This window comes from Rhizobacter sp. P2_D12 (assembly GCF_056404395.1).
The window spans coordinates 1-54421 of record NZ_JBFUEB010000030.1 but is presented as its reverse complement, the minus strand read 5'-3'; the positions used below and the strand labels follow the sequence as shown (position 1 = coordinate 54421).

General features: G+C 70.5%; 57 protein-coding genes and 1 riboswitch (1 of these 58 cut by a window edge). Of the genes, 27 read left to right on the top strand and 30 right to left on the bottom strand.

All coding sequences use genetic code 11. The annotated features are described in order from the left end of the window. Nucleotides 1-516, top strand: the end of a protein-coding gene (gene selD, locus AC1DYN_RS12670; protein WP_477959937.1) for a selenide, water dikinase SelD. The gene continues 531 nt to the left of window position 1, outside the view; the window shows 516 of its 1047 coding nt (coding positions 532-1047); the start codon falls outside the window, past its left edge; its stop codon occupies nt 514-516. An 18-nt stretch (nt 517-534) separates the two neighbouring features. Here the strand turns inward: selD and AC1DYN_RS12665 are convergent, their stop codons facing one another. Continuing rightward, nucleotides 535-1434 carry a LysR family transcriptional regulator gene (locus AC1DYN_RS12665; protein ID WP_477959935.1) on the bottom strand — a complete coding sequence of 300 codons (900 nt, stop codon included), beginning with the start codon at nt 1432-1434 and terminating at the stop codon, nt 535-537. An 83-nt stretch (nt 1435-1517) separates the two neighbouring features. Here AC1DYN_RS12665 and AC1DYN_RS12660 point away from each other — a divergent pair, with 83 nt between their 5' ends. After that, nucleotides 1518-1955 carry a GlcG/HbpS family heme-binding protein gene (locus tag AC1DYN_RS12660; protein WP_477959933.1) on the top strand — a complete coding sequence of 146 codons (438 nt, stop codon included), beginning with the start codon at nt 1518-1520 and terminating at the stop codon, nt 1953-1955. A 1-nt stretch (nt 1956) separates the two neighbouring features. Here the strand turns inward: AC1DYN_RS12660 and AC1DYN_RS12655 are convergent, their stop codons facing one another. From AC1DYN_RS12655 to AC1DYN_RS12635, 5 genes are all read right to left on the bottom strand, one after another. Continuing rightward, on the bottom strand, nt 1957-2622 hold the full coding sequence (locus tag AC1DYN_RS12655) for a penicillin-insensitive murein endopeptidase (RefSeq protein WP_477959931.1): 666 nt from the start codon (nt 2620-2622) through the stop codon (nt 1957-1959). A gap of 89 nt (nt 2623-2711) precedes the next feature. After that, nucleotides 2712-4868 (bottom strand): prolyl oligopeptidase family serine peptidase, encoded by a 2157-nt coding sequence (locus AC1DYN_RS12650; RefSeq protein ID WP_477959929.1) that lies wholly within the window; start codon nt 4866-4868, stop codon nt 2712-2714. A gap of 27 nt (nt 4869-4895) precedes the next feature. Then, nucleotides 4896-5834, bottom strand: a complete 939-nt coding sequence (locus tag AC1DYN_RS12645) for an FAD:protein FMN transferase (protein WP_477959927.1) — start codon at nt 5832-5834, stop codon at nt 4896-4898. Between the two features lie 19 nt (nt 5835-5853). Further along, on the bottom strand, nt 5854-6996 hold the full coding sequence (locus AC1DYN_RS12640; protein ID WP_477959924.1) for a DUF3570 domain-containing protein: 1143 nt from the start codon (nt 6994-6996) through the stop codon (nt 5854-5856). Between the two features lie 14 nt (nt 6997-7010). After that, entirely contained in the window at nt 7011-7235 is a 225-nt protein-coding gene (locus AC1DYN_RS12635) for a DUF4266 domain-containing protein (protein WP_477959922.1), read from the bottom strand. 103 nt (nt 7236-7338) lie between these two features. Between AC1DYN_RS12635 and AC1DYN_RS12630 the strand changes: the two genes are divergently transcribed. Then, on the top strand, nt 7339-7770 hold the full coding sequence (locus tag AC1DYN_RS12630; protein ID WP_477959920.1) for a cupin domain-containing protein: 432 nt from the start codon (nt 7339-7341) through the stop codon (nt 7768-7770). 1 nt (nt 7771) lies between these two features. Here the strand turns inward: AC1DYN_RS12630 and AC1DYN_RS12625 are convergent, their stop codons facing one another. Continuing rightward, entirely contained in the window at nt 7772-8491 is a 720-nt protein-coding gene (locus tag AC1DYN_RS12625) for a glutathione S-transferase family protein (RefSeq protein WP_477959918.1), read from the bottom strand. A 127-nt stretch (nt 8492-8618) separates the two neighbouring features. On the opposite strand from AC1DYN_RS12625, the gene AC1DYN_RS12620 reads away from it, so the two are divergent. Further along, complete coding sequence (locus tag AC1DYN_RS12620) at nt 8619-9851, top strand: polyhydroxyalkanoate depolymerase (RefSeq protein WP_477959915.1); 1233 nt, start codon at nt 8619-8621, stop codon at nt 9849-9851. A 44-nt stretch (nt 9852-9895) separates the two neighbouring features. Then, nucleotides 9896-10028, top strand: a riboswitch (yybP-ykoY riboswitch). 61 nt (nt 10029-10089) lie between these two features. Continuing rightward, nucleotides 10090-10644, top strand: coding sequence for a TMEM165/GDT1 family protein (locus AC1DYN_RS12615; protein ID WP_477959913.1), 555 nt, complete (start codon nt 10090-10092; stop codon nt 10642-10644). Between the two features lie 19 nt (nt 10645-10663). On the opposite strand, the gene AC1DYN_RS12610 is transcribed toward AC1DYN_RS12615, so the two are convergent. Next, complete coding sequence (locus AC1DYN_RS12610) at nt 10664-11749, bottom strand: substrate-binding domain-containing protein (protein ID WP_477959911.1); 1086 nt, start codon at nt 11747-11749, stop codon at nt 10664-10666. A gap of 192 nt (nt 11750-11941) precedes the next feature. Here AC1DYN_RS12610 and AC1DYN_RS12605 point away from each other — a divergent pair, with 192 nt between their 5' ends. The 5 genes from AC1DYN_RS12605 to AC1DYN_RS12585 all read left to right on the top strand — a co-directional run bounded on the left by AC1DYN_RS12605 (nt 11942) and on the right by AC1DYN_RS12585 (nt 18564). After that, complete coding sequence (locus AC1DYN_RS12605) at nt 11942-13615, top strand: OFA family MFS transporter (protein ID WP_477959909.1); 1674 nt, start codon at nt 11942-11944, stop codon at nt 13613-13615. A gap of 19 nt (nt 13616-13634) precedes the next feature. Beyond that, nucleotides 13635-15995 carry an FdhF/YdeP family oxidoreductase gene (locus AC1DYN_RS12600; RefSeq protein WP_477959907.1) on the top strand — a complete coding sequence of 787 codons (2361 nt, stop codon included), beginning with the start codon at nt 13635-13637 and terminating at the stop codon, nt 15993-15995. After that, a complete protein-coding gene (locus tag AC1DYN_RS12595) occupies nt 15982-16254 on the top strand; it encodes a hypothetical protein (RefSeq protein WP_477959905.1) in 273 nt (90 codons plus the stop codon). The genes AC1DYN_RS12600 and AC1DYN_RS12595 overlap by 14 nt, the downstream gene beginning before the upstream one ends. Next, nucleotides 16251-17063, top strand: coding sequence for a formate dehydrogenase accessory sulfurtransferase FdhD (gene fdhD, locus AC1DYN_RS12590; RefSeq protein WP_477959903.1), 813 nt, complete (start codon nt 16251-16253; stop codon nt 17061-17063). Before AC1DYN_RS12595 ends, fdhD begins: the two co-directional genes overlap by 4 nt. An 82-nt stretch (nt 17064-17145) precedes the next feature. Beyond that, nucleotides 17146-18564, top strand: coding sequence for a Dyp-type peroxidase (locus AC1DYN_RS12585; protein ID WP_477959901.1), 1419 nt, complete (start codon nt 17146-17148; stop codon nt 18562-18564). Between the two features lie 53 nt (nt 18565-18617). Here the strand turns inward: AC1DYN_RS12585 and senA are convergent, their stop codons facing one another. Then, on the bottom strand, nt 18618-19838 hold the full coding sequence (gene senA, locus AC1DYN_RS12580; RefSeq protein WP_477959899.1) for a selenoneine synthase SenA: 1221 nt from the start codon (nt 19836-19838) through the stop codon (nt 18618-18620). Nucleotides 19839-19903: 65 nt separating this feature from the next. On the opposite strand from senA, the gene dinB reads away from it, so the two are divergent. The 6 genes from dinB to AC1DYN_RS12550 all read left to right on the top strand — a co-directional run bounded on the left by dinB (nt 19904) and on the right by AC1DYN_RS12550 (nt 25573). Next, nucleotides 19904-21127, top strand: a complete 1224-nt coding sequence (gene dinB / locus AC1DYN_RS12575) for a DNA polymerase IV (protein ID WP_477959897.1) — start codon at nt 19904-19906, stop codon at nt 21125-21127. Between the two features lie 133 nt (nt 21128-21260). Beyond that, nucleotides 21261-22196, top strand: coding sequence for a DUF3034 family protein (locus AC1DYN_RS12570; RefSeq protein WP_477959895.1), 936 nt, complete (start codon nt 21261-21263; stop codon nt 22194-22196). Between the two features lie 20 nt (nt 22197-22216). Beyond that, the gene (locus tag AC1DYN_RS12565; protein ID WP_477959893.1) at nt 22217-22660 is read left to right on the top strand and encodes a group I truncated hemoglobin; all 444 of its coding nucleotides are present in this window, start codon (nt 22217-22219) and stop codon (nt 22658-22660) included. A gap of 20 nt (nt 22661-22680) precedes the next feature. Continuing rightward, nucleotides 22681-23409 (top strand): cupredoxin domain-containing protein, encoded by a 729-nt coding sequence (locus tag AC1DYN_RS12560; protein ID WP_477959891.1) that lies wholly within the window; start codon nt 22681-22683, stop codon nt 23407-23409. A gap of 31 nt (nt 23410-23440) precedes the next feature. Next, nucleotides 23441-24367 carry a LysR substrate-binding domain-containing protein gene (locus AC1DYN_RS12555; RefSeq protein ID WP_477959889.1) on the top strand — a complete coding sequence of 309 codons (927 nt, stop codon included), beginning with the start codon at nt 23441-23443 and terminating at the stop codon, nt 24365-24367. 72 nt (nt 24368-24439) lie between these two features. Continuing rightward, a complete protein-coding gene (locus tag AC1DYN_RS12550) occupies nt 24440-25573 on the top strand; it encodes an alpha-hydroxy acid oxidase (protein ID WP_477959887.1) in 1134 nt (377 codons plus the stop codon). A 66-nt stretch (nt 25574-25639) separates the two neighbouring features. Here the strand turns inward: AC1DYN_RS12550 and AC1DYN_RS12545 are convergent, their stop codons facing one another. Further along, nucleotides 25640-26542, bottom strand: a complete 903-nt coding sequence (locus AC1DYN_RS12545) for a LysR family transcriptional regulator (RefSeq protein WP_477959885.1) — start codon at nt 26540-26542, stop codon at nt 25640-25642. A gap of 99 nt (nt 26543-26641) precedes the next feature. Between AC1DYN_RS12545 and AC1DYN_RS12540 the strand changes: the two genes are divergently transcribed. The 3 genes from AC1DYN_RS12540 (at nt 26642) to AC1DYN_RS12530 (ending at nt 28309) form a co-directional block, all read left to right on the top strand. After that, entirely contained in the window at nt 26642-27283 is a 642-nt protein-coding gene (locus tag AC1DYN_RS12540; RefSeq protein ID WP_477959883.1) for an NAD(P)-dependent oxidoreductase, read from the top strand. A gap of 77 nt (nt 27284-27360) precedes the next feature. After that, complete coding sequence (locus AC1DYN_RS12535; RefSeq protein ID WP_477959881.1) at nt 27361-28005, top strand: PEP-CTERM sorting domain-containing protein; 645 nt, start codon at nt 27361-27363, stop codon at nt 28003-28005. A 37-nt stretch (nt 28006-28042) separates the two neighbouring features. Continuing rightward, on the top strand, nt 28043-28309 hold the full coding sequence (locus AC1DYN_RS12530) for a hypothetical protein (protein WP_477959880.1): 267 nt from the start codon (nt 28043-28045) through the stop codon (nt 28307-28309). 27 nt (nt 28310-28336) lie between these two features. On the opposite strand, the gene AC1DYN_RS12525 is transcribed toward AC1DYN_RS12530, so the two are convergent. The 7 genes from AC1DYN_RS12525 to AC1DYN_RS12495 all read right to left on the bottom strand — a co-directional run bounded on the left by AC1DYN_RS12525 (nt 28337) and on the right by AC1DYN_RS12495 (nt 35297). After that, the gene (locus AC1DYN_RS12525) at nt 28337-29407 is read right to left on the bottom strand and encodes an MBL fold metallo-hydrolase (RefSeq protein ID WP_477959949.1); all 1071 of its coding nucleotides are present in this window, start codon (nt 29405-29407) and stop codon (nt 28337-28339) included. Between the two features lie 12 nt (nt 29408-29419). Then, nucleotides 29420-29830 (bottom strand): DUF6691 family protein, encoded by a 411-nt coding sequence (locus AC1DYN_RS12520; RefSeq protein WP_477959878.1) that lies wholly within the window; start codon nt 29828-29830, stop codon nt 29420-29422. Nucleotides 29831-29833: 3 nt separating this feature from the next. Then, nucleotides 29834-30493 carry a YeeE/YedE family protein gene (locus AC1DYN_RS12515; RefSeq protein ID WP_477959946.1) on the bottom strand — a complete coding sequence of 220 codons (660 nt, stop codon included), beginning with the start codon at nt 30491-30493 and terminating at the stop codon, nt 29834-29836. Between the two features lie 385 nt (nt 30494-30878). Then, on the bottom strand, nt 30879-32195 hold the full coding sequence (locus tag AC1DYN_RS12510; protein WP_477959876.1) for an ABC transporter permease: 1317 nt from the start codon (nt 32193-32195) through the stop codon (nt 30879-30881). Between the two features lie 13 nt (nt 32196-32208). Next, nucleotides 32209-33375 (bottom strand): ABC transporter permease, encoded by a 1167-nt coding sequence (locus AC1DYN_RS12505; RefSeq protein WP_477959874.1) that lies wholly within the window; start codon nt 33373-33375, stop codon nt 32209-32211. Continuing rightward, a complete protein-coding gene (locus tag AC1DYN_RS12500) occupies nt 33372-34064 on the bottom strand; it encodes an ABC transporter ATP-binding protein (RefSeq protein WP_477959872.1) in 693 nt (230 codons plus the stop codon). The genes AC1DYN_RS12505 and AC1DYN_RS12500 overlap by 4 nt, the downstream gene beginning before the upstream one ends. A 45-nt stretch (nt 34065-34109) precedes the next feature. Further along, the gene (locus AC1DYN_RS12495; protein WP_477959870.1) at nt 34110-35297 is read right to left on the bottom strand and encodes an efflux RND transporter periplasmic adaptor subunit; all 1188 of its coding nucleotides are present in this window, start codon (nt 35295-35297) and stop codon (nt 34110-34112) included. A 174-nt stretch (nt 35298-35471) separates the two neighbouring features. Here AC1DYN_RS12495 and AC1DYN_RS12490 point away from each other — a divergent pair, with 174 nt between their 5' ends. Then, nucleotides 35472-36179 (top strand): DUF899 family protein, encoded by a 708-nt coding sequence (locus AC1DYN_RS12490; protein ID WP_477959868.1) that lies wholly within the window; start codon nt 35472-35474, stop codon nt 36177-36179. Between the two features lie 69 nt (nt 36180-36248). Here the strand turns inward: AC1DYN_RS12490 and AC1DYN_RS12485 are convergent, their stop codons facing one another. Continuing rightward, on the bottom strand, nt 36249-37889 hold the full coding sequence (locus AC1DYN_RS12485) for an FAD-binding oxidoreductase (RefSeq protein WP_477959867.1): 1641 nt from the start codon (nt 37887-37889) through the stop codon (nt 36249-36251). 165 nt (nt 37890-38054) lie between these two features. Between AC1DYN_RS12485 and AC1DYN_RS12480 the strand changes: the two genes are divergently transcribed. Further along, entirely contained in the window at nt 38055-39704 is a 1650-nt protein-coding gene (locus tag AC1DYN_RS12480) for a diguanylate cyclase domain-containing protein (protein ID WP_477959865.1), read from the top strand. A 9-nt stretch (nt 39705-39713) separates the two neighbouring features. On the opposite strand, the gene AC1DYN_RS12475 is transcribed toward AC1DYN_RS12480, so the two are convergent. The 5 genes from AC1DYN_RS12475 to AC1DYN_RS12455 form a co-directional block, all read right to left on the bottom strand. Next, nucleotides 39714-40889 carry a hypothetical protein gene (locus tag AC1DYN_RS12475; RefSeq protein WP_477959863.1) on the bottom strand — a complete coding sequence of 392 codons (1176 nt, stop codon included), beginning with the start codon at nt 40887-40889 and terminating at the stop codon, nt 39714-39716. A gap of 599 nt (nt 40890-41488) precedes the next feature. Next, complete coding sequence (locus AC1DYN_RS12470) at nt 41489-42145, bottom strand: hypothetical protein (RefSeq protein WP_477959861.1); 657 nt, start codon at nt 42143-42145, stop codon at nt 41489-41491. 119 nt (nt 42146-42264) lie between these two features. Further along, on the bottom strand, nt 42265-42933 hold the full coding sequence (locus tag AC1DYN_RS12465; RefSeq protein ID WP_477959859.1) for a DUF6064 family protein: 669 nt from the start codon (nt 42931-42933) through the stop codon (nt 42265-42267). A gap of 9 nt (nt 42934-42942) precedes the next feature. Continuing rightward, the gene (locus tag AC1DYN_RS12460) at nt 42943-43854 is read right to left on the bottom strand and encodes an aldo/keto reductase (RefSeq protein ID WP_477959857.1); all 912 of its coding nucleotides are present in this window, start codon (nt 43852-43854) and stop codon (nt 42943-42945) included. A 29-nt stretch (nt 43855-43883) separates the two neighbouring features. Next, nucleotides 43884-44741, bottom strand: coding sequence for an NmrA family NAD(P)-binding protein (locus AC1DYN_RS12455; RefSeq protein WP_477959855.1), 858 nt, complete (start codon nt 44739-44741; stop codon nt 43884-43886). A gap of 108 nt (nt 44742-44849) precedes the next feature. On the opposite strand from AC1DYN_RS12455, the gene AC1DYN_RS12450 reads away from it, so the two are divergent. Then, nucleotides 44850-45800, top strand: coding sequence for a LysR family transcriptional regulator (locus tag AC1DYN_RS12450; protein WP_477959853.1), 951 nt, complete (start codon nt 44850-44852; stop codon nt 45798-45800). Here AC1DYN_RS12450 and AC1DYN_RS12445 read toward each other — a convergent pair. Next, nucleotides 45757-46176, bottom strand: a complete 420-nt coding sequence (locus AC1DYN_RS12445; RefSeq protein WP_477959851.1) for a GFA family protein — start codon at nt 46174-46176, stop codon at nt 45757-45759. The two genes, AC1DYN_RS12450 and AC1DYN_RS12445, sit on opposite strands and share 44 nt — an antisense overlap. Before the next feature lie 101 nt (nt 46177-46277). On the opposite strand from AC1DYN_RS12445, the gene AC1DYN_RS12440 reads away from it, so the two are divergent. The 5 genes from AC1DYN_RS12440 to AC1DYN_RS12420 are packed head-to-tail and all read left to right on the top strand — an operon-like array spanning nt 46278 to nt 49072. Next, nucleotides 46278-46604 (top strand): ArsR/SmtB family transcription factor, encoded by a 327-nt coding sequence (locus tag AC1DYN_RS12440; RefSeq protein ID WP_477959849.1) that lies wholly within the window; start codon nt 46278-46280, stop codon nt 46602-46604. 27 nt (nt 46605-46631) lie between these two features. After that, nucleotides 46632-47066 carry an ArsI/CadI family heavy metal resistance metalloenzyme gene (locus AC1DYN_RS12435; RefSeq protein WP_477959848.1) on the top strand — a complete coding sequence of 145 codons (435 nt, stop codon included), beginning with the start codon at nt 46632-46634 and terminating at the stop codon, nt 47064-47066. After that, nucleotides 47057-47713, top strand: a complete 657-nt coding sequence (locus AC1DYN_RS12430; protein ID WP_477959846.1) for an aquaporin — start codon at nt 47057-47059, stop codon at nt 47711-47713. Before AC1DYN_RS12435 ends, AC1DYN_RS12430 begins: the two co-directional genes overlap by 10 nt. Next, a complete protein-coding gene (gene arsN2, locus AC1DYN_RS12425; protein WP_477959844.1) occupies nt 47706-48539 on the top strand; it encodes an arsenic resistance N-acetyltransferase ArsN2 in 834 nt (277 codons plus the stop codon). Before AC1DYN_RS12430 ends, arsN2 begins: the two co-directional genes overlap by 8 nt. After that, nucleotides 48536-49072, top strand: a complete 537-nt coding sequence (locus AC1DYN_RS12420; RefSeq protein ID WP_477959843.1) for an arsinothricin resistance N-acetyltransferase ArsN1 family B — start codon at nt 48536-48538, stop codon at nt 49070-49072. The genes arsN2 and AC1DYN_RS12420 overlap by 4 nt, the downstream gene beginning before the upstream one ends. Nucleotides 49073-49123: 51 nt before the next feature. Here the strand turns inward: AC1DYN_RS12420 and ypfJ are convergent, their stop codons facing one another. The 6 genes from ypfJ to eat form a co-directional block, all read right to left on the bottom strand. Next, nucleotides 49124-50002, bottom strand: a complete 879-nt coding sequence (gene ypfJ, locus AC1DYN_RS12415; protein WP_477959842.1) for a KPN_02809 family neutral zinc metallopeptidase — start codon at nt 50000-50002, stop codon at nt 49124-49126. Nucleotides 50003-50047: 45 nt separating this feature from the next. Then, a complete protein-coding gene (locus AC1DYN_RS12410; RefSeq protein ID WP_477959841.1) occupies nt 50048-50326 on the bottom strand; it encodes a hypothetical protein in 279 nt (92 codons plus the stop codon). A gap of 102 nt (nt 50327-50428) precedes the next feature. Next, entirely contained in the window at nt 50429-50998 is a 570-nt protein-coding gene (gene dcd, locus AC1DYN_RS12405) for a dCTP deaminase (RefSeq protein ID WP_477959840.1), read from the bottom strand. Beyond that, nucleotides 50995-51798 (bottom strand): ethanolamine ammonia-lyase subunit EutC, encoded by an 804-nt coding sequence (gene eutC, locus AC1DYN_RS12400; protein WP_477959838.1) that lies wholly within the window; start codon nt 51796-51798, stop codon nt 50995-50997. Before eutC ends, dcd begins: the two co-directional genes overlap by 4 nt. Then, the gene (locus AC1DYN_RS12395) at nt 51795-53201 is read right to left on the bottom strand and encodes an ethanolamine ammonia-lyase subunit EutB (protein ID WP_477959836.1); all 1407 of its coding nucleotides are present in this window, start codon (nt 53199-53201) and stop codon (nt 51795-51797) included. The genes eutC and AC1DYN_RS12395 overlap by 4 nt, the downstream gene beginning before the upstream one ends. 16 nt (nt 53202-53217) lie before the next feature. Then, nucleotides 53218-54421, bottom strand: a 1204-nt coding sequence (gene eat, locus AC1DYN_RS12390) for an ethanolamine permease (RefSeq protein ID WP_477959834.1), incomplete at its 5' end; no start/stop codon positions are given.

Below are 54421 nucleotides of genomic sequence, written 5' to 3'. Positions count from 1 at the left end.
CCGCTCGGGGTGGGCATCCTGTCGGCGGCGCTGAAGAAGGGGCTGCTGGATGCGGCGGGGTATGCGGAGATGGTCCGCCACACCACGCAGTTGAACCGCGTGGGCAGCGAGCTGGGCGCGCTCGACGGCGTGCATGCGATGACCGACGTGACCGGCTTCGGGCTCGCAGGGCACCTGCTGGAGGTGTGCCGGGGGTCGAAGCTCGCGGCGCAGCTGGAGCTGGGCGCGATCCCGCTGATCGAGGCCGCGATGGGCCATGCGCGCAACGGCGTGGTGACGGGCGCGTCGGGGCGCAACTGGGCGGGGTATGGGGCCGACGTGACGCTGGCGGCCGGGGTCGCGCCGTGGCAGCAGGCCTTGCTGAGCGATCCGCAGACGAGCGGCGGGTTGCTGGTGAGTTGCGCGCAGGAGGCTGCGGCGAAGGTGCTCGACAAATTCCACGGGGCCGGCTTCGAGCGGGCCGCCGTGATCGGCCGGCTGCATGCCGGTGCGCCGCGCTTGACCGTCAACGCGTAGCCCGGATTCGCATCCGGGCTACGAGAGGGCCTCGAACTTTTTCGCCAGGAAGTCCACCAGGGCCCTCACCCGCCCCGGCACGAAGCGGCCGCTCGGCAGCAGCGCATACAGCGGGTAGGGCTCGGCCTCCCACCCCGGCAGCAAGGGCACCAGCGCGCCGCTGAGCAGTTCCTTGCGGATGTCGATCTGCGACTTCAGCAGCACGCCGATGCCCTCCACCGCCCACTCGCGTGCGAGCGATGCGTCGTCGACGATGCGGTCGCCCTTGACGCGCACGTCGACCCAGTGGCCATCGCGGCCGAAGCGCCAGGTGCGAAAGTGCCGCCCGCCGCGGTCGAAGGTCAGGCAGTTGTGCTGCTGCAGGTCCTGCGGCGCCTGCGGCGCCGCCTGCCGCCGCAAGTACTCCGGCGACGCGCACAGGATCGGCCGCGACGGCACCAGCAGCCGCGCGACGAGCCCCGAATCCGCCGGCGTGCCGTAGCGCAAGGCCAGGTCGACGTCGTCGCGCACCACGTCCTTCGGTCGGTCGCCCACTGCGAGCACCAGTTGCAGGCCCGGGTGCGCCGCCATGAACTCGCTGAACCACGGCAGCAAGGTCGTGCGCGTCAGGTCCGACGGCGCCGCGACGCGCAGCGTGCCCACCAGCGCTCCGCGCTCTTCGGTCACTTGCGACTCGCCCTCGGTCAGCAGCTCGAAGGCCCGCGTCGCATAGCCGAGCAGCGTCTGGCCCTGCGCGGTCAGCCGCATCGCGCGCGTCGAGCGCTCGAACAGCCGCGTGCCCAGCTGCGTCTCCAGCCGCTTCAGCATCGCGCTCGCCGCGGCCGGCGTGATGCCCATCGCACCGGCCGCGGCCGTCAGCGAGCCGCCGCGCGCCGTCTGCACCAGCACCTCGAAGTCCGCGACATTCTCAACTTTCATTTGAAATTGATACTTTCTGCATCGGCTTATCAAGCGAGGGTTGCGATTCTAGAGTCCAGACCTCACTCATCGGAAGACCCACCATGCCCACCCCGCTCACCTTCGCCTCGTCGTCCATCACCCGCGAGGCCGCCAGGCAACTGATTGACGCCGCCCGCAGCGCCTGCGCCGACCTCGGCATCCAGGTCACGATCGCCGTCACCGATGCCGGCGGCCAGCTGAAGGCACTCGACCGAGCCGACAGCGCCCCCTTCCTCACCATCGACATCGCGGTCGACAAGGCCTGGACAGCCGCGTCCTTCGGGCTCGGCACGCACGTGTGGACCGGCATCGTCGCGAAGCCGATTGCCGCGCAACTGGCGCACCGGCCGCGGCTGGTGGCCGTCGGCGGCGGCTGCCCGATCGTCCACCAGGGGCGCGTCGTCGGCGGCATCGGCATCTCGGGCGGTGACGCGCTGCAGGATCAGCAGGCGGCAGAGACGGCGCTGAAGGCGCTGGGTTTCGAGGTGGCAGCGGCCTGAGTCAAGCCATCGGCGAGCAGGTCAACCTGAAATCGACGTGGTAGTGCTCGTCATGCCGCACCCAGGCATGGCCCTTCATGAACTCGACGTTGCGGCGCAGCCAGTCGCCGCGCGGCGTGGCCAGCAGCGCCGGCAGGTAGGGCGGATCGAAGATCACGAGCGCCAAGCCCGCGCCGTGCCGGCGGGCCGAATCGGCCAGCTGGAACAGGTGCTCGCCGATCGCGGCGAAGTCGATGCGCAGGTCCTCGAAGCGGCCTTGCGCATCGAACTCGATCGCGTAACCCAGCTTGTTCGTCACGCCGGCCGGCAGCGGCACCGATGCGCCGGCCGCGTTGCGCACCGGCACGAAGAAGTCGACCGACAAGCCGTTCTGGTGCGTGCGGTGCGGACGCATGCGTCCGCCCTTTTCCCAGCCGGTCTCGCCATAGACGAACAGCGTGCCGGGCAGCGCGGTGGCCAGCTGCGCATAGGTGTCGACGACGATGTCGCGCACCGTCGAATGCACGTGCGTGCGGCCGGCGGCCACGCCGAGGCTGCTGTAGGCCGAGAAGTTGGGACCCGCATGCGGCAATTGCGCGCCGTCTTCGAGCCGGCCCTTCGCCACCGTGCCGAAGCAGCGGCTCGCAGCGTATGAAGGAAGGGAAATGGCGGCACAGGCGGCTGCCAAGAGCCCACGCCGAGCCACGCCCCGGGATGCGGCTCTGCCGAGCCCAGGGGTGGCGCCCCTTGGGGGCAGGAGCGAAGCGACTGGGGGGCTCAATCCTCGCCCATCTGCCAGAGGAAGAACGACCAGACGTCGGCTGTCTCGTTGACCCACTGCGAGCGCCCCGACCCCATGCCGTGCCCGCCCTCGAAGTCGACCCGCAGCAGCACCGGCTTGCCGCTGGCCGTGGCCGCCTGAAGTCGCGCCGCCATCTTCCCCGGCAGCCACGCATCGACCCGCGGGTCGTTCGCCCCCGTCGTCACGATCACCGCCGGGTACTTCACGCCATCGCGCACCCGGTGGTACGGGCTGATCGCAAACATCGCCTTGAACTGGTCCGCCTTCGCCACGGTGCCGAACTCGGCCACGTTGGACGCCCCGTTCGGCGTGAACTCCATGCGCAGCATGTCCGACACGCCGACCGCGCTCTGTGCCGCGGCGAACAGCTCGGGCCGCTGCGTGATCGCGCCGCCGATCGTGATCCCGCCCGCGCTGCCGCCGACACCCGCCAGCTTGGCCGGCCGCGTGACCTTCGCATCGATCAGGTACTGCGCACAGGCGATGAAATCCGACACCGTGTTCTGCTTCGTCAGGATCCAGCCGGCGCGATGCCAGTCCTCGCCGAACTCGCCGCCGCCGCGCACGTGAGCGATCGCGATCACGCCGCCGCGCTCGAGCCAGGCCTGGCGCTGCGGGTTGTAGCGCGGCTCCATCGAGATGCCATAGGCCCCATAGCCGCTCAGGATCGTCGGCCGCGCACCATCCAGCGCCAGCCCCTTCCGGTAGACGATGGACAGCGGCACCATCACGCCGTCATGGCTCCTGACCATCACGCGCCTGGCTTCGATCTCCACCTGCGGCGCCGCGGGCGGCGGCTGCAGCGCCAGGTTCGTCGACGTACCGTCCGCCCCGACCGCCCACCAGCGCGCCGGCTCGCTGAAGCTCTCCATGCGCAGCCACAGCGCATCGTCGGCCTCGTCGGTCACCAGCTCGCGCGCCGTGCCCTCGATCGGCAGCGTCACCGTGCTGACCGCCCCGCCCTTCAGCGCAACCCGCAGCACGCGCGTCACGCCGCCATCCAGCGCGTTGACGTACACCGCGTCGCGCGACACCGTGGCCGCACGCAGCACCGCGTCGCCGGCCGGCAGGGCCACCGACGGCTTGCCCATGGCCACCAGGTCGTAGCGCAGCAGCTCGCGCCGCGAAGCCTTGCGGTGCGACACCGCATACACCGCGTTGTCGCCCAGCACCGCCGTGCCCACGCCATCGGCCGGCCCGATGATGCGGCGCCACGGCGTGCGCGCCCCGCGCAGTTGCGACTGGCGCACCACGTAGTACGAGCGCTCGGCCGCATCGCCGTGCTGCACCTCGGCCAGCACCCAGGGCGAGCCGGCGCGGGTGAACAGCACCGGCAGGTCGGGCACCTCGAAGCGGCGCTGCGGCGTCACGCCCCACCCCAGCAGCGGCATGTCCTGCGCCAGCGGCTGGCCGAGCACATGCAGGTAGACGGCGCTCTTGTTGTAGCGCTCGCCCACGCCCTTGGCGTCCGGCGCCGGCAGCCGGTTGTAGAGGAAGCGCCGGCTGTCGGGCAGCCAGGCGACGTGTTCGTTCAAGCCGGCGCGGTCGATGCGGTCGGCCAGGAAGGCGCCGTCGGCCACCTGCATCACGCGCAGCTCGCTGTTCTCGGTGCCGCCGCTGGACAGGCCGACCACCAGCGTCTTCGCGTCCGGCGACAGGGCATAGAAGTCGATCGCATGCTGGCCCGGCTCGCCGGGCAGGTTCATCGGGTCGAGCAGCAGCCGCTCGGCAGCGTCGACGCCCTCACGAATGAACAGCCGGCGCTGGTCGCGGCCCGGCTCGCTCTTCAGGTAGACCAGCCGGCCGGCCGTGCGCTCGACGCCGCCGACGGTCTCGCTGCTGTCGCTCAGCGCCGCCAGCCGGTCGCGCAGCGCATTGCGGCCCGGGATGGCCTGCAGCACCGCCTGCGCATGCTCGTTCTGCAGCTTCAGCCAGTCCTTGAACTCGGGCGTGCCCATGTCCTCCATCCAGCGGTACGGGTCGACGACCGGCGTGCCGTGGTAGGTGTCGGTGACGGGCCGCACCGGCGTCGGCGGCGCGGTGGAATCGGCGGCAAAGCCGGTGTGTGCGGCCAGCAGGGCGGTGAGCGCGAGCGCCAGCACGCTGAGCGGGCGCGACAGGGAGGTTTTCATGGCGGACGATGGTAAGGGCAAGGCGGTTCAGTCGAGCTCGTGCCGGTGCACGCCGCCCTGCGCATCGATCGCGAGGAAGCCGACGTTCTGCGCGCGCAGGAAATCCAGCGCATCGCCCTGCATCAGCATCGCGATCGTCGTCAGCGCGCCGGCCGCGAGGCAGGCCGGCGCGACCACGCTGACCGATTGCCAGTGCGACACCGGCCACCCGCTGCGCGGGTCGAGGATGTGGCAGTAGCGCACGCCGTCCTGCTCGAAGAAGCGCTCGTAGTCGCCGCTGGTCGCGAGCGCGCCGTCGGCCAGCGCGATGCGCGCCGCCAGCGCCTGCGCCTCGCGCGGATGCTGCACGCCCAGCACCCACGGCTGGCCGCCGGGGCGCGGCCCGATCAACCGGATGTCGCCGCCCAGGTTGACCATGCCGTGGCGCACGCCGCGCGCCTGCAGCAGCGTCGCGGCGCGGTCGGCGGCGTATTCCTTGCCGAAGCCGCCGAAGTCGAGTTCCATGCCCGGCAGCGGCAGCTCGATGCGGCCCGCCTGGCCGGCGCCCAGGCGCTGCCAGCGCAGCTTGTCCCAGCCGACGCGCGGCAGCAGCAGCTCGAGCTGCCCGTGCGTCGGCCGACGCTTCTGCTTGAAATCCCAGGCCTGGCGCAGCATGCCCGAGGTGATGTCGAACAGGCCGCCGCTGCTGGCATGCAGCTGGGCCGCGAAGTCGAGCAGGTCGGCGGTCTCGACGTCCACGTCGACCGGCCGGCCGCTGCCCGCGGCGGCATTGATGCGCGAGACCACGCTGGCATCGCGGTAGCGCGAGAACTTCGATTCGATGCGCTGCACCTCGGCGATGGCCTCGCGCGCCAGCGGCTCGGCGTCGCGGCGCTTGAGGCCGGCGATGCGCACCTCGCAATCGCAGGCCATCGCGCCGAAGCCGAAGCCGAGGTCATCGACCTGTGCCTCGGCCTGAACCGACATCCGGTACGCCATGCGATGCCTAGAACTTGCGGCTCAAGCCGACCTGCAGCATGCGTGCCTTGAACGGCTCCAGCCCCTTCGAGCCTTCGCCGCCGGCGCGCCATTCGCCGCGCTGCTGGTAGGCCTCGCCCTTCAGGTCGGCCGTCCACAGGTCGTCGATCGCCCATTCGATCTTCAGGCCGAGCGTGAACGCGCCGAAGGCCGACAGGCGCTGGTCCAGCGAGTTGGAGGCACCGGCCGTCCAGCCCGCCGGGTAGGGCTCGCCGAGCGTCGTGTCGTACACCGGGTCGGCATAGAACGAGGCCGCGCTCTGCGTGTAGTAGCGCAGCAGCGGCGTCAGGCTGACGCCGCCGCCCACCGGCTTGACCCATTCGAGCTGCAGCGTGCCGGCCTTGACCTGCCAGCTGTCGTTGTAGGCGCGGTAGCCGGTGCGCAGCGTCGAGCCGTCGCCCGCGAAATGGTGGTTCCAGCGCAGCAGCAGCGCGGTCTGGCGGCGCTCGCTGGGGCGTGCGTCGAGCGCCTTGTACGGGTCGTCGAGGTAGCCGGTGCTGCGGCTGTGCGTCAGGTTGGCCTGCACCAGGTCGTCGCCGGTGACGGCCTGCGTGACGCCGAGGATGAAGTCGTTGGTGCGCTTGCGCTGGTCGCGGATGCTGCCGGTCTCGCCGCCGTCGGTCGGGTCGATCTTGTCGCCCGCGTGGCCGAAGCCCGCATTCCAGGTGGTGTTGTTGTCGTCGCTCGACAGCGTGCCGGCGAGCGAGAACGCACGCGACAGGTAGTCGTGTTCGGTCGAGTACGCACCGCCCAGCGACACCGACGCGCGCGAGAAGTAGCGCGTCACCTTCACGTCGCCGGCCTTGCGCTCGTCCTGCATCGTCGATGCGCCGGACACGTTGCTGTGGTAGCGCGGCGTCGCGCCCGAGACGTGGTCCACCGTCGCCGTCGCTTCGACGCCCCAGTCGCGACCCAGCGGCGCGGCGAGCAGGAAGGACGGCGAGTTCACCGTGATGCGCTTCCAGCCGGGCTGCGAATCCTGGTAGTTGAGGAACTTCAGGCCGACCAGGCCTTGCCCGGGGGCGTTCTCGGCCCGCGCCGACGCGTGCCAGACACCGGGCAGGGCCATCGCGGCCAGGGCCAGGGTGCCGAGGGAGTGGTTCTTGGCCATGTGCGCGTGTCGCCTCAGTTGCAGCCGCAGCCGCCGCCACCGACGCCGTAGCCGCCCGAGGCGTTCTCCTTGCTGGTGTAGATGTGCTGCTGGAAGCGCTGCTCCAGCGCATCGCCGCCCATCGTCATCTCGGGCCTGGCGAGGTGGCCCTTCTCCCAGGGCTTGGGCGGTTCGTAGTTGGCGCAGCCGGCCAGCAGGCCGAAGGCGGCTGCCAGCATCGCGGGTGCAAGTCTGCTCATGGTCGTCTCCCGTGTCGGCGCGACTTTACCCGCCCGCGGCGCGGCCGTCCGTGGAACGCTTCATGCATGCCGCCGTCCGTCGTTCGAACCCTGGAGGCTTGCGATGCTGGACAGCACCCCCACGAAGTTTTCGCACGTGAAGCCGGGCGACACCGCCTGGCGCAGCGACGGGCTGCGGGATTTCTTCCTCTACCGCGACCTGGGCGTCGAGGAAGCGACGCAGGGTCGCGTGCTGGCCCAACTGGTCAAGGCCAACATGGCACCTGAAAAGGGCACCGGCTGGCACCGGCATGAGGCGCAGTTCCACATCGTCATCATGACCCGGGGCTGGGCGCGCTTCATGTACGAGGACCGCGAGACGCTGGTCTCGGCCGGCGACTGCGTGCACCAGCGCCCCGGGATCGTGCACTACCTGTTCGACTACTCGCCCGACATGGAGTACATCGAGATCGTCGGGCCGTCGGACTTCAAGACCATCGATGCGCCCGCGCCGTGCGAGGTGCCGGCGGTGACGCCATGGACGGCGGCGGCGTGATTCAAAACTCCATGTCGAGCTCTTCGATGTCGTCCGGCTCGGCCTTCGCCGCCGCGATCCACTCCTTCATCTCCGGCATCGCCATGATGGCCTGGCAGTACAGGATGCAGGCCTTGTTCAGCTTCACGTCGTAGGTGAGGAAGCGCGTGACGACGGGCGCGTACATCGCGTCCGCCATCGTGCGCTGCGTGCCGAACAGGTAGGGCCCGCCGTAGAGGGCCAGGCACTCGGTCCAGATCTCGACGATGCGGTCGATGTCGGGCTGCGCCCCGGCCCAGATCTTGTGGCCCGGGTGGTGCGCCTTCAGGTTCATCGGCAGCGAGCTGCGCAGGTTCGCGAAGCCCGAGTTCATCTCGCCGCTGACCGAGCGGCAGTGCGCCCGCGCGATGCGGTCCTTCGGCATCATCCCGGCATCGGGCCTGATCTCGTCCAGGTACTGCGCGATCGCCAGCGTGTTCCACACCTTGGCGCCTTCGTGCGTCAGGCAGGGCACACGGATCGACGGGGCCAGCAGCAGCAGCTCCTTGCGGGCGTCGGCATCGTCGGGCGACACCATCACCTCGTCGAATTCGAGCCCGGCGAAGCGCGCCATCAGCCAGCCGCGCAGCGACCACGACGAGTAGTTGCGGCTGCTCAGCGTGAGCGTCGCCTTCGCGGCAGGTGCAGCCACCTTCTTCGCCACGGGCTTGGCAGCAGGCTTCTTCGCGGCGACGGTCGGCATGCGGGGTCTCCGAACCCACGCGGCAGGCGGCGGGGCCGATACGTTGTTGCAAGCTGTATGCCATCGCCGCCGGCTGGCGCGCAAGTTGCTCGCTTCGGCACGCGCGTGACCGCGCGCAGGAGAACCCATGATGTACCAGGCTTACCAGGCCCACGCCGACATGATGTGGCCGTTGCGGACGCTGGCGCGCACGGCGCTGCCGATGCTGCAGGATCCCGGCTTCGGCTGGTCGGCGCTGTCCTCGCCGCGCACGCTGGCCGCCGCCTGCCAGGTGCTGACGCTGGCGGAGATGACGCACCACCGCCCGCCCTTCGGGATCGACAGCGTGTTGGTGAACGGCGCCGCCGTGGCCGTCACCGAGGAAGCGGTGCTCGTCACGCCGTTCGCGACGCTGCTGCGCTTTCGCAAGGCCGGCGCACCGCCGCAGCCGCGCGTGCTCATCGTCGCGCCGATGTCCGGCCACTTCGCGACGCTGCTGCGCGACACCGTGCGCACGATGCTGGCCGACCACGATGTCTGCATCACCGACTGGCACAACGGCCGCGAGATGCCGCTCGCGGCAGGCCGCTTCGGGCTGGACGAGTACACGCAGCACCTGATCGACTTCCTGGCCGCGATCGGCGAGGGCGCGCACCTGGTGGCGATCTGCCAGCCCTGCGTGGCGGCCCTGGCCGCGGTCGCGGTGATGTCGGAAGACCGCCACCCGGCGACGCCGCTGAGCCTCACGCTGATGGCCGGCCCGATCGATTGCCGCATCAGCCCGACCGAGGTCAACAAGCTCGCGATGACCAAGGACATCGGCTGGTTCGAGAAGAACCTGATCGGCGTCGTGCCGTGGCGCTACCCCGGCGCGGGCCGGCGCGTCTACCCGGGCTTCGTGCAGCTGACCGCGTTCATGAGCATGAACAAGGACCGGCACATCAACGCCTTCAAGGCCTACTACGAGAACCTGGCGCACCCGCAGCCCGACGACGACCGGCTCAAGCAGGCGCAGGCCACGCGCACTTTCTACGAGGAGTACTTCGCGGTCGCCGACCTGCCGGCCGAGTTCTACCTCGAGACGGTGCAGCTGGTGTTCCAGGAGTACGCGCTGCCGCTGGGCACGCTGACGTTCCGCGGCCGGCCGGTCAACCCGGCGGCGATCCGGCGCACCGCGCTGCTGACGGTCGAGGGCGAGCGCGACGACATCTGCGCACCCGGGCAGACACTGGCCGCGCAGGACCTGTGCACCGGGCTGCGGCCCTACATGCGCACGCACTACGTGCAGGCAGGAGTCGGGCACTACGGCGTGTTCAGCGGGCGGCGCTGGCAGAACCACATCTACCCGATCGTGCGCGACACGATCCACGTGTCGAGGTAATCCGTTCGGGCTGAGCCTGTCGAAGGCCCGAAGCTACAATCCGCCACCCGTTCATTGGGGAGTAGCCGCCCTGCAGCCTTGCAGGGGCTTGCGTCAACACACTTGGCCCACCGGCCATGGCGCAGGCAGCGCAGCGACACTGTCGTTCGCCTGGCAAGACCGATGACCGTGCTGCCTCCGGAAGGGCCGGGGTCGCGGCGCGGTCATTGCGTCCACCGGCCCCGGAGCACCCTCCCCCATGGAAGCCTTCCTGGTCTCGACCGGCGCCGTCGCACTCGGCGAAATCGGCGACAAGACCCAGCTGCTGGCCTTGCTGCTGGCCGCCAAGTTCCGCCGTCCCGTTCCCATCATCCTCGGCATCCTGGTGGCGACGCTCGTCAACCATGCGCTGGCCGGCGCCGTCGGCACCGCGGTCGCCGGCTGGCTCGGCCCGCAGCTGCTGCGCTGGGTGATCGGGCTGTCGTTCCTCGCGATGGCCGCGTGGATGCTGATCCCCGACCGGATCGACGAGGACGACGCCGCGCCGCAACGCTTCGGCGTCTTCGGCACCACGGTGGTCGCGTTCTTCCTGGCCGAGATGGGCGACAAGACGCAGATCGCCACCGTGGCGCTGGCCGCGCGCTATGCCGACCTGGCATCGGTCGTGGCCGGCACCACGCTCGGCATGATGCTGGCCAACGTGCCGGCGGTGCTGCTGGGGCACAAGGCCGCGACGAAGCTGCCGGTGCGGCTGGTGCACGGCATCGCGGCGGCGATCTTCGCCGTGCTGGGTGTGCTGACCCTCGCGATGTAGTGCTGGCGATGCAGGGCCGTCAGGCCGCGTCGCCGCGCAGGCTCGCGAACGCCTCGTCCAGCCGGTGCACCTCGCCGGCATGCCGGGCGTCGTAGCCGGGCAGCCGGTAGGCCGCCGCGCGGAACTCGTCGCTGCCCAGGATGGCCATCAGCTGCTGCATCGCCGGCGTGTCGAAGTAGGCGTCATCGCACAGCAGGAAGTAGCGCTCGGTCTGCAACGAGATGAACTCCAGTTCGAAGCGCGCCGCCGCGGTCTCGACCCCGAAGCCGACGTCGGCCATGCCGCTGGCCACGTAGGCCGCCACCGCCGCGTGCGTGCGCTCCCACGGCGCATGCCCCACCGGCCCCGCCGGGTCGACGCCGGCCTGGCGCAGCAGCAGGTCCAGCAGCAGCCGCGTGCCCGACCCCGGCTCTCGGCTCACGAAGCGCAGCCCCGGCCGGGCCAGGTCCGCGATGCTGCGCACCTCGAGCGGGTTGCCCACCGGCACCATCAGGCCCTGGCGCCGCGTGCTGATGTCGACCAGCACCTGCGACTGCGGCTTCAGCCATGGCCGGTAGTGCGCGACACCCGCGGCCTCGAACTCGCCATGCGGCACGTGCACGCCGGCCACGTCGCACTGGCCGCTCGCCAGCGCCATCACCGCCTCGATCACGGTGCTGTACTTCCACTCCGAGCGCAAACCGTCGGCCGCCAGCTGCTGCTGCAGGATCTCGATCGAGAAGCCATGGCTCGCATGCAGCCGCAACAAGGCCGGTGGGCTGGCCACCGCATCGGCGATCTCGGCCTCGAGCTCGGATGCGATCGATTCGAACAGCGGCGTCACGCGCGCCGCGATGCGGCGGTCGGCCCACACCAGCTTCTCGCCGAGCGGCGCCAATGTCGAATTGCGTCCCGGCGACATGCGCAGCAACGGCGCACCGAACAGCTCGTGTCCCTGCCGCACCATCTGCCACGCATGCCGGTACGACACCCCGCTCGCTTCGCAGGCCTTCGCCAGGCTGCCGTGCTGCTGCACCTGGCTCAGCAGGTCGATCAGGCGCGGCATCAGCGTGCCGCCGCCCTCTCGCGTCAGCGACCACTGCGGTTTGATGGTGACTTTGTTCACGAATTACGGCCCTCTGCCTTGAAAGCCCATGACTGCGTTTGCTTGTTGGCGGGCCTATGTCGACGGCATCATATTGCCGGCACGCGAGCCCCTACATACAGTCCGGGGCTTGCGTGCGAAGCAGCATCAAGTCCGGCGCCCATCGGCCGATCTTGAATATCGACACACACACACACAATCCCGGGAGCAAGAATGTCTTCAACACTGGCGGGTTCGGAAGGATCCGCGCAAGCAAACGTCGTTGGTTTGCTGGACAAGGAACGCACCATCGCGGGCCCTGGCTTCAACCGTTGGCTGGTCCCACCGGCCGCCCTGGCCATCCACCTGTGCATCGGGATGGCCTATGGCTTCTCGGTCTTCTGGCTGCCCTTGTCGAAGGCGCTGGGCATCAAGGACGCCATCAAGTGCGGCCCTGAAGTCGGCTTCTTCGCCGAGCTCTTCACCACCACCTGCGACTGGAAGATCTCTACGCTCGGGTGGATGTACACCTTGTTCTTCGTGTTCCTGGGCTGCTCGGCCGCGCTGTGGGGCGGCTGGCTCGAACGCGCCGGCCCGCGCAAGGCCGGTGTCGTCAGCGCCTTGTGCTGGTGCGGCGGCATGCTGCTGTCGGCGCTGGGCATCCACCTGCACCAGTTCTGGCTGATGATCCTCGGCTCCGGCATCATCGGCGGCATCGGGCTCGGCCTCGGCTACATCTCGCCGGTGTCGACGCTGATCAAGTGGTTCCCCGACCGCCGCGGCATGGCCACCGGCATGGCCATCATGGGCTTCGGCGGCGGCGCGATGATCGGTTCGCCCCTGGCCGCCGAGCTGATGAAGAACTTCGCCTCGCCGACCGACGTCGGCGTGATGCAGACCTTCATCGTGATGGCCCTCGTGTACTTCGTGTTCATGCTGGGCGGCGCCTTCGGCTACCGCGTGCCGCCCACCGGCTGGAAGCCCGCGGGCTGGACGCCGCCGGTCGCGCAGACCGCCAACGCGATGATCACGCAGCGCCACGTGCACGTGAAGAAGGTGTGGGGCATCCCGCAGTTCTGGCTCGTCTGGCTGGTGCTGTGCATGAACGTCAGCGCCGGCATCGGCGTGATCGGCATTGCCAGCCCGATGCTGCAGGAAGTCTTCGGCGGCAGCCTGATCGGCGTGGCCAAGAAATTCGGCGAGCTCGACAAGGCGCAGCTGGCGGCCATCGCCGGCGTCGCGGCCGGCTTCACCGCGCTGCTGAGCCTGTTCAACATCGGCGGCCGCTTCGTGTGGGCCAGCTTCTCCGACAAGCTCGGCCGGCGCATGACCTACGTGGTCTTCTTCGTGCTCGGCGGCATCCTGTACGCCAGCCTGCCCGGCAGCGCCGCGGCCGGCAGCAAGCTGCTGTTCGTCGGTGCGGTCTGCATCATCCTGAGCATGTACGGTGGTGGTTTCGCGACGGTGCCGGCCTACCTGGCCGACCTGTTCGGCACGCAGATGGTGGGCGCCATCCACGGCCGGCTGCTGACGGCGTGGGCCACGGCCGGCATCCTCGGCCCGGTGGTCGTCAACTACATGCGCGACTACCAGCTCAGCCTGGGCATTCCGCGCGAGCAGGTCTACAACCAGACGATGTACATCCTGGTCGGCATGCTGGTGATCGGCCTGATCGCCAACCTGTCGATCCGCCCGATCGCCGACAAGCACTTCATGAGCGATGACGAGCTGGCCGCGGAAAAGCGCCTGGCGCACGAGCGCTCGGTCTCGGCCGACGTGGGCAGCGGCTCCGGTGCCGGCGGCACCACGCCGACCTTCGTGGTCGCGCTGGCCTGGGCTGCGGTGGGCATTCCGCTTGCATGGGGCGTCTACAAGACGCTGATCAACGTCGGCAAGTTCTTCGCCTAAAGAAAGAGGTTCCAGGGAGATGGCGTACCAGAAGATCGAGTTCTACAAGGGACCGGCGGGAGGATGGGGGGCACTGAAAAGTGTCGCCAAGCAGTTGATGCAGCACGGCATCGCCGTCAAGGGCACGATGACCATGCTGTCGGCCAACCAGCCGGACGGTTTCGACTGTCCGGGCTGCGCCTGGCCCGACCGCGACCACACCTCGACCTTCGAGTTCTGCGAGAACGGCGTGAAGGCCGTGGCCGCCGAGGCCACGTCCCGGCGTGCGACACCCGAGGTGCTGGGTGCGCACACCGTCAGCTGGTTCGCCGAGCAGTCCGACTTCTTCCTGGAAGACCTGGGCCGCATCACGCACCCGATGGTGTATGACGCGGCCACCGACCGCTACAAGGAAATCGCCTGGGACCAGGCGTTCGAACTGGTCGCGCGCGAGCTGCGCGCGCTGCCCGACCCCGACCAGGCGATCTTCTACACCTCCGGCCGCACCAGCAACGAGGCGGCCTTCCTCTACCAGCTGTTCGTGCGCGAGTACGGCACGAACAACTTCCCCGACTGCTCCAACATGTGCCACGAGTCCAGCGGCTCGGGGCTGAAGCCGACCATCGGCGTGGGCAAGGGGACGGTGACGCTCGACGACTTCGAGCGTGCCGATGCCATCTTCATCTTCGGCCAGAACCCCGGCACCAACCACCCGCGCATGCTCGGCGAGCTGCGCGAGGCGTCGAAGCGCGGCGCGAAGATCGTCAGCTTCAACCCGCTGCGCGAACGCGGCCTGGAGCGCTTCGCCGACCCGCAGAGCAAGATCGAGATGGCCACGTTCGGCTCGACGCCGATCAGCAGCCACTACTTCCAGGTGCGCCTCGGCGGCGACCTGGCGGCCATCAAGGGCATGTGCAAGCACGTGTTCGAACTCGACGACCAGGCCCGGCGCGACGGCAAGCCGCGCGTGCTCGACACCGCCTTCATCGCCGAACACACGCTGGACTTCGACGCGTTCGAGGCCGACGTGCGCGCCGAGGACTGGGAGACGATCGAGGCCGAAAGCGGCCTGGGCGAAGCGCAGATCCGCCAGGCCGCCGAGCTGTATGCCGGCGCCGGCAGCGTGATCGCCTGCTGGGGCATGGGCATCACCCAGCACCACCACTCGGTGGCGACCGTGCAGATGATCACCAACCTGCTGCTGATGCGCGGCAACCTGGGCCGCCCCGGCGCCGGCGCCTGCCCGGTGCGCGGCCACAGCAACGTGCAGGGCGACCGCACGATGGGCATCTACGAGAAGCCGGCCCCGGCCTTCCTCGACCGCCTCGGCGACGTGTTCGGCTTCGAGCCGCCGCGCAACGACGGCCACGACGTCGTTGCCGCGATCGAGGCCATGCTCGATGGCCGCGGCAAGGTGTTCTTCGCGATGGGCGGCAACTTCGCCGCCGCGACGCCCGACACCCACGCCACCTGGAAAGCGCTGCGCCAGTGCGAGCTGACGGTGCACGTGGCCACCAAGTTCAACCGCAGCCACGTGATCCACGGCAGGAAGGCACTGCTGCTGCCCTGCCTGGGCCGCACCGAGATCGACGTGCAGGCCGCCGGCCCGCAGGGCGTGACGGTGGAAGACTCGATGAGCATGGTGCACCTGTCGACCGGCATGAATGCGCCGGCCTCGCCGCAGCTGCTGTCCGAGCCGGCGATCGTCGCGCGCCTGGCCGCGGCCACGCTGCCGGCCAGCAAGACGCCGTGGCTGTGGCTGGTCGAGGACTACAGCCGCATCCGCGACAAGATCGAGGCGGTGTTCGACGACTTCCGCGGCTTCAACGAGAAGATCCGCAAGCCGGGCGGCTTCCGGCTGCGCAACACCGCGTCGGAGCGGGTCTGGAACACGCCGTCGCTGAAGGCGCATTTCAGCACCCATGCGGTGCCGCGCGACACGCCGGTGCACCGCGCCCGCAAGCAGACCGATGCCATCGTGCTGACGCTGGCCACGGTGCGTTCGCACGACCAGTACAACACCACGATCTACGGCATGGACGACCGCTACCGCGGCGTCTGGGGCCACCGCCGCGTGGTCTTCATCCACCGCGACGACCTGAAGGCCATCGGCATGAAGGCCGGCGAGTGGGTCGACATCACCAGCCTCTACCGCGACGACAGCGGCCAGGACGAGCGCCGCACGGCCGAGAAATTCCTGCTGGTCGAGTACGACATCCCGCGCGGCTGCATCGCGAGCTACTACCCCGAGACCAACCCGCTGGTGCCGCTGCAGAGCATTGCCACCGGCTCGCGCACGCCGACCTCGAAGTCGATCCCCGTGGTGCTGACGCTGCGCCCGCAGGACGCGCCGGTGGCGCATGCGCGCGACGTGGCCCGTCCCGAGAATGTCCCTGCCTGAGCCCCTGCCGGAGCCCCCGCCGCTCGAAGACTGCGCGCTGCACGAACTGCTGTCGCTGGACACCGAGGGCCGCGGCGTCTCGCTGGCGCGCCTGGCCAAGCGGCTGGGCGTGCGGGTCAGCGTGCTGATCCGGCTCTACACGCTGATGAGCGACGCGCTGGTCGGCGGCCGCAGCGGCCCGGGCTGGGTGCGCCTGAAAGTCGACGAAGGCGGACAATGGCGGGCCTTCGCGACCGAACAAGGACGGCTCCTGTCATGAGCGCATCGCACGAACAACCCGACGACAGCCTGCCGCCGACCGAGGCGGTGTCGGTGCGCCGCCACCGCGGCGCCGAGGTGACCGAGCGGCGCGACGTGGTCGCCGTCGAGGCGCCGGTGGCGCTGGTCTTCAACGGCCTGTCGCATGCGGTGATGATGGCCACGCCGACCGACCTGGAAGCACTCGGCCTCGGCTTCGCGCTGTCCGAAGGGCTGATCACCGGCCGCGACGAATGCCGCGACATCGAGGTGCAGGCGCATGCCCGCGGCTGCGAGGTGCACCTGCAGGTGTCGTCGCGCGCCTTCGCCGCGCTGAAGGAACGCAAGCGGTCGCTCGAGGGCCGCACGGGCTGCGGTCTGTGCGGCATCGACAGCCTGGCCCAGCTCGACCTGCACCCCACCGAACGCATCCAGGGCCGCCCGCCGGTACCCGCGGACATCGTGCTGCGCGCCTTCGCCGCGCTGCCCGCGCGCCAGGCGCTGAACGCCGAGACCGGCGCCTGCCATGCGGCCGGCTGGGCCGCGCCCGACGGCACGCTGGTCGACGTGACCGAGGACGTCGGCCGCCACAACGCGCTCGACAAGCTGCTGGGCCGGCGCGTGCTGGCCGGCCGGCTGGACGAGCCGGGCTTCGTGATCATGTCCAGCCGCGCCAGCTACGAGCTGGTGCGCAAGTGCGCGCGGCTGGGCATCGGCACGCTGGCCGCGATCTCGGCGCCGACCTCGCTCGCGATCGACATCGCGCGCCAGTCGGGCCTGCAGCTGTACGGCTTCTGCCGCGGCGAGCAGGCGGTGGACTACAGCGCCTAGGGGGCTGGCTTTCCGCGAACTTGGGGATGTCTTTGCGGCGAGTCGCGGGCACGCTCTGCGGGGTGTCTCACGAGGACCTCCCATGGCCCCCCAGGGCGTCGACCTGAGCAAGACCCTCACGCTGGCGGCGACCACCGCCGCCGAACGCGCCATGCTGGCCCAGTTGCAGGGCAACCTGTTGAAGGGGCATGGCCGGCCGCATGCGGCGCACCTGCTGCTGCGCTTCACGCAGGCCGGGCCGGCGCGGCGCTTCCTGCATTCGCTGCGGCGCCACCTGAGCCATGCCGACGAGCAGTTGGCCGATGCCGACCGCGTGCGGCTGGCGCGTGCCGCGGGCATGGCCTTGCAGACGCCGCCCTTCGTGGGCTGCCTGCTCACCCACGCCGGCTACCGTGCGCTGGACATCGCGCACGCGCGGTGCCCGTCCGACCCGGCCTTCGTCGAAGGCCTGAAGGACCGCCAGCCGATGCTGCGCGACCCCGATCCTGCCGGCTGGGACACCGCGTACCGCGGCGCGCTGCATGCGCTGGTGCAGGTCGGCGGCGACGCGGTGCAGGTGGACGCGACGCTGGCCGCGCTGGCAGCCGACCTGCCCGACGGCGTCGAGCGGCTCGGCACCGAGCGCGGCCGCTGCTGGCGCAACCGCGACGGCGCCGGCATCGAGCATTTCGGCTTCGTCTGCGGGCGCAGCCAGCCGCTGATGATCGAGGAGGACGTGGCCCGCGATGCCGCGCGCGGCGGCGGCAGCGGCCACTGGTCGCCGCGCTTCGCGCTGTCGCWGGTGCTGGTGCGCGATCCGGCGGTGGACGACCCGGTCGCGCACGGCAGCTACGTCGTGTACCGCAAGCTGGAGCAGAACGTGGCCGCGTTCCAGCAGGCCGAGGCAGCGCTGGCGCGCGGCTTGAAGAAGCTCGGCCATGCGGCCGACGCGGCGCTGGCCGGCGCGATGCTGGTGGGCCGCTTCGCCGACGGCACGCCGCTGGCGCTGCAGGGCCATGACGGCCTGCGCGCACCGATGCCGAACGACTTCGACTACGCCGGCGATCCGCAGGGCCTGAAATGCCCCCTGCATGCCCACGTGCGCAAGACCAACCCGCGCGGCGACACCGCGCGCGAGTTCGGCTTGCCGGCGCAGGCCGAGCGGGCTCGGCTGATGGCGCGGCGCAGCATGCCGTATGGCGAGCGCCGGCAGGATGCGCAGATGCGCTTCAGCGATGCGCCGTCGCAGGGCGTGGGGCTGCTGTTCATGGCCTGCCAGGCGAGCATCGTCGAGCAGTTCGAGTTCTCGCAGGCGAACTGGGCCAACGACGAGGGTTTCGTGCTGGGCCACACCGGCATCGACCCGCTGGCCGGCCAGGGCGGCGCGGTGAAGCACAGCCACCACGCGGGCTGGGGCGATGCGCAGGCGCCGACGCTGCAGCAGCGCATGGCGGGCTTCGTGACGCTGAAGGGCGGCGCGTATTTCTTCGCGCCGTCGCTCGCCTTCTTCGCCGCCTTGTAACCCGGGTGCCAATCCGGGATTCCAGTGTCACGATTCCCGGATGGGCATCCGGGCTACGAAGCGCAACTGCGGAATCCCGTGAACCGCCTGTCGCAGCCCGGCAGCTCGTAGTCGCGATAGCACGCATGCCGCATCCGCTCGCGCGTCGCGAACGATGCACCGCGCAGCACGCGGTGGCGCTCGTCGAAGCCCGGCAGCGAGTGCCGGCGATCAGGCCCCGGCACGAAGTGGTCGTAGGGCCGGAAGCGCCCTGCCGTCCACTCCCACACCTGCCCCCATCGAAAACCGCGCGACGCCCCGGTGCGCGCCGCGTGCTCCCATTCCAGCTCGGTGGGCAGCCGCCGGCCGGCCCAGCGGCACCAGGCATCGGCCTCGTACCAGCTCAGGTGCAGGGCGGCCTGCGACAAGGGCACGCGCGTGAGGCGCCCGAAGCGCTGCTGCAGCACGCCCTGGCGCATCTGGTCGACGTGGCGCGGGCTGCGCCGGCCGCCGGCCTGCACCCAGGCCCAGCCGTCGACGCTCCACCAGCGCGGCTCGTCGTAGCCGCCGTCCTCGACGAACTCGGTGTACTGCGCCCAGCTGACGGCCTGCGCGTCGATCTCGAACTCGGGCAGCGCCTCGTCGTGCGCCGGGCGCTCGTTGTCGTAGGCGAAGCCGGCGCCCTCGCTGCCCATGCGCCAGCGCGTGGCCGGGAACAGCAGTGCCGGGCGCGCCGGCAGGCTGGACGGCGCATCCCACAGCCCGGTGTCGAAGCCGAGCTGCTGCGACAGCACGGCCAGGCCTTCGGCGTGCGCGTCTTCGTGGAACAGCGCGAGGCGGAAGAAGTACAAGGCCGCGTCGGTGTCGGGCGCGTGCTCGAGCAGCTCGAGCGTGGTCTCCAGCGTCTCGGCCAGGTAGTGGCGCACGGCCTGCGCATCCGGCAGCGCCATCGCCCAGCGCGTGGCCGGCGGCACCAGCGAGCCGTCGAACCAGCCGTCGGCGCCGGGTTCGATCGACGCCAGGCGCGGCGCGCTCGGGTCACACTGCTCGCCGCGGTGGCGCTGCACGTTGCGGCCGACCCAGTATTCCTGGTACCAGCCGAGGTGGCCCAGCGTCCACAGCGGCGGGTCGTCCTCGGCCTGCAGGCTGTCCGGCGGCACGCGCTTCGCTTGCTCGAACGCCTGCAGCCAGCGCAGCGAATGGTTGCGTGCGTCCATCAGCGCGAGCGACAGCAGCTCGCGGCCGGCACGCCGCATCTGGGCGGCGTCGATGGGAGGGGCGCGGAAATCCAGCATGGTGGGGGAAGCTCGGTGGCGCAGGATAGCGCGAGCGGCGATACTGTGGATACGTACAGCCAATCATGCGCCAACGCCTCATTGCCCACCTCGACATGGACGCCTTCTACGCGTCCGTCGAACTGCTGCGCTACCCCGACCTGCGCGGCAAGCCGGTCGTGATCGGTGGCGGGCGCGACAGCCGGCCGCAGCTGCTGCCCGACGGCACGCGCCGCTATGCCGCGCTGCGCGACTACACCGGGCGCGGCGTGATCACCACCTCCACCTACGAAGCGCGGGCGCTGGGGGTGTTCTCGGCGATGGGCATGATGAAGGCCGCCGTGCTGGCGCCCGACGCGATCCTGCTGCCGGTCGACTTCGACGAATACCGCCGCTACTCGCGCCTGTTCAAGGCGGCGGTGCGCGAGATCGCCCCGCTGGTCGAGGACCGCGGCGTCGACGAGATCTACGTCGACCTGACCGACGTGCCCGGCGCGCAGCACGACGCCGGCGCCACGGTCGGCCAGGCCCTGAAGGACGCGGTGTTCGAGTCCACCGGGCTCACCTGCTCGGTCGGCATCACGCCGAACAAGCTGCTGTCCAAGATCTGCTCCGAGCTCGACAAGCCGAACGGCCTGACGCTGCTGTCGCAGGGCGAGATCCCGGCACGCATCTGGCCGCTGGCGGCCAAGAAGATCAACGGCATCGGCCCGAAGGCGAGCGAGAAGCTGGCCGGCTTCGGCATCCACACCATCGGCGAGCTCGCGGCGGCCGACCCGGGCTGGCTGGTCGACAACTTCGGCAAGAGCTACGGCGCCTGGCTGCACGCGGCGGCGCACGGCCGCGACGAGCGGCCGGTGGTCACCTTCAGCGAGCCCAAGTCGATCAGCCGCGAGACCACCTTCGACCGCGACCTGCATGCGGTGCGCGACCGCCCCATCCTGTCGGAGATCTTCACCGAGCTGTGCGTCGAACTGGCCGGCGACCTGGTGCGCAAGGGCTACGCCGGCAAGACCATCGGCATCAAGCTGCGCTTCGACGATTTCAAGATCGTCACGCGCGACCTGACCCTGCCGGCCCACACGATGGACGCCCGCACGATCCGCCGCGCCGCCGGCGAGTGCCTGAAGCGCGTCGACCTGTCGCGCCGGCTGCGCCTGCTGGGCGTGCGGGCCGGCAACCTGGCGACGCTGAGCGAGCTGGTCGCGCCGCAGGCGGCCGAGGCCCCGCCGGCCGTGCACGAGCCGGTGCTGCAGTACGCGCCGATGCCGCTGTTCGACCAGCTGGACGCCGCGCCGCCGGCCGATTGACGCCACGGCAGGGCCTTGATTGCCAACTCTGCACGTTCATCGGACCATTCGCACGGGTTCGATCGTCAGACTGCATCCGTGCACCCAGCCGGTCCGTAGATGCCGGCAAGCCAACAAACAAGGAGACCTCCCCATGCCCCTGCACCGGTTGGCGCTGGCCTGCGCCCTTCCGCTCGCGGTCGCCGCCTGGCCGGCCGCTGCCCAGAGCAGCACGCACGGCGGCAAGCTGCTGCTGACAGGAGGCGTCAGCAGCATCGACGGCGCGGCCGGCGGCGGCCTGACGCCCTGGGCGCTGACCGGCGGCTACGGCACCGCCGGCGAGTTCGGCGGTTCGGCCTTCGCCACCCGCGTGAAGACCCGGGACTACGGCCTGAACGACTACGGCGCCGCGATCGCGTGGGGCGACCGCATCGAGCTGTCGCTGGCCCACCAGGATTTCGACACCGGCCCGGTCGGCGGCGCGCTGGCCGGCGCGCTGGGCAACCCGGCCTTCAACGACCTGCGCCTGAAGCAGGACATCGTCGGCCTGAAGCTGCGGGTGGCCGGCGACGCGGTGCTCGACAGCGACACCTGGATGCCGCAGCTGGCCGTCGGCCTGCAGTACAAGAAGGCGCACAGCGGCCCGCTGGCCGACGTGCTGGCGGCCTTCGGCGCGAAGGACAGCGGCACCGACGTCTACGTCAGCGCGACCAAGCTGTTCCTGGCCCAGGGCATCCTGGTCAACGCGACGCTGCGCTCCACCAAGGCGAACCAGAACGGCCTGCTCGGCTTCGGCGCCACCGGCCACGACGGCTACCGGCTGCAGCCGGAGTTCTCGCTGGCGTACCTGTTCAGCAGGACCGTCGCCGCCGGCATCGAATACCGGTCCAAGCCCGACAACCTGCGCGACAACACCGCGCTCGGTGCCGGCGCGCTGGACGAGGACGACTGGGCCGACCTGTTCGTCGCCTGGGCGCCGTGCAAGAACTTCTCGCTCACTGCGGCATATGTCGACCTCGGCAAGATCGTGCCCGGCGTCGTCGCGCGGCGCCAGACTGGCGCGTACCTGTCGGCGCAGATCGCCTTCTGATGCGGCTTCGGAGACTTCCCATGACACGCACCCTCTCCTGCCTGGCCCGCACGCTGCTGCTGGGCGCAGCACTCGCCGCCGGCGGCGCCCATGCGCAGGCCAGTGACGACGCGCTGTACCAGCAGCTCGGCGCCCAGCCCGGCCTCGTCAAGCTGATGGACGACTTCATGCTGCGGCTGCTCGCCGACCCGCGCATGAACCCGTTCTTCAAGGACGTCGACCAGGCGCACGTCAAGGCGCAGCTGGTCGCGCAGTTCTGCCAGGTCTCGGGCGGCCCGTGCCGGCTGAAGGGCCCGGACATGAAGACCGCGCATTCCGGCATGGACATCAACAAGAACAACTTCAACGCGCTGGTCGAAGTGCTGCAGCAGAGCATGGACGCGCAAGGCATTCCGTTCACGGTGCAGAACCGCCTGCTCGCCAAGCTGGCCCCGATGCACCGCGACATCGTCAACACCCCCTGATCCATCACCCGCCCACCACCATGAACTCATTCCTTCCGCGTGCCCTGGCCGTTGCCGCCACCTCCCTCTTCGCCTGGGCCGCCCACGCCGGCAGCGTGCAGGTTGTCGTCACCGATGCCGACGGCAAGCCGGTCATCGACACCGTCGTGCTGATCGAGCCGGCCATCAAGCCGCTGCTGAAGCCGGCGGCCGCACCGGTGGTGATCGCGCAGGAAAACCTGCGCTTCGTGCCCTTCCTGACCGTGGTGCCGGCCGGCAGCACGCTGCGCTTCCTGAACCGCGACGGCTACGACCACCATGTGCGCTCGGTGCCGAGCGGACCGCTGGGCAGCATGCCGGCGGTGAAGAGCTTCGAGCTGCGGCTGGATGCGGTGGAATCGGCGGCACCGGCGCCGGCCAGCCGCAACAGCGAGTACGACGACTACAAGCCGGCCGCGCCGCGCGGCAAGAAGAGCGGCAGCTCGACGGCCGACGTCAAGGTCGAGGCGGCCGGGCCGATCGGCCTGGGCTGCCACCTGCATTCGTCGATGCGCGGGCAGGTCTACGTGGCCGACACGCCGTGGTTCGCGAAGACCGACGAGAACGGCGTCGCGCGCATCGACGGCGTGCCGGACGGCGCGGCCCAGCTGGTGCTGTGGCACCCCGACCAGTTGCAGGACCAGCCGGCGCAGACGGTGCAGGTGACGGCCGAGGCCTTGAAGGCGACCGGCAAGCTGAACTTCGTGCCGCGCAAGCGCCGCGGCGCCTGAGCCGAAGACGCTGCGGCCTATCATCGGCCGGATGAGTTCGCCCGCTGTCCGCTACCCGTCGATCGACGGCCTGCGCGCCTTCGAATGCGCCGCTCGCCTGGGCAGCTTCGAGCGCGCGGCCGATGAACTGCACGTGACGGCGAGCGCGATCGGCAAGCGGATCGCGACGCTGGAAGACCTGCTGGGCACGCCGCTGCTGACGCGCTCGGCGCGTGCGCTGGGGCTGACGCCGGCCGGCAAGGAGTACCTGGCCCAGGTGTCGACCGCGCTCGGGCTGCTGGCCGCGGTGCCGCTGCACCAGCGGGCCGCGCAGCAGGTGCAGCGGCTGCGCATCACCGCACCGCCCACCTTTGCACGCCAGGTGCTGGTGCCGCAACTGCAGCAGTTCACCGAGGCGCACCCGCAGGTCGAGCTGGAGGTCGTGCTGTCGATCCCGTTCCTCGACGTCGCGGGCAGCGAGGCCGACATCGAGGTGCGCCATCTCGACGACGCCGCGGCCGACGGCCCGCCGCTGATGCACGACGTCGTGATGGCGATGGCCGCTCCGGCGCTGATCGCGCGGCTGCCACCGCTGCGCACGCCGGCCGACCTGGCCGACGCGCCCTTGCTGCGCACGCCGATCGAGCCGTGGACGCCGTGGTTCCGCGCCGCCGGGCTGGACTGGGGTGAGCCGACGCAAGGCACCAGGCTGGTCGACCTGGGCCTCACGCTGGAGGCGGCCGTCAGCGGCCAGGGCGTCGTGCTGGCGCGACCCAGCCTGGCCCGGCCGTGGCTCGCGAGCGGTGCGCTGCGGCCGCTGTTCGCGTTGGCCACGACACCGGCGCGGCAGTACCGGCTGCTGCCGCATGCGTCCGAAGGCGCCGCCCCGGCCTTTGCGCAGTGGCTGGGCGCCACCTGCGAAGGGATCGCGAGCGCCGCGCTCGTCGAAGCGCGGGCGCAGCTTTCGGGTCGGTCCTGAAATTCTTTCCGGATGGGGTCGCAGACTCCCGGCTAGCATCGGCGACGGCCAGAGAACAACACCGGAGACCCCATGCCCGTGATCACCTGCATCGAAGACCTGCGCGTCCTCGCGAAGCGCCGCGTTCCGCGCATGTTCTACGACTACGCCGACTCGGGCTCGTACACCGAGGGCACCTACCGCGCCAACGAGAGCGACTTCCGCAAGATCAAGCTGCGCCAGCGCGTCGCGGTGAACATGGAAGGCCGCTCGCTGCGCACGCAGATGATCGGCGTCGACGTCGCGATGCCGGTGGCGCTGGCGCCGATCGGCATGTGCGGCATGCAGCATGCGGACGGCGAGATCCTCGCGGCGCGTGCGGCCGAGAAGTTCGGCGTGCCGTTCACGCTGTCGACGATGAGCATCAGCTCGATCGAGGACGTGGCCGCGAACACCCAGGCGCCGTTCTGGTTCCAGCTCTACGTGATGAAGGACCGGGATTTCGTCGAGCGGCTGATCGACCGGGCCAAGGCCGCGAAGTGCGGTGCGCTGGTGCTGACGCTGGACCTGCAGATCCTCGGCCAGCGGCACAAGGACCTGAAGAACGGGCTGTCGGCGCCGCCGAAGCCGACGATCGCGAACCTGGTCAACCTGGCGACCAAGCCGCGGTGGTGCACGGCGATGCTGGGCACGAAGCGCCGTACCTTCGGCAACATCGTCGGGCACGTGAAGGGCGTGGCCGACATGTCGTCGCTCGGTTCGTGGACAGCCGACCAGTTCGACCCGAAGCTGAGCTGGGCGGACGTCGAGTGGATCAAGAAGCGCTGGGGCGGCAAGCTGATCCTGAAGGGCATCATGGACGCGGAAGACGCCCGGCTCGCGGCCGACAGCGGCGCCGATGCGCTGATCGTGTCGAACCATGGCGGGCGGCAGCTGGATGGCGCGCCGTCGTCGATCGAGGCGCTGCCGGCGATGGTCGAGGCGGCCGGTTCGCGCATCGAAGTGTGGCTGGACGGCGGCATCCGCTCGGGCCAGGACGTGCTGAAGGCCATCGCGCTGGGTGCCAAGGGCACGATGATCGGGCGCTCGTTCATCTACGGGCTGGGAGCGATGGGCGAGGCCGGTGTCACGAAGGCGCTGCAGATCATCGCGAAGGAGCTCGACACGACGATGGCCTTCTGCGGCCGTACCGACATCCGGCAGGTGGACCGAACGATCCTCTTGTAGCCCGGATGCCAATCCGGGTTCGTCGGCCCATCCCGGATTGGCGTCCGGGCTGCGAAACTGCCCGCGTCAGGCAGACGCTCCCGGCACCGCGGCAAGGAACTGCTGCAACGCCCCCAATGCATGCCGCACCTTCGCCGGCTGGTTGTCACGCTGCGGCGTCACGGCCCACACCGGAATCCCCGGCACCTGCCAATCGGGCATCAGTTGCAGCAGCCGCCCCGAGCGCAAGTCATCGTCCACATCCGCCCGCGTCAGCAGCGCGAGTCCCAACCCGGCCAGGCACATCTGCTGCAGGCTCAGCTGGTTGTTGCTGGTAATGCGCGCCTCCAGCCGCAGCGATTCATGCTCATGCTCTCCACGCCGCATCTCGAACGACAGCGCCGTGCCGTCGCGCGACAGCACGATCCATTGGTGCGCGAGCAAGTCTTTCGGCGTCTGCGGCGTACCGTGGCGGTGCAGGTAGGCCGGCGCCGCGCACAGGATCCACGCGAAGCTGCACAGCCGCCGCGCAACATGCGTCGAATCGGGCATGCGCCCGGCGCGCAAGGCCAGGTCGATGCGCGCATCGATCAGGTCGATCAGCGCATCGTCCACCAGCAGGCGCAGCGTCAGCGCAGGATGGTCGGCCAGCAGCGGCGCCAAGGCCGGCGCCACGTAGCGTGCAAACCCCACCGGTGCCGACAGGCGCAGCTCCCCGACCGGCGCGTCATGCGCCAGCGTCAGCTGCCGCCGCGCCTGCTCCGCCGCGTCCACCATCGCCTGGCAGTGCTCGGCAAAGCGCGCACCGGCATCGGTCAGCGTCAGCTTGCGCGTCGAACGGTGCAACAGCGTCACCCCGCTGCCCTGCTCCAGCACCCGCATCTGCTGGCTGACGGCCGAGGTGCTCATGCCCTGGGCGCGCGCCGCGCCGCTCATCGAGCCGTGGCGCACCACCTCGGCAAACAAGGCCATCCGGCGCAAATCATCCATCGTGAAGCCCAGCTAAAGAATGTTGTTCGAAACCAGCGACTGGCGCATCCATTGTGAAGCCTGCACCATCACCGCATTCACAACCCCCAAGGATTTGCCATGAAAGTCGCCCTGATCGGTGCCACCGGCTTCGTCGGTTCCGAGGTCTTGAAAGAGCTGCTGTCGCGCGGCCACCAGGTGACGGCGCTGGCCCGCACGCCGGCCAAGCTGGCCGCCCAGCCCGGCCTGACCGTCGTGCAGGCCGATGCGCTGGATGCCGCCCAGGTGGCCCGCGCCGTCGAAGGCCATGACGCGGTCGTCGACGCCTACAACCCGGGCTGGAGCGAGCCGCGCATCTACGACGTGTTCCTGCAGGGCACCCGCGCCATCCTCGACGGCGTCAAGCGTTCCGGCGTGAAGCGCGTGCTGGTGGTCGGCGGTGCCGGCAGCCTGTTCGTCGCCCCCGGCGTGCAGGGCGTCGACACGCCGCACTTCCCGGCCGAGTACAAGCAGGGTGCGCTGGCCGCACGCGACGCGCTGAACCAGATCCGCCTGGAGACCACGCTGGACTGGACCTTCGTGTCGCCCGCCGCGCTGCTGGCCCCCGGTCCGCGCACCGGCAAGTTCCGCCTCGGTGCCGATGACCTGCTGATGGACGGCGACAAGCCCGCCGGCATCTCGGTGGCCGACCTCGCCGTTGCCATCGTCGACGAGATCGAGACGCCGAAGCACATCCGCCAGCGCTTCACCGCGGCCTACTGACCCGCCAGCGGCCTCACTGGCCCGCTTCTCGCTTGGTCGATCGCGCGCGTCCCGCGCGATCGACCGGGGAGACGTCCATGAAGCTGCTGTCCCTTCTTGTCGTGCCGGCCCTGCTGCTGCCGCTGGCGGCCCGGGCCGAGTTCATCCGGCTCGATTTCACCGGCACAGTCACCACCTCGGTCGGCGACGTGGCGCCGCTGGGCAGCACCGTCCGCGGCAGCTGGGTCTTCGACACCGACCCTGCGCTGTACAGCAACATCTACACCGACCCGGTAGAAGGTGCCCACTACACCGGATACCTGATCAGCGGCTACGACTACGGCTTCAGCCAGCCGGGCTGGACCGCGCCGATGCACTTCTCGGTGTTCGACGTGTACGACAACGGATCGCAACGGTATCCGGCGCTGTACCCGGCCGACGCGGTGGTCTTCAACGCCTCGCGGCCGAATGCCGACACGCTGCTGACCCTGCTCGGCCCGGACACCTCGTTCGCCGGCACCGCCATCCCGACGGCCGACTGGCTGCGCGGCGGCTGGGGCAGCGGCACGTTCTCGGTCGCCGCGCCCGAACTCGGCAACCTGATGGTCGCCAACGTCACCGGCATCACGGTCAGCGCGGTGCCCGAACCGGCGACCGCGCTGCTGATGCTGGGCGGCCTGGGCGCGCTGGTGGCGGCGATCCGCCGTTCGTCGGGCGGCAGGCGACAGCCGCGCGCAGACTGACTAAAGTCGAACAACTCGTCCGGAGGAGGATGCGGGCATGACGCTCGACCAGTTGCACGCCGTCAAGCAGTGGCACGTCAGCCACCGCCCGCTGCGCCCGGTCGAATACCACGTGTGGGATGCCGTGCTGACGCTGTGGGTGATCGGCTGGATGGGCCTGCCGGCGTCGCTGATCCTGCGCCTGCCGCTGGCGATCGGCGCCTGCGTGCTGCTGTTCTTCGTGCCGGGCGGCTATGTCGCGCTGCGGCGCTGGCTGCACCGCCACGCGCGGCTGCGCTGCGACTGGCTGACATCACTGGCGTAGCCCGGATGCCAATCCGGGATTCGCGACCTAGTCCCCGCCGCCTTCCACCGGCAATGACTCGGCGCGCCAGCGCAGCATGCCGCCCGCCAGGTTGGCCAGCTGCGTGAAGCCGCTCTTCTGCAGCAAGGCCACCGCCTGCGCCGAGCGCACGCCGGAACGGCAGATCGCGACCACCGGCCGGTCGCGGTCGATCTCGCCGCTGCGCGCGGCCAGCGCCGACAAGGGCAGCAGCCGCGCCCCCGCCAAGTGGCCCAGCACATCGTCGAACTCCTGCGGCTCGCGCACGTCCAGCAGTTGCAGCGTGGCCGACGGCAGCCGTTCGGCCAGCGCGGCGGGCTGGATCTCCCACAACCCGCCGAAGGTGAAATCCAACGGCGCCCAGCCCGGCTCCTCGGGCTGCGCGGCCGATCCCTCGGGCTCTCCGCAGCGCAGGTTGGCCGGCACCGCCACCGCCATCAGCTTCGGGTGCGGCAGGCCCAGGTGGTTCATGTGGCCTTCGAAATCCGCCACGTCGACGTCGCCCCCCAGGCGCGGGTTGAAGCGCTTCTCCTCCGCGACGCTGGTCACCGTCAGCCCGCGGTAGTCGTGCGCCGGGTACAGCAGGCACTCGGGCGGCAGTGTCAGGATCTGCTGCTGTACCGAATCGAACAGCCGCCGCGCGCTGCCCTGCTGGAAATCGGTGCGGCCGCAGCCGCGGATCAGCAGGCTGTCGCCGGTGAAGGCCATGCGCCGGTCGTCGAGCACGTAGGTCAGGCAACCGCTGGTGTGGCCCGGCGTCGCGCGGACCTCGAGGTGGCGCGCGCCGAAGGCCACGCGGTCGCCGTGCGCCAGCAGCCGGTCGGCGTTGGCCGCGCCGCAGGCGTCGCCCAGCAGGATGCGGCTGCCGCAGCGCTGCTTGAGCAGCCAGGCGCCGGTGACGTGGTCGGCATGCACGTGGGTGTCCAGCGTCGCGACCAGGCGCAGCCCCAGTTCGCGCAGCAACGCCGCATCGCGGCGGGCGTTCTCGAACACCGGGTCGATCAGCACCGCCTCGCCGGCATCGCCGAGCAGGTAGGTGTAGGTCGATGACGCGGCATCGAACAGTTGCCGGAACACCAGCATGGCAGCTCCTCAGCGGGCGATGAAGCGGTCGTGGACGAGCATGCCGGCCAGCATCGCCACGGTGAACACCGCGGCGGGCCACCAACCCGTCGCCAGCGCCACCAGCGCCGGCCCCGGGCAGAAGCCGCCCACGCCCCACCCGATGCCGAACAGGATGCCACCACCGACCAGCCGTGCGTCGATGTGCGTGGCCGTGGGGATGTCCATCGGCTCGCCCGACCATGCGACACGGCGCCGCCGCGCGAGCGCGAAGGCCGGCAGCGCGACGGCGATGGCCCCGCCCATCACCAGCGCCAGGCTCGGGTCCCACGCGCCGGCCAGGTCGAGGAAGGCCTTGACCTTGGCGGGGTTGGCCATGCCGCCGGCGATCAGGCCGAGGCCGAAGACCAGGCCGCCCAGCAGTGCCGTCACGGTGCCCATCGTTCAACCCAGGTGGCGCAGCACGAACACGGTCGCGAAGCCCGCGCCCATGAAGGCCAGCACATTGACCAGCGAGCGCCGCGACAGCCGGCTCAACCCGCACACGCCGTGCCCGCTGGTGCAGCCGTTGCCCATGCGCACGCCGATGCCGACCAGCAGGCCGGCGACGACCAGCGCCCCCGGCCCGACGTCCACCGACAAGGCAGGCCACGGCGCGAACACGCGCCACACCCACGGCGCGAGCAACAGGCCGGCGACGAAGGCCAGCGGCGTGCGCTGCCGCACCAGCCGCTCGCGCGACGGGAGCGCACGCAGCACTGCGGCGACGATGCCCGCGATGCCGGCGATGCGCCCGTTGGCCAGCAGGTACAGCGCCGCGGCCAGGCCGATCGCGAGCCCGCCGGCCAGCGAGGCCCAGGGCGTGAAGGCCGCCCCGTCGACCGCCATCACGCGCCGCCCCTGGGCCGCTTGCCGCTTGCCGCGCGTCAGCGCGACGGCGCAGCTGAGCAGCAGCCATATCTGGGTCAGCAGGTCGGCTGCACCGATCGCCGAGGGCAGCTGCCCCTGGGCGCGGTATCCCGGTCCGCCGGAAGCCTGCTGCGCCACGGCCTCCAGCTGCGCGCGGTCGATCTGTTTTCCGAGCTCACCGAGCACGTCCTGCATGCCCTCGATGAGATCCGCCGTGGTCGGCCGGGTCACGTCGCCGGACAAGCCCTGGATTTCGGCCTTCAGCCGCGTGGCCACGTCGAGCAATCGCTCCACCTCCCGCTTCGTGTTGCCGATGGACTGGCCTTCGGCGTACCGCGCGTGCCCGGGCACCGAGTGGATCTTCGCCTCGCGCAACCGGTACAGGTTCTGCCGGCTCGTCAGGTCGCGCAGCGCCAGGGCCACCCGCTTGCCGTCGGCCTGCAACTGCTCGATGACCATCTGCCCCTTGGGCTCGGTCATCTTGGCCGCCTTGCCTTCGGCCATCGCGTCGAGGCGCAACTGGCGTACCGATCGCAGGATGCGATCCAGCGTGAACTCGATTCCTCCCAAGGTGCTCATGTCACAACTCCCGCAATGCCGTCGTCACCGGCAGCCGCGCCGCCCGCACCGCCGGGAACAGCCCGCCGATGAAGCCGATCGCCAGCGCCCACTTGAGCCCCGTCCACAGCAGGTCGGGCGACACGCGCAGCGCGAAGCTGAGCTTGCCGACCGAGCCGGCGGCCATCGTCGAGGCGCCATAGCCGTCGAAGATCGCCCACGCCAGCAGCCCGCCGATCACGCCGCCGGCCAGCGCCAGCAGCATGGTCTCCAGCATCACCGCCACCACCACCGGCAAGCCGGAGAAGCCGATCGCGCGCAGCGTCGCGATCTCGCGCGCGCGCGCCGCCACCGCGGCGAACATGGTGTTCAGCGCGCCGAACATCGCACCGATCGCCATGATCGAGCCGACCGTGATGCCGATGATGCGCAGCACCTTGGTCACGCCCTCGGACTGCTTGCTGAAGTAGTCCAGCGTCGTCGTCACGTCCACCTGCAGCTGCGGGTTGGCTTCGAGCGCGGCCTTCAGCGTCTTGAAGGCCTGCGGATCGGCCAGCCGCGCGGTCACCGAGGTGCGGCTGCCGCCGCGGCGGTAGGTGTCGGAGACGACGGTGCCGTCGGCCCAGATCTCGGATTCGAGCGCATCGCCGGTCGCGAACACGCCGGCCACCGTCCAGGTCTGCGCGCCCAGGCGCACCGTGCCGCCCGGCACCAGCCCGGCAAACTGGCGCGCCGCGCCCTGCCCCACCACCAGCTCGCGCAGGCCCGGGCCGAAGCTCTTGCCGGCGATGATCTTCGCCTGCGGCCGCACCGCCCAGCCGCGCTCGCCGATGCCGCGCAGCTGCACGCTGCCGGTTTCGTCGGCGGCACCGCCCTTGACCGGCAGGTTGGCGGCCACCACCAGCTCTTCGGACGCGAGCGGCTCGCCCTTGTCGTTGCGCGCGATGCCGTCGGCCTGCTGGATCAGCGCGATGCTGTCGCGCGCCAGCACCGACGACACCTCGGACGCCGAGCCGCCGCGCATCACGATCACCGAGTCGGTGCCGCCGGTCTTGCGCAGCGTCTCGGCATAGCCTTCGGCCATCGACAGCAGCGACACCAGCACGCCCACCACGCCGGCGATGCCGACCACGATCACGCCCGACGACCCGAGCCGCTGCGACAGCGTGCTGATGCCGACGTTGGCCACCGACAGCGTCTGCCGCCCGCGCCGCGTCAGCAGCAGCCACGCGGCCAGCAACACGGCCAGCGCCAGCGCGCCCGGCCACGGCAGCATCACCCACGCCGCCAGCACGACGGCCAGCAGCACGACCAGTCCCACATTGATCAACCAGGTCACACGCATCTCCCGTTCAGCGGCCCGCGAGGGCGTCGACGATGTTCAGGCGCATCGCGTTCCAGGCCGGCAACGCACCCACCACGATGCCGATGCCGGCCATCAGCGCGAGGCCGAGCGTCCAGCTGCCGGCCCCGACCGACGGCAGGTTCAGCATGCCGCCGCTGCCGGCGCTGACCACCGGGATGATCACCGTCGCCAGGCCCAGCCCGGCCAGGCCACCCAGCACCAGCAGCAGCACCGATTCGGCCAGCACCATCGCCAGCACGCTGCGGCTGGAGAAGCCGATGGTCTTGAGCACCGCGATCTCGCTGGTGCGCTCGCGCACCGCCTGCATCATCGTGTTGCCCGACAGCAGCAGCAGCGTGAAGAACACCGCGCCCATGATCGAGCCGACGATCAGCCCGATGTCGGCGATCTGCTTCATCCACGCTGCGCTGGCCGCCTGTTCGGTCTGCGTGCGCGTCTCGTGGTCGGAGTTGGCCGACAGCGCGTCGATGGCCTTGGCCACGCGATCGGCCTGGTTGACGTCGGTCACGCGCGTCACGTACCAGCCGGCCGCGCCCTGGTTGTACGGCGTCGTGTCGTCGAAGTACTTCCAGTTCAGCAGGAACATCTGGTCGAACCAGCCGCCGGTCTTCTTGTCGCTGGCGCGCAGGATGCCGACGACGTCGAACTGCCAGTTCTTGCTGCCCGAGCGGTCTGGGAAGATGTTCGATTGCAGCGGAATGCGGTCGCCCACCTTCCAACCGAAGCGCTGCGCCAGCTTCTCGCCCACCAGCGCGCCGGTGCGGGTGCTCGCGAAGGCCTTGCGCTGGTCGTCGCCCACCGCGATCTCGGGGAACAGGTCGAGGTAGTTGGGCGACACCGCGAAGCTGAAGACCTGGTTGTGCGGGTCTTGATAGGCGCCGCCGAACCAGTTGGCATAGGCCACCGCCTTCACGCCGTCGACGCGCTCGATCTGCTGCGTGAGCGACAGCGGCAGCGTCTGGATGAACGACAGCTTCGAGCCGGTCTGCAGCCGTGCCGCGCCGTTGGCGCTCTGCCCGGCCTGCGAGAACGAGCTGCGCACCGCGTCGAGCAGCCCGAACAACAGGAAGGCCGCGATGATGGACACCAGCGTCAGCACCGTGCGCGTCTTGCGCCGGAACAGCGAGGCCCAGATGAGGTGGAGGTACTTCATGCCGCCAGCTCGGCCTGTCCCACCAGGCTGCCCTTGTCGAGGTGGTGGGTGCGGTGCGCGTACTCGGCGGCCTTCGGGTCGTGGGTCACCATCACGATGGTCTTGCCGTGGTCGCGGTTCAGCACGCGCAGCAGGCCCAGCACGTCCTCGGCCGACTGGCGGTCGAGGTCGCCGGTGGGTTCGTCGCAGACCAGCAGGGTCGGGTCGGAGACGATGGCGCGCGCGATCGACACGCGCTGCTGCTGGCCGCCGGACAGCTCGGTGGGTTTGTGCGAGGCGCGGTCGGCCAGGCCCACCAGCTGCAGCGCGATGGCCGCGCGCTTCTTGCGCTCGGCGCCCGACAGCTTTGTCAGCAGCAGCGGCAGCTCGACGTTGCGCTGCGCCGACAGCATCGGCATCAGGTTGTAGAACTGGAACACGAAGCCGACGCGCGAGGCGCGCCACTTCGCGAGCGCCGCCGCTTTCAACTCGTCGATGCGCTGGCCGCCGACGCTGATGCTGCCGCCGGTGGGCGCATCGAGCCCGCCGATCAGGTTCAGCAGCGTGGTCTTGCCCGAGCCCGACGGGCCCATCAGCGCGACGAAATCACCCTGGTCCACGTCGAGGTCGATGTGGTGCAGCACCTCGACCTTCTGGCGGCCGCGCTCGTACACCTTGGACAGGTCGCGGATCTCGATCAGCTTGGCCATTGCTTCTCCTGTGAGTTTTCTGTCGGTTGTTGTCAGTTGGATCCGTCAGTCGGGCTCGTCGGCCCGCACGGCGGCGCCGTCGCGCAGCGTGTCAGGAGGCGACAGGACGACGCGCTCGCCCGCCTTCACCGCACCGGGCAGCAGCTTCTGGCCGCCGACGTCTTGTGCGGCCGGCTTGACGCTGCGCTGCTGCGCGCGGCCGTCGGCGACGACGAACACCACCGTGCCGCCGTCGCGCTGCGCGAGCGCCTGCGGCGGCACCAGCACGCCCTTGGGCAGCACCACCGGCGCGCTGGCCGCGGCCGCCGCCGGCTTGGGGTTGAGGAAGGACACGCGCACGCCCATGTCGGGCACCATGCGCGCATCGCGCTGCTCGAAGCCGACCCGCACCTTGACCGTCGCCTTGCCGCGGTCGGCCGACGGCACGATCGCGATCACGTGCGCCGGCACGCGCCAGTCGGGGTAGGCGTCGAGCACCGCCTCGACCGGCATGCCGGGCTTGACCTGGCCGATGTAGGCCTCGCTGACGTCGACATCGACCTCCAGCGAGTTCATGTCGACGATGGTGCCGACGCCGGTGCGCGTGAAGCCGCCGCCGGCCGACAGCGGCGAGACGATCTCGCCCACCTGCGCCGCCTTGACGGTGATGACGCCGGCGAACGGCGCACGCACCGTGGTGTAGTCGTAGTTGACCTGGGCCTGCGCCACCTGGGCTCGGGCGGCATCGGTTTCACGCCTGCGCGCTTCAAGCTGTGCGGTGGCGCTGGCGAGCGCGGTGCGGGACTGTTCGGCGGCCTGCTTCGTCGTCATGCCGCTGGCGGACAGCTCGTCCTGGCGCCGCGCGTCGGCCGTGGCCTGGGCCACCTGCGCCTGGGCCTGCGCCACCTGGGCCTGGGTCGACAGCAGGTTGGCGCGCGCGACGTTGAGCGTTGCGCGCACCGCGCCGTCTTCGAGGCGTGCGAGCACCTGGCCCTTCTCGACGCGGTCGCCCTCTTCGATCAGCACCTCGGTGAGCGTGCCCGTCAGTTGGGTGGAGACGGTGGCCTGGCGGCGAGCGGTGATGTAGCCGGTGGCCTGCAGGATGGCGCCGCCACCCGCACCGCCGGCGCTCGGGGCGGTGGCGGCCACGGTCTTCACCGCGAGCGGCCGGCCGCCGAGGAACCACCAGGCGGCGCCGCCCAGCAGGGCCAGCACGATCAGCGTACCGAGCAGGATCCACACCCAGCGGGGCACGCCACCTCCTTCGTCTTCACGTTCGCGGTGATCGATCCGCAGTTCGTTCAACAGATTCGCGTCGATGTCGCATCCCCCGGTCGGCCCACAGAGCCGGCGATTATTGTCGAGACAGGGTCTTGCAAGCTATCCCAAAATTGCGGACCCATCGATCCACCACGCATGGAGGCACGGATGACGGAACCTCACGCCTTGAAGCCCGCGCAAGAACTGGCGCAATCGAAGCGGCGTTTCCCGAACGAGAGCGCCGACTACCGCCGGGCGCGCAATGCGCTGCTGGCCGAGGAGATCGAGCTGCGCCGGCACATCGAGCGCGTGGCGGCGCAGCGGCGCGCGCTGCCGCCGGGCGGCGAGGTGCCGCGCGACTACGCGTTCGTCGGCGAGGCCGGGCCGGTGACGCTGTCGCAGCTGTTCGGCCCGCACGACACGCTGATCACCTACAACTGGATGTACGGGCCGAAGCGGGCGGCATCGTGCCCGATGTGCACCTGCATGCTGGGCGCGCTGGACGGCGAGATCCCGGACCTGCGGCAGCAGGTGGCGATCGCGATCATCGCGCGCTCGCCGATCGAGCGGCTCGTGGCCTTCAAGAAGGAGCGCGGCTGGCGCCACCTGCCGGTCTACTCGTCGGGCGGCAACACCTTCAACCGCGACGATGCGGATGAGGACCCGGAGACGGATGCCGACAATGCGGGCTTCAACGTCTTCGTGCGGCGCGGCGGGAAGATCGTGCACTTCTACGGCGACGAGATGGGGCCGCAGAGCGCGGACCCGGGGCAAGATCCGCGGGGCGCGCCGGACATCATGCCGATCTGGACGCTGCTCGATTTGACGCCGCGGGGAAGGGCGCCGGATTGGTACCCAGAGCTTTCGTATTCTTGACTCACAGATCCCGGATTGCCATCCGGGCTACGGGAATTCGTAGCCCGGATGCCAATCCGGGGGCCCCGTCTACCGAGTCGCGGCGAGCACCTCGGCCGCGGTCCAGGCCCCGTCGTACACGATCGGCTGGTCGATCCACTGCTGCAGCCACGGCGGCAGCACGATCACCGGCCCGACGCCGCCGCCCGACGGCATCAGCGGCTTCACCTCCTGCGCAAAGCGGAAGGCATGCGCCGGGTCGTACTTGGTCTTCACCGCATACAGCCCCGCCTGCGCATCCGCCCAGTACGCCGCCGCATAGTTCGGCTCGTCCAGCCGCGGGTAGTTCTGGTAGATCTCGCCGTTCCACGTCGGCGCCATCAGGTCCATCCAGCCGAGCAGGAAATCCTGCGATGCCGCGCGATGCGCCTCGTCGAACCAGAACACGTCGAGCACCGCGTTGAAGGCCGACGCGCGGTGCACGAAGGCATTCAGCTGCGGCGCCTGCGCATTGATCGCGCCGCCGTAGAACTCCATGTAGAAGTAGGTCAGCGTGTTGGGCGCGGTGACGAAGTAATCGAGCAGGCCGCGCCATTCGCCGGCCGCGAGCTGCCGCGTGACATAGCGCGAGGCCTTGTCCTCGTACGGCATCGGGCTGTCCGGCGGCAGGCAGGGCATGCCGTAGGGCACGTTGAGCAGCGCCTTGTTGAGGTTGTAGTAGCTGTCCATCTGCGTCCACTGCGTGATCGCGCCCGGCAGGTCGCACAGCGGCTGGATCGCCGCCTGCCCGGCCGCCTGCGTGCCGACGTAGAGGCCGCGCACCATCAGGTACGGGTACTGCGGCGCCGTCGGCGGCAGGCCGCCCTGCGTGCCCGGCTGGTAGCACAGCGACACCTGGATGTTCAGCGCCTGCGGCAGGCTGGCCAGCATGTAGCTCGACTGCAGCGCCATCAGCGCGCCGGTCGCGTTCTCGAAATCGGTCTCGGTCTGCAGCGGCCAGATCAGCGCCCAGCCGAACACCTGGCCCAGCGGGCGCAGCTGGTAGCGCACCGTCAGCAGCACGCCGAAGTTGCCGCCGGTGCCGCCGCGCATCGCCCACCACAGGTCGGTGTTGGCGCTGGGACTGGCGGTGACGACGCGGCCGTCGGCCAGCATCACCCGCATGTCGAGCACGTTGTCGCAGCTCATGCCGAAGGTGACCGACGTGAAGCCGTAGCCGCCGCCCTGCAGGTAACCGCCGACGCACACGTCCTGGCACTCGCCGCCCGGCACGTGCAGGCCGGCCTGGTCGAGCGCAAGGTCGAGCTTGCTGAACGGGCAGCCGGTGCCGACCGTCGCGGTCTGGCCGGTGGTGTCGATCGTCACGTCGTTCAGCGCGCTGACGTCGATCAGCACGCCGTAGCCGGCCGAGAAGCCGGCCGTGCAGTGGCCCCCGGAGCGCACCGTGAAGGGCAGGATCACGTCCTGCGCCAGCGCCAGCGCGATCGCGACGTCGCTCTCGACGGCGCAGTAGACGATGGCGATCGGGAAGGCGTTGAAGACCGGGTTGAAGAGCTGGCGGTCGGCGTCGTAGTCGGCACTGCCGGGCAGCACGATGTGGCCCTGCAGCCCGGCCTGCGCCGCCTTCAGCCGGTCTTTCGGCAGCTTCTCGAACAGGGCGTCGTCGAGCGCATCCCAGTGCTGGAACAAGGCCTGGTCGCGGCGGTGCTTGCGGGTGATGATGTGCGGCATGCAGGAGGGCTGCGCAGTGAGGTCGCGGCAGCGTAGGCCATCGATCCGCAGGATGCAAGGCGCGCATTCGCCAAAGTTCGCACATTGAATGCGGGCCAGTTTCCGCTAGGATCGGCGTCGCACTCACCCGGCACAACCACGGGGCACAACCCTTCGAGCCAGCGCATGAGATCTGCACCGCCCCGGGATTCCGGGGCTTCACCGCGACGCCGATCCCCGGCCCGGCCCTCGCCCGACGAGGCGCTGGCAGCCGCCTGGGCCGCGCTCGACGACGGCCACGTGCAGGCGGCGCGCGACATCGTCCAATCGGTGCTCAAGAACGCGCAGGGCGTCGATCTCCACGTCGAGGCGCGCGCGCTGTCCTGCCTGGCCCACTGCGACCGTGTCACGTCGCGCCTGCGCCGAGCCGCCGAGACCAGCCGCCGCGCCGCCCAGCTGTTCGAGCAGCTGGGCGACGTGCAGGGCGAGGCCAACGCGCTGACCACCCTCACCCACGTGTGCATGCTGCTCGGCCGCAACGACGAGGCGGTGGAGGCCGCGCTGCTGTGCGTGCGCCTGTGCGAGAAGCTGCCGCCGCAGGCGCAGACCGTGCTCGCGCACAACTGCCTGGGCCTCGCGTATTCATGGAGCGGCGACCACGACCGGGGCGATGCCTCGCTGGAGCGCGCCGTCGAGGCCGCGCAGCGCTGCGTGCCGCCGGTCAGCATCTACCAGCCGCGGCTCAACCAGGTGTGGATCGAGGCCTCGCGGCTGCTCGACGAGCGCTACCAGACCGGCCGCATCAAGAGCCTCGCGCGCATGGAGGCGCTGCTGGCCGAATGCCATGCGCTCGAGCGCGACGGCAACGGCCTCGCGGTGCTGCCCGGCTTGCAGTCCATGGCCCGGACGATCTCGCATGCGTCGACCGGGTTGCTGGCGACCTGGCAGGGGGATTTCGAGCTCGCGAAGCCGTCGATCGACGCCGCGGCGCGCTCGTTGACCGGCGTGATGACCTGGCTGGATTCGTTCGTGCGCTGGTGTGCCGCCGAGCTGGCCTGGGCGCAGCACGACTGGGACACGGCCGAGCGGGAGCTGATCGAGATGCGCGAGATGGCGCTGGCCGTCGAGCACGAGCAGCTGGCCTGCCAGGCGCACCTGGTGCTGGCGCAGGTGTTCGAGCTGCAGGGCAAGCACGAGCAGGCGCAGCACGAGCACCGCGCGCTGCGCCGCCGCGAGCGCCGCGTGGTGGCCGAGGGCATGAGCAGCCGCGAGTCGCTGGTGTCGTGGCAGCTGGGCGCGCGCCAGAGCGAGCGCCACCTGCAGCAGGCGCTGGTGGCATCGAAGCAGTTCGAGCGCTGGTCGCTGGAAGACGCGCTGACCGGCCTCGCGAACCGGCGCCACGTCGAGCAGCAGCTGGCCGAGCGGCTGCAGGGCCTGCAGGCGCAGCACAGCCCGCTGGCGGTGGCGATGGTGGACGTCGACAAGTTCAAGTCGGTCAACGACCGCTTCACGCACAGCGTCGGCGACCGGGTGCTGAAGACGGTGGCGGCGATCATGGCGTCGCAGGTGCGCGAGCACGACCTGCCGGCGCGCTGGGCCGGCGACGAGTTCGTCATCCTGTTCGGCCACACGAGCGAGGAAGAGGCGCGGCCGATCTGCGAGCGCATCCGCGCCGCGGTGTCAGGCTTCGACTGGGAATCGGTGGCGCCGGGGCTGCGCATGTCGGTCAGCATCGGGCTGGCCGAGGCGCGCGAGGGCGACACGATCGAGACGGTGCTGCATCGCAGCGACACGTCGATGTACCGGGCGAAGGCGGTGGAGTCGACGCACGCGTGAGCGTGGGCCTCAGATCGCGGCCAGCTCCGCCACCTGCTGTTGCCGCGCCACGCCGCGGCGTGCGCCGCCATCCAGCTCGAAGATGTCGAACCCATTGGTGAACACGACACCGCCGCCCGCCCGCAGCGCATAGCTCGCGACGTGCGACGCGATCACCTGCGGCTGCGCCCCGGCCCGGTCGATGCAGATCAACTCCCAGTCGCGCGGCACCAGGTTGCCGGCGTACTTCGGGTCGCCTTTCACCTTCGACAGCTCGATCATCCGGCCGTGCAGCCAGAGCTTTCCCAGGTCCTGGTCGAGCTCCGGCGTGCGCGGCCCGCCGGCCGAGCGCAGCGGCTCCTTGCCGTACACCATCGAGAAGAAGTTGAGGTAGCCGAACACCGCCTTGAGCAGGCGGAACGGCATCAGCAGCAGGTCGGACAGGGCCGTGCCGGCGCGCTCGCGCGGCGGCTTCTCGGCCGGCCGGCGGATCGCATAGAGGCGGCCTTGCGCATCCATGCGCGGTGCGACGAAATCGTGGCGCTTGTCGTCGAGCAGCACCTCGAGCTGGCCGCTGCCGTAGTCGAGCATGTGCACGCAGGCATGCGCCAGCGCGACGATCTGGCCCGATTGCGGATGCCGCGCGAGGCCGCTCGACTGGTAGACCACCGTCTTCGACCGGCCCGGCACCAGCGCCGGCGCGGCATCCATGCAGTCGCCGTCGGTGACGGCGCCGCGGCGGTTGCCGTCCTCGTCGTAGATCTCCAGGTGCGCCGTTCCGTCGGCATTGCGCGACGCGATGACCAGGCGCTTGTCGGCGGCGTCGAACGCGAAGCCCTGGCAATCCCAGCCGGTGCGGTGGAAGAGACGCACCTCGCGGTCTTCGGCCAGGTGGCGGCGGAACACGCCGCGCGTCTCGCCGACGGCCAGCACGTAGTACAGCGTGTCGTCATCGCCGCCGCGGCAGGCGTGCAGGAAGCGCACCTGCATCGCGCCGTCGTCGCTGCCGCCGCGCTTGCCCCACAGGCTCGCGCTCGGGATCACGCCGCTCTGCTCGTCGCGCGGCGCATGCTTCCAGCCGGTGGTGCGGCGGCTCTGCTGGGCGCGCTCGATCAGTTCCTTCGCGAACGGGGATTCGATCTGCTTGGGTGCAGCGCCATCGGCGTGCAGCCACAACTCGCCATGGGCGATGGACAGCGTTGGCATCGGATTCCCTCCCTCTGGTTTGGTCGACTGCGGCGATGTTAGCGCCGGGCCGCCAGGGGAAGGCCGTGCGCCGGGCCATGTAGGACGGTCCGTCGGCCCCGTTGGTGGTCCACTGGCCGCAGGTGCGGTTGGCGTCGTAGTCGTAGCACCAGGTTTCCGGGATGGTCACCGCGATGCGGGCTGGTGGCTGGTTTCGTACCAGCCGCCGACGAAGTTGCCCCTCGTCCATCCGCGCTTCTGGACAACGATGGGTTCACCGTACTGTCCCCTCGCGCCCGCCCCGAAGCCCACGCTGGTGCCCTTCGACCAGCCCCGGCTGTACCCGCGTGTCCAGTGGAACGGGCAGTCGGTGTTGTTGCTCCAGTCGCAGAAGAGGGTTGGGGGATGGTCCTTGCCGCGCCAGATCGAGTCCTGGAAGGTGGATGACGGTCACCCCTCGCGATGAAGCAGCCGGTCCGTCTGGTTTGCAATCGGAAGTCGAGGTCGGCTCGGAACCCAGCGTACGCGGCAGGTTTCCAGCGCGTCCTGATCGGATCTTGACGATTTGGCGACCATGCCGCGTCCACCGGAGGCGCGGGGCGCTTCTCCAGCGAGATGCCCTACCCGAGCCAGTACCCCACCATCGCCCCGACCCACGCTCCCGCGATGGCCAGGTAGGGCAGGAAGAACGGCAACGGCGCGCGGAGGACCAGCCTCTCCAGCGGCGGCACGAGGACCCACAGCAACTGCAGCCCCGCCAGCCCGTACAGCGGCAGCAATTGCAGCGCAGCGAACTTGCTCGCGAGGACACCGGTGGCCACCGCCAACCCCTGCGTGCGAAGCAGCTGCATGAAAGCGCCCAGCAGCCGCTGCGCCTCGTCCGCCGGGGACAGCGCGCCGCCGAGGATCTGCACGAACCCGCTGCCGAAGTGATGCCACGCCGGCGGCCCGAGCAGCAACAGGCCGATCAACAGCAGGCTGCCCGGCATCGCCGCGATGATGGCGATGCGGGTCGCCGCGCCGCGCCGGTCGAATGCACCGCGCAACTCCGCCGCGCTCGGGTCCGGCTTCGCGATGTCCTGCGCGAGCAGGAAGCGCACCGACGATCCGAGCGGGATCATCAGCACCTCGAACCACCCCAGCGTCAGCAGCACCCGCCCCATCCCCAGCGAGACCCGCTGCACCACCACGCCGAAGGCGCGTGCGACGGCCGCCGCACACAAGCTGCCCGCAAGCGCCAGCCCGGCCCACGCCAGCAGCAGCTTCGCGAAGATCATCGACCGCCCGCCTTCGGATTCCACAGCTTCATGCCGCCCTCCCGCACCCGCGTACGTCGCGATGGCTCCGTCGGGTCTTCGTTCGTTGATCGGTGCGCAGTCGGGTGCGCCGGCCGATTCTAGGGTCGGGGGCGCGTGGCCGCCGCCGCGGCCAGCAGCGCGAGGCCACCGACCACCCAGCCCTGCACCGATCCCAGGGTCCACAGCATCGCGGCGCTGATGGCGCACCACGCAAGCGGCACGATCCACAGCAGGCGCACGAGGCGCCGCGAAGCGGCACCCACCGGCTCGACCAGCAGCAGCCAGGCCAGCGTCGCGAGCGCCGTCGGGTCGGGCGCCAGCCCGAAGAACTCGGCCTGCCGCCACGGCCGACCGAAGGCCAGGCCCAGCAGCGGATGCCCCAGCACCGCCCACAGCCCCAGCGCCACGCCGGCACGGGCGCGCGCCGTGCCGGCGGCTCCGCGCAGCCGGCCCGCGGCGGCCAGCACCAGCAGGCCGCCCCCCTGCACCCCGAAGGCCGCGGCGACGTAGGCCATCGGCCAGTTGATCGGTGCGAAGCGCTGCAGCAGGAAGGCCCAGGCGCTGAAGGCCCAGCACAGCGCGAACAGCACCGCCGCGGCGCGCAGCATCGGCATGCGCGTGCGCACCAGCAGCCAGCCCAGCACGGTGCCGGCCAGCACCCACTGCGCCGGCCACGCCGCGTCATTCAGCGATTCGAACAGCCGCCAGTAGATGCGCGGCGAGAACATCAGGAAGCTCGCCGGCCGGTACGTCCACCATTCGCTCAAGCCGCCTCCTCAGCCGGCCGCCACGCTGCGGGCCATGCGCTCGCGCAGCGCCGCATCGGGCAGGCGACCGCGCCCGGCCGCCATGTTCTGGCGCAGGTGCGCCACCTGGCTGGTGGCGGGGATCGCGCAGGTCACGGCGGGGTGGGCCACGACGAACTTCAGCGCCAGCTGTGCCCAGTGCCCGCAATCGACGTCCGCGGCCCAGGCCGGCAGCTTGCGCGAGGCCAGCGTGTCCAGCAAGGCCCCGCCGCGGAACGGGCGGTTCACGAGCACCGCGATGCCGCGCTCCTGCGCGAGCGGCAGGATGCGCCGCTCCACCTCGCGGTCGACCAGGTTGTAGGTGACCTGGATGAAGTCGATCGGCTGCGTGCGCATCACCTGTTCGAGCTCGGCATGGCGCCGCCCCTCGGACGTCGTGATGCCGACGTAGCGCAGCCGGCCCGCGGCCTTCATCTCGAACAGCCGCGGCAGGTGCTCCTGCCACGACAGCAGGTTGTGCACCTGCATCAGGTCGAAGCGCGGCACGCCCCAGAAGTTGCGCGACGCCTCCATCTGCGCCGCGCCGCGGCCGGCATCGCCGATCCACACCTTCTCGGCCGAGAACAGCGCGGCCGGCCGCCCCAGCTGGGCCACCGCATGGCCGATGGTGGGCTGCGACGAGCCGTACATCGGCGACGAATCGATCAGCCGGCCGCCTTCGGCGAAGAAGGCCCGCACGACCTCGGTGCAGGCATCGCGCGCGCCGCGGTCGGTGCCGACGTTGAAGCTGATCCAGCTGCCCAGGCCGATCACCGGCAGCGGCTCGCCGCTCGACGGGATGCGGCGCGCCAACGCAGCCTCGGCGCGCGCCGGCAAGGCCGCTGCGGCGGCCAGCGCCGCCAGACATTCCCTGCGCGTCAGTCTGTGCGTGAAGCCGACCATGGTGGCGCCGAGAATACCCCGGCGCGCATTCAGGCGAGCAACTGCGCGATCACCTCCGCGAGGCCCACGCGGCCTTTCAAGCGCGTGGTCTCGTCACCTTCGAAACGGATCCAGCCCTCGTTGAAGCCGTCCAGCATCCGGATGCGCGGCAACGGATTGCGCATGCCCTGCGCGCGGAACAGGGCTTCCCAGCCGTCGCGCGGTACCGCCTCGGCGCGCACCGGCCGCTGCAGCGCCTGCGCCAGCGCGGCGGCGATGTCGCTCGGGCTCACCGCCCGCGGCCCCTCGAGCTCGACGATGCGCGCCCCCGGTCCGTCCTGCAGCAGCAGCTCGGCGGCGACACGGCCGACGTCCGCCGTGGCCACCATCGGCACCGCCCTGTCCAGGGGCTGGAGGAAGGACGGGATCACGCCGTGCTCGCGCGCCGGCGCGATGTCCCAGGCCAGGTTCTCGAGGAACCATGCCGGGCGCAGGAAGGTCACCGGCAGCGGCAACGCCGACAAGGCCTCTTCCATCAGCGTGCGCTGGCTCAGCAGGTTGGATTGCGCGGCCTGTGCGCCGACGGTGGACAGGCACAGCACCCTCGTCGGACGCGCCGCTTCCAATGCCTGGCGCACCGCGGCGATCACCGCCCGCGCCTCGGCGAAACCGGGCGCCGGGTCGAACACCGGCGGCGGCAGGATGAAGGCGCTGGACGTGCCGGCGAACGCGCGCGCCAGCGCCGCCGCGTCCGACATGTCGGCGACGGCGACCTCGCAGCCGAGCTCGGACCAGGCGCGGCCCTTGGCGGCATCGCGCACGACGGCGCGAACGCGCTGGCCGCGGGACAACAGGTGGCGCGCGACGGCGCCCCCGACCTTGCCGGTGATTCCGGTGATGGCATGCATGACGAAACTCCTGGGTTCAACGTGGAGCGAATGCTAGGAAGCGGACCGCATTGAGTAAAGGTGTCCGGCGGCATATCATTCATGACACTGCATCACGAATAGCCCACCATGACCCTCGATGGACGACTGATCTCGAACGTCGGCGTGCTCGCCGCGGTGGTCGAAGGCGGCAGCTTCGCGCGCGCGTCCGAGGCGCTGGGCATCACGCCTTCGGGCGTGAGCCGCGCGATCGCCCGGCTGGAGGCGCGCATCGGCGTGCGCCTGCTCGACCGCACCACCCGTTCGCTGAACCTGACCGACGAAGGGCGCGAGCTCTACGCCAACATCAACCCGCTGGTGCTGGGCATCGAGGATGCGGTCACGCGCACCAGCGGCTCATCCGGCGCGGTGCAGGGGCGTTTGCGCGTCAACACCGATGCGTTCACGTCGCGCCTGCTGCTGGCGCCGCACCTGCCGCGCCTGCTGGCGCTTCACCCGCAGCTGTCGCTCGAGCTGATCGCGCGCGACCAGCTGGGCGACCTGGTCGGCGAAGGCTTCGACATCGCGGTGCGTTTCGGCGAACCGCCGAGTTCGTCGCTGGTGGCGCGCAAGCTGCTCGACAGCCGCATCGTCACGGTCGCGTCGCCCGCCTACCTGAAGCGCCACGGACGGCCCGGCAAGCCGGCCGAGCTGGCCGGCCACGCCTGCATCCAGGTGCGCAACCCGCTCACCGGCCAGCCCTTCGCATGGGAATTCCAGCGCGGCCGCAAGCAGGTCCAGGTGCCGACCCAGGGCCGCCTGACGCTCACCGACCCCGGCACGCTGCTCGCCACCGTGCTGGCCGGCGCGGGCATCGCGCAGATCAAGGCAATCGGCATCCAGCAGCAGCTCGATGCCGGGCAGCTGGTCGACCTGTTCCCCGACTGGCCCGACGAGCGCTTCCCGCTGTATGCGCTCTACCCGTCGCGCCACCTGCCGGCGGCGAAGGTGCGGGCCTTCATCGAATTCGTCGTCGAGGTGCTGGGCGCCGGCGAGCTCAGTCGACCACATGCCCCTCGTACTGCGGCAGGTCGTCGGTGATCGTGAACCACGGCGCCTTCGAGCCGACGAAGATGTGGCAGCCCGGCCGGATGGACGGGTCGTCGACCAGGCTGCCCATCGTCACGTGCAGCCACTCGCCCTCGCGCACCCGCGAGTAGAGGAACGAGCCGCAGGCGCGGCAGCGGGCATCGTGGCCGCGTTCGTCGCCGATGATCATCAGCCGGTCGGCGCCCTGCACGACCGCCAACTTCCCGTGCGGGATCCCGGCGGTGGGCTTGAAGGCCGAGCCCGTCGCCTGGCGGCAGCGCGAGCAGTGGCAGTTGAGCGCGTAGACGAACTCGTCGGCCACGCGGTACTGCACGGCCCCGCACTGGCATTGCCCACGCAGCTGGCGGGCGCTTTCGGTTGGCGACATGGTCACGGCATTCCCCTCTCTGCACTTCGGCAGCCATCGGACGCGCGGATCGTAGCGCCTTGCCGCTTGCGCTCTTTCCATATTTCCACTATTCTCGATTCATGGAAGAACAAGACGTCATCAAATCCCTTGCGGCGCTGGCCCACCCGGTGCGCCTGAAGGTGTTCCGGGCGCTGGTGGTCACCGGCGCCAGCGGCCTGACGCCGGGCTCGATGGCCGAGGCGCTGGAGATGCCGCAGAACACGCTGTCGTTCCACCTGAAGGAGCTGGCGAACGCCGGGCTGGTGACGCAGGAGCGCTCGAGCCGCAACATCGTCTACCGCGCCGCCTACGACCGCATGAATGCCTTGCTCGGCTACCTGACCGAGAACTGCTGTGCCGGCGCCGAATGCGCCCTTCCGTCCACCGCGGCCGCCTGCGGCTGCTGATGCCCCCCCCTGACCGGAGCCCCTGCCATGAAGCGTTTCCATGTCCATGCCCACGTTGCCGACCTGCAGGCATCGATCGCCTTCTACTCGAAGATGTTTGCCGCCGCGCCGACGCGCGTCGAGGCCGACTATGCGAAGTGGATGATCGAGGATCCACGCATCAACTTCGCGATCAGCACGCGCGGCGGCACGCCCGGGGTCGACCACCTCGGCATCCAGGCCGACAGCGAGGAAGAACTGGTCGCGCTGAAGGCGCAGGCCGAGGCCGCCGACATGACGCTGCTGGACGTCGGCGAAACCAGCTGCTGCTATGCGCGCAGCGACAAGTACTGGCTGACCGATCCGCAGGGCATCGCATGGGAGCAGTTCCACACGCTGGGCAACATCCCCGTGTTCAGCGAGAAGGCGCCCCAGGGCAAGCCGGTCGGCATTCCCGTCAAGGCCGCCTCGTCGTGCTGTTGAGGCGCTTGCTGGCCGAGAGCCTGGGCACCGCTCTGCTGCTGGCCATCGTGATCGGCTCGGGCGTGATGGCCGAGCGGCTGGCCGGCGGCAACGCGGCGGTCGCGCTGCTGGCCAACACGCTGGCCACCGTCGGCGGGCTGTACGTGCTGATCGAACTGTTCGGCCCGCTCAGCGGCGCGCATTTCAACCCGGCGGTGTCGCTGGTGATGGCGGCACGCGGCGCGCTGCCGCGCAGTGCCCTCCTCCCCTACGTCGCGGTGCAGCTGGCCGGCGCGGTGCTCGGCGCCTGGCTGGTGCATGCCATGTTCGAGATGAACCTGCTCCAATGGTCGTCGCGCGTGCGCAGCGGCCAGGGCCAGTGGATCGCCGAGACGGTGGCGACCGCCGGCCTGCTTCTGGTGATCCTGCGCGCCCCGGCCGCGCGCGTCGCCGCGATGGTCGCGGCCTACATCGGCGCCGCCTACTTCTTCACCGCATCGACCAGCTTCGCCAACCCGGCCGCCACGGTCGGCCGCATGTTCAGCGACAGCTTCGCCGGCATCGCGCCGGCCAGCGCGCCGGGCTTCATCGCTGCCCAGCTGCTGGGCGCCGGCCTCGCGCTGGGTGTCGATCGCCTGCTGCCCCCACCCGAGCCCCGCCATGCCTGACATCACCATCTTCCACAACCCCGCCTGCGGCACCTCGCGCAACACGCTGGCGCTGATCCGCCACGCCGGCATCGAGCCGACGGTCGTCGAGTACCTGAAGACGCCGCCGACCGCGGCGATGCTGCGGGCGCTGGCCGCGGCGACCGGCCAGCCGCTGCGCGCGCTGCTGCGCGAGAAGGGCACGCCGTATGCCGAGCTCGGCCTCGGCGACCCGGCCCTGGGCGACGACCAACTGCTCGAGGCCATTGGCCGGCACCCGATCCTGTTGAACCGCCCGATCGTCGTCACGCCGCGCGGCACGCGGCTGTGCCGGCCGTCCGAGGCCGTGCTCGCACTGTTGCCGACCGGGCCGCTGCCCCCTTTCACGAAGGAAGATGGCGAGGTGGTCATCGACACCGGCGTGCGCCGCGCGTTCGCCGGCGACTGGCCGGCCATCGAGGCGCTGCTGTCGTCGAACGGACTGCCACTGGCCGGCGCAAGGGAGCACCTGGATTCCTTCGTCGTCGCGCTGGAAGACGGCTCTGTGATCGGCTGCGCGGCGCTGGAGGCGCACGGCGGCTTCGGGCTGCTGCGATCCGTCGCCGTCGACCCCGCCCACCGCTCGCGCGGCGTGGCGCAGCGGCTGGTGGCGCAGCTGCGCGCGGCCGCCCATGCGGCGCGGCTGCATGCGCTCTACCTGCTGACCACGACGGCAGCGCCGTACTTCGAAGGCCTCGGCTTCGTGCGCATCGAGCGGGCGCTGGCGCCCGCGGCGCTGCAGCAGTCCGCCGAGTTCCAGGGCGCCTGTCCGGGCTCGGCGGTCCTGATGCGGCTGGAAACGCCGTGAAGACGCTGCGCATCGCCACGCCCGACGACGCCGAGGCCGTGCGTGCGATCTACGCACCGGTCGTCGCCGCCAGCACGATCTCGTTCGAGCTGGAACCACCATCCGTGCCGGAGATGCGCTCGCGCATCACGGCCACCCTCGCGACGCTGCCGTGGCTGGTCTCGCTCGACGCCGCGGGCCAGGTCGACGGATTCGCCTACGCCGGCCGGCATCGCGAACGGCCGGCGTACGCGTGGGCCGCCGACACCACCGTCTACGTGCGCGAGGACGCCCGCGGCCAGCGCGTCGGGACGCGGCTTTACGCCGAACTGTTCAGCCATCTCTCGGCACTGGGCTACCACCAGGCTTTCGCCGGCATCGCGCTGCCGAATGCCGCCAGCGTCGCGCTGCACGAATCGGCCGGCTTCGTGCCCGTGGGCGTGTTCCGGGAGGTCGGGTTCAAGTTCGGCGCCTGGCGCGACGTCGGCTGGTGGCAGCGGCGCCTGGGCGACGGCGTGCCGCCAGGCCCGCCCGGCGTGTTCAGGGCCGCCTGACGCGACGGCCGACGATCCCGGCACAAGCCCCGAGGGTCCCGAGCCTGGAGGCTACAGCTGCCGCGCCTCGAAGGTGTTGCACTGGTCGACGCTGCCGGTCTGGAAGCCGCGCTTGAACCAGCTGACGCGCTGCGCGCTGGTGCCGTGCGTGAAGGTCTCGGGCACCACGGTGCCCTGCGACTTGCGCTGCAGCGTGTCGTCGCCGATCTGCGTCGCGGCATTCAGCGCCTCTTCGACGTCGCCCTGCTCCAGCACCTGGCGCGCGGCCTGCGCGTCGTGCGCCCAGATGCCGGCGAAGCAATCCGCCTGCAGTTCGAGGCGCACGCTCAGCGCGTTCTGCTGCGCCTCGCTGACGCGCCCGCGCATCGCGTCGACCTTGCCGCTGATGCCCATCAGGTTCTGCACGTGGTGGCCGACCTCGTGCGCGATCACGTAGGCCTGCGCGAAATCGCCGGGCGCGCCCAGGCGGGTGCGCATGGTCTCGTAGAAGCTCAGGTCGATGTAGACCTTCTGGTCGCCCGGGCAGTAGAACGGGCCCATCGCGGCCTGGCCGCGGCCGCAGGCGGTGGGCTCGCTGCCGCGGAACAGGCGCAGCTTCGGCTCGCGGTAGGTGCCGCCCATCTCCTTGAACTTGGCGCGCCAGACGTCTTCGGTGTCGGCCAGCACGACCGAGACGAAGCGGGCCATCTTGTCTTCGGCCGGCGGCTTGCCGGCCGGGGCCTGCTGCTGCGTCGGGGCGGCGCCGCCGCCGCTCAGCAGGCTGAGCACGGTGAGCGGGTTGACGCCGAAGATCCAGCCGGCCACCAGCGCGATGGCCACCGAGCCGAGCCCGATGCTGCGGCCGCCGAAGCCGCCGCCGCCGCCACCACCCCCGCCGCTGCCGCGCGCGTCTTCAACGTTGTCGCTCTCGCGGTTGCCTTCCCACTTCATGGCGCTTCCCCCGGCTGGTGGCTGGAGGGGCCATGGTAGCCCCCATCAATGCAAATCGGTATCGGTGGCGAGGTACTGGCCGAACAGCTGCAACGCGAGCCGCTGCAGGTCGGCATCGGTGCTGCCGTGCGCGATGGCGATGCGCTCGTAGGCATAGGGGCGGTCGTACATCATGCGGGCGATGTTGACCGGCAGCGCCTCGCGTGCCATCAGCGAGCGAAAGCTCGCCAGCGCCCGGAGGTCGCCGACCAACGGCTGCTGGCGCAGGCCTGCGGGAGGCGGCGGGAGTTCGGACGGGGCAGAGGATTCCGAGGGAGCCGGCATGAGACCTCCATGCATCCCGGCGCGAAAGCGGCGCCGTGCTGCACACGATAGCCACGCCGGCGGCACGGAATCGCGGGAATTGACACCCCGCGGCAGCTCAGATCACGTCTTCGGGAGGGTGACGCCGGTCTGGCCCTGGTACTTGCCGCCGCGGTCCTTGTAGCTGGTCTCGCAGACCTCGTCGCTCTCGAAGAACAGCACCTGCGCACAGCCCTCGCCGGCGTAGATCTTGGCCGGCAGCGGCGTCGTGTTGCTGAACTCGAGCGTCACGTAGCCCTCCCATTCGGGCTCGAAGGGGGTCACGTTGACGATGATCCCGCAACGCGCGTAGGTGCTCTTGCCGAGGCAGATCGTCAGCACGCTGCGCGGGATGCGGAAGTATTCGACGGTGCGCGCCAGCGCGAAGCTGTTGGGCGGGATCACGCAGACGTCGGCGTTGATGTCGACGAAGCTCTTCTCGTCGAAGGCCTTCGGGTCGACCACCGTGCTGTAGATGTTGGTGAAGACCTTGAATTCGGGTGCGCAACGGATGTCGTAGCCGTAGCTGCTGGTGCCGTAGCTGACGATCTTGTGGCCGTCGGCGGCAAAGCGCACCTGGCCGGGCTCGAACGGCTCGATCATCCCGTGCTGCTCGGCCATGCGGCGGATCCACTTGTCGCTCTTGATGCTCATGGGGTGTCCCTGGAAAGAGCCGACATTCTAGAAGCCGTGGCAGGGAGTCCCGGATTGACATCCGGGCTACGGTCTTTCAAATGCACGCCGCTCAGCTGCAGCCGCTGCGCCTCCCGCACCAGCCACACCAGCTTGCGCGCCGCCGCGGCGTACGGCAGCCCCTCGGGGCGCACGTTCGAGATGCAATTGCGCTCGGCATCGCTGCGCCCGCGGCGCGGCGCCCAGGTGAGGTAGATGCCCAGGCTGTCCGGCGAGCTGAGCCCCGGCCGTTCGCCGATCAGCATCACCAGCAGCCGCGCCCGCAGCAGCTCACCGACCGGGTCGCCGAGCGCGACGCGCGCCTGCCGCGCCACCACCACCGGGCCGAAGCGCCAGCCGGGTGGCGCCTGCGCGCGGATCTCGGCGACCAGCGGCGCCGCGTGCCGGCTCACCGCCAGCGACGACAGCCCGTCGCCCACCACCAGCTGCACGTCGAACCCGCCCGCTGCCTCGGCCAGCCGCGCCGCCGAGGCCTCGTCCAGGCGCCGCCCCAGGTCGGGACGCAGCAGGTAGGTCGGGCGGTCGGGCGCCGCGCTGTGCACCTGCAGCGTCGGCCAGCCGGCCTGTTGCAGCGCCGCGCACAGCGCGTCGACGTCCAGCGGCACGTGCACCGCGTCGCGCGCCTGCGCGTGCGCGAAGCCGAAGCGCAGCACCTCCTCGGTCGGCAGGCTGACGCCGCTGCGGCCCAGCGCGACGCGCGCCGCGGTGTGCTGGCGCAGCGCGCCCCACGGGTCTTGCGTGATCGCGTCCCTGGCCGTCATGCCGCCAGCCTCGGCAGGTCCAGGCGCTCGATCAGGCTGTGCCCCGCGGCAATCGGCAGCACGCGCCCGTCGCCGTCGGTGATGTGCATCTTCTGCAGCCAGGCCTCGAACTCGGGCGCGCGCTGCAGCCCGAGCAGCTCGCGCAGGTACAGCGCATCGTGGAACGAGGTGCTCTGGTAGTTGAGCATGATGTCGTCGGCGCCCGGCACGCCCATGATGAAGCTGAGCCCGGCGGCGCCGAGCAGCGTCATCAGCGTGTCCATGTCGTCCGAATCGGCCTCGGCATGGTTGGTGTAGCAGACGTCGCAGCCCAGCGGCAGCCCCATCAGCTTGCCGCAGAAGTGGTCTTCGAGCCCGGCGCGGATGATCTGCTTGCCGTCGTACAGGTACTCCGGGCCGATGAAGCCGACCACGGTGTTGGTCAGCAGCGGCGAGAAGGCCCGCGCCACCGCGTAGGCGCGCGCCTCGCAGGTCTGCTGGTCGACGCCGTGGTGGGCGTCGGCCGACAGCGCCGAGCCCTGCCCGGTCTCGAAATACATCACGTTGGCCTCGGCCGGGTCGCCCACCGTCGCGCGCTTCAGCGACAGCGCGGCGGCGCGCGCCTCGCGCAGCAGCGCCAGGTCGATGCCGAAGCTGGCGTTGGCCTTCTGCGTGCCGGCCACCGACTGGAACACCAGGTCGACCGGCGCGCCGGCCTCGATCGCCTGCACCGTGTTGGTGACGTGGGTCAGGATGCAGGACTGCGTGGGGATCTCGAAGCGGCGGATCAGCTCGTCCAGCAGGTGCAGCAGGTCGACCAGCGCCGGCATGCTGTCGCTGGCCGGGTTGATGCCGATCACCGCATCGCCGGCGCCGTAGAGCAGCCCGTCGAGCATCGAGACCGCGATGCCGCGCGGGCTGTCGGTCGGGTGGTTCGGCTGCAGCCGCACCGACAGCCGCCCGGGCAGCCCGATGGTGTTGCGAAAGCGCGTGACGACACGGCACTTGCGCGCCGCGAGGATCAGGTCCTGGTTGCGCATCAGCTTGCTGACCGCGGCCGCCATCTCCGGCGTGACGCCGGCGCGCACGCGGGCCAGTGCCGCTTCGTCGGCCTGCTCCGACAGCAGCCAATCGCGAAAGCCGCCCACCGTCAGGTGCGAGATCTCCGAGAAGGCCGCGCGGTCGTGCGTGTCGACGATCAGCCGCGTGACCTCGTCGTCTTCGTACGGGACCAGCGCTTCGTCGAGGAAGCGCTGCAGCGGCAGGTCGGCCAGGCACATGCGCGCGGCCATGCGTTCGGCGGCGCTGCCGGCGGCGATGCCGGCCAGCTGGTCGCCCGAGCGCGCCGGCGTGGCGCGCGCCATCACCGCCTTCAGGTCGGCGAACTGCCAGGTCTGCGTGCCGATGCGGTGGCGGTAGGCCATGCGGGAAGCGTCCTCATCACCCCTGGGCTGCGAGCGCCGCGGCGCGCCGCTCGCGTCCGCTGAACAGGAAGACGACGCCGGCCAGGAGCATCAGGCCGGCGAAGATCAGCGAGAGCAAGGTGTTGTACCAGACCATCGCGACCAGGCACAGCACGGCCAGCGCCAGCGCGATGGCCGGGAACAGCGGGTAGCCGATGGCGGGGAACGGGCGGGCCAGGTCGGGCTCCTTGCGGCGCAGCCGGAACAGGCTGAGCATGGACATGATGTACATCACGATGGCGCCGAACACCGACATCGTGACGATGTTGGCTGTGAGCGTCTGCCCGCCGAACGAGAACAGCTCGTCGCTGAAGATGGCGGCGATGCCGATGACCCCGCCGGCCAGCACCGCGCGGTGCGGCGTGCCGAAACGCGGGTGGATCGCGGCGAGCCAGGCCGGCAGGTAGCCGGCGCGGGCCAGCGCGAACATCTGGCGCGAGTAGCCGAGGATGATGCCGTGGAACGAGGCGACGAGGCCGAACAACCCGATCCACACCAGCATGTGCAGCCAGCCGCTGTGTTCGCCGACGACGGCCTTCATGGCCTGCGGCAGCGGGTCGTTGATGTTGGACAGCGTGCGCCAGTCGCCGACGCCGCCGGCGAACACCATCACGCCCAGTGCCAGCAGCACCAGCGTCGCGATGCCGGCGATGTAGGCGATCGGGATGGTGCGGCGCGGGTCTTTCGCCTCTTCGGCGGCCATCGCGACGCCTTCGATCGCGAGGAAGAACCAGATCGCGAACGGGATCGCCGCGAACATGCCCGACAGCGCGAGCGGGCTGAAGCTGTCCTGCCCGGCCCAGCCGTGGGCGACGAAGTTGGCCACCGAGAAGCCCGGCGCGACCACGCCCATGAAGACCAGCAGCTCGAAGATCGCGAGCACGGTGACGATCAGCTCGAAGGTGGCGGCGGTGCGCACGCCGACGATGTTGAGCGCCATGAACACGACGTAGGCGCCGCAGGCCATCAGCTTGGGGCTGACGGCCGGGAACTGCACCTGCAGGTAGGCGCCGATGGCCATCGCGATGGCCGGGGGCGCGAACACGAACTCGATCAGCGTCGCGAAGCCGGCGATGCAGCCGCCGACGGGGCCGAAGGCGCGGGTGGCGTAGGCGAAGGGGCCGCCGGCATTGGGGATGGCGGTGGTCAGCTCGGTGAAGCTGAAGATGAAGGTGGTGTAC

Bases quoted from the DNA above. Each gene is read 5' to 3' on its own strand.
- AC1DYN_RS12665 (WP_477959935.1), bottom strand. From the start codon at position 1,434: ATGAAAGTTGAGAATGTCGCGGACTTCGAGGTGCTGGTGCAGACGGCG.
- AC1DYN_RS12660 (WP_477959933.1), top strand. From the start codon at position 1,518: ATGCCCACCCCGCTCACCTTCGCCTCGTCGTCCATCACCCGCGAGGCC.
- AC1DYN_RS12650 (WP_477959929.1), bottom strand. From the start codon at position 4,868: ATGAAAACCTCCCTGTCGCGCCCGCTCAGCGTGCTGGCGCTCGCGCTC.
- AC1DYN_RS12645 (WP_477959927.1), bottom strand. From the start codon at position 5,834: ATGTCGGTTCAGGCCGAGGCACAGGTCGATGACCTCGGCTTCGGCTTC.
- AC1DYN_RS12640 (WP_477959924.1), bottom strand. From the start codon at position 6,996: ATGGCCAAGAACCACTCCCTCGGCACCCTGGCCCTGGCCGCGATGGCC.
- AC1DYN_RS12635 (WP_477959922.1), bottom strand. From the start codon at position 7,235: ATGAGCAGACTTGCACCCGCGATGCTGGCAGCCGCCTTCGGCCTGCTG.
- AC1DYN_RS12630 (WP_477959920.1), top strand. From the start codon at position 7,339: ATGCTGGACAGCACCCCCACGAAGTTTTCGCACGTGAAGCCGGGCGAC.
- AC1DYN_RS12625 (WP_477959918.1), bottom strand. From the start codon at position 8,491: ATGCCGACCGTCGCCGCGAAGAAGCCTGCTGCCAAGCCCGTGGCGAAG.
- AC1DYN_RS12620 (WP_477959915.1), top strand. From the start codon at position 8,619: ATGATGTACCAGGCTTACCAGGCCCACGCCGACATGATGTGGCCGTTG.
- AC1DYN_RS12615 (WP_477959913.1), top strand. From the start codon at position 10,090: ATGGAAGCCTTCCTGGTCTCGACCGGCGCCGTCGCACTCGGCGAAATC.
- AC1DYN_RS12605 (WP_477959909.1), top strand. From the start codon at position 11,942: ATGTCTTCAACACTGGCGGGTTCGGAAGGATCCGCGCAAGCAAACGTC.
- AC1DYN_RS12600 (WP_477959907.1), top strand. From the start codon at position 13,635: ATGGCGTACCAGAAGATCGAGTTCTACAAGGGACCGGCGGGAGGATGG.
- AC1DYN_RS12595 (WP_477959905.1), top strand. From the start codon at position 15,982: ATGTCCCTGCCTGAGCCCCTGCCGGAGCCCCCGCCGCTCGAAGACTGC.
- fdhD (WP_477959903.1), top strand. From the start codon at position 16,251: ATGAGCGCATCGCACGAACAACCCGACGACAGCCTGCCGCCGACCGAG.
- senA (WP_477959899.1), bottom strand. From the start codon at position 19,838: ATGCTGGATTTCCGCGCCCCTCCCATCGACGCCGCCCAGATGCGGCGT.
- dinB (WP_477959897.1), top strand. From the start codon at position 19,904: ATGCGCCAACGCCTCATTGCCCACCTCGACATGGACGCCTTCTACGCG.
- AC1DYN_RS12570 (WP_477959895.1), top strand. From the start codon at position 21,261: ATGCCCCTGCACCGGTTGGCGCTGGCCTGCGCCCTTCCGCTCGCGGTC.
- AC1DYN_RS12565 (WP_477959893.1), top strand. From the start codon at position 22,217: ATGACACGCACCCTCTCCTGCCTGGCCCGCACGCTGCTGCTGGGCGCA.
- AC1DYN_RS12560 (WP_477959891.1), top strand. From the start codon at position 22,681: ATGAACTCATTCCTTCCGCGTGCCCTGGCCGTTGCCGCCACCTCCCTC.
- AC1DYN_RS12555 (WP_477959889.1), top strand. From the start codon at position 23,441: ATGAGTTCGCCCGCTGTCCGCTACCCGTCGATCGACGGCCTGCGCGCC.
- AC1DYN_RS12550 (WP_477959887.1), top strand. From the start codon at position 24,440: ATGCCCGTGATCACCTGCATCGAAGACCTGCGCGTCCTCGCGAAGCGC.
- AC1DYN_RS12545 (WP_477959885.1), bottom strand. From the start codon at position 26,542: ATGGATGATTTGCGCCGGATGGCCTTGTTTGCCGAGGTGGTGCGCCAC.
- AC1DYN_RS12540 (WP_477959883.1), top strand. From the start codon at position 26,642: ATGAAAGTCGCCCTGATCGGTGCCACCGGCTTCGTCGGTTCCGAGGTC.
- AC1DYN_RS12535 (WP_477959881.1), top strand. From the start codon at position 27,361: ATGAAGCTGCTGTCCCTTCTTGTCGTGCCGGCCCTGCTGCTGCCGCTG.
- AC1DYN_RS12530 (WP_477959880.1), top strand. From the start codon at position 28,043: ATGACGCTCGACCAGTTGCACGCCGTCAAGCAGTGGCACGTCAGCCAC.
- AC1DYN_RS12520 (WP_477959878.1), bottom strand. From the start codon at position 29,830: ATGGGCACCGTGACGGCACTGCTGGGCGGCCTGGTCTTCGGCCTCGGC.
- AC1DYN_RS12515 (WP_477959946.1), bottom strand. From the start codon at position 30,493: ATGCAGGACGTGCTCGGTGAGCTCGGAAAACAGATCGACCGCGCGCAG.
- AC1DYN_RS12505 (WP_477959874.1), bottom strand. From the start codon at position 33,375: ATGAAGTACCTCCACCTCATCTGGGCCTCGCTGTTCCGGCGCAAGACG.
- AC1DYN_RS12500 (WP_477959872.1), bottom strand. From the start codon at position 34,064: ATGGCCAAGCTGATCGAGATCCGCGACCTGTCCAAGGTGTACGAGCGC.
- AC1DYN_RS12490 (WP_477959868.1), top strand. From the start codon at position 35,472: ATGACGGAACCTCACGCCTTGAAGCCCGCGCAAGAACTGGCGCAATCG.
- AC1DYN_RS12485 (WP_477959867.1), bottom strand. From the start codon at position 37,889: ATGCCGCACATCATCACCCGCAAGCACCGCCGCGACCAGGCCTTGTTC.
- AC1DYN_RS12480 (WP_477959865.1), top strand. From the start codon at position 38,055: ATGAGATCTGCACCGCCCCGGGATTCCGGGGCTTCACCGCGACGCCGA.
- AC1DYN_RS12475 (WP_477959863.1), bottom strand. From the start codon at position 40,889: ATGCCAACGCTGTCCATCGCCCATGGCGAGTTGTGGCTGCACGCCGAT.
- AC1DYN_RS12470 (WP_477959861.1), bottom strand. From the start codon at position 42,145: ATGATCTTCGCGAAGCTGCTGCTGGCGTGGGCCGGGCTGGCGCTTGCG.
- AC1DYN_RS12460 (WP_477959857.1), bottom strand. From the start codon at position 43,854: ATGGTCGGCTTCACGCACAGACTGACGCGCAGGGAATGTCTGGCGGCG.
- AC1DYN_RS12455 (WP_477959855.1), bottom strand. From the start codon at position 44,741: ATGCATGCCATCACCGGAATCACCGGCAAGGTCGGGGGCGCCGTCGCG.
- AC1DYN_RS12450 (WP_477959853.1), top strand. From the start codon at position 44,850: ATGACCCTCGATGGACGACTGATCTCGAACGTCGGCGTGCTCGCCGCG.
- AC1DYN_RS12445 (WP_477959851.1), bottom strand. From the start codon at position 46,176: ATGTCGCCAACCGAAAGCGCCCGCCAGCTGCGTGGGCAATGCCAGTGC.
- AC1DYN_RS12440 (WP_477959849.1), top strand. From the start codon at position 46,278: ATGGAAGAACAAGACGTCATCAAATCCCTTGCGGCGCTGGCCCACCCG.
- AC1DYN_RS12435 (WP_477959848.1), top strand. From the start codon at position 46,632: ATGAAGCGTTTCCATGTCCATGCCCACGTTGCCGACCTGCAGGCATCG.
- arsN2 (WP_477959844.1), top strand. From the start codon at position 47,706: ATGCCTGACATCACCATCTTCCACAACCCCGCCTGCGGCACCTCGCGC.
- ypfJ (WP_477959842.1), bottom strand. From the start codon at position 50,002: ATGAAGTGGGAAGGCAACCGCGAGAGCGACAACGTTGAAGACGCGCGC.
- AC1DYN_RS12410 (WP_477959841.1), bottom strand. From the start codon at position 50,326: ATGCCGGCTCCCTCGGAATCCTCTGCCCCGTCCGAACTCCCGCCGCCT.
- dcd (WP_477959840.1), bottom strand. From the start codon at position 50,998: ATGAGCATCAAGAGCGACAAGTGGATCCGCCGCATGGCCGAGCAGCAC.
- eutC (WP_477959838.1), bottom strand. From the start codon at position 51,798: ATGACGGCCAGGGACGCGATCACGCAAGACCCGTGGGGCGCGCTGCGC.
- AC1DYN_RS12395 (WP_477959836.1), bottom strand. From the start codon at position 53,201: ATGGCCTACCGCCACCGCATCGGCACGCAGACCTGGCAGTTCGCCGAC.